Annotated in this window: 38 protein-coding genes (1 of these 38 only partly in view); 14 read left to right on the forward strand and 24 right to left on the reverse strand. The window is 62.6% G+C overall.

Translation table 11 applies throughout. The features are described 5' to 3' along the window. Positions 1–253, forward strand: the final stretch of a protein-coding gene (locus B0E42_RS02285) for an acyl-CoA dehydrogenase family protein (RefSeq protein ID WP_053179894.1). 899 nt of this gene lie to the left of the window's left edge; the window shows 253 of its 1,152 coding nt (coding positions 900–1,152); its start codon lies beyond the left edge, outside the window; it ends in the stop codon at positions 251–253. Between the two features lie 126 nt (positions 254–379). Here B0E42_RS02285 and B0E42_RS02290 read toward each other — a convergent pair whose 3' ends face one another. The 7 genes from B0E42_RS02290 to pssA all read right to left on the reverse strand — a co-directional run bounded on the left by B0E42_RS02290 (position 380) and on the right by pssA (position 8,671). Continuing rightward, positions 380–1,153, reverse strand: coding sequence for an enoyl-CoA hydratase (locus tag B0E42_RS02290; RefSeq protein ID WP_024617255.1), 774 nt, complete (start codon positions 1,151–1,153; stop codon positions 380–382). A gap of 133 nt (positions 1,154–1,286) precedes the next feature. Beyond that, positions 1,287–2,414 (reverse strand): acyl-CoA dehydrogenase, encoded by a 1,128-nt coding sequence (locus B0E42_RS02295; RefSeq protein ID WP_024617256.1) that lies wholly within the window; start codon positions 2,412–2,414, stop codon positions 1,287–1,289. Between the two features lie 9 nt (positions 2,415–2,423). Next, a complete protein-coding gene (locus B0E42_RS02300) occupies positions 2,424–3,614 on the reverse strand; it encodes an acetyl-CoA C-acyltransferase (protein ID WP_162493986.1) in 1,191 nt (396 codons plus the stop codon). 12 nt (positions 3,615–3,626) lie between these two features. Next, entirely contained in the window at positions 3,627–4,388 is a 762-nt protein-coding gene (locus tag B0E42_RS02305; RefSeq protein ID WP_024617258.1) for an SDR family NAD(P)-dependent oxidoreductase, read from the reverse strand. A gap of 16 nt (positions 4,389–4,404) precedes the next feature. Next, positions 4,405–6,069 (reverse strand): AMP-binding protein, encoded by a 1,665-nt coding sequence (locus tag B0E42_RS02310; protein WP_077505535.1) that lies wholly within the window; start codon positions 6,067–6,069, stop codon positions 4,405–4,407. A gap of 230 nt (positions 6,070–6,299) precedes the next feature. Next, entirely contained in the window at positions 6,300–7,316 is a 1,017-nt protein-coding gene (locus B0E42_RS02315; protein WP_033062526.1) for an AraC family transcriptional regulator, read from the reverse strand. Between the two features lie 11 nt (positions 7,317–7,327). Further along, on the reverse strand, positions 7,328–8,671 hold the full coding sequence (gene pssA, locus B0E42_RS02320; protein WP_053188553.1) for a CDP-diacylglycerol--serine O-phosphatidyltransferase: 1,344 nt from the start codon (positions 8,669–8,671) through the stop codon (positions 7,328–7,330). A 120-nt stretch (positions 8,672–8,791) separates the two neighbouring features. On the opposite strand from pssA, the gene B0E42_RS02325 reads away from it, so the two are divergent. The 3 genes from B0E42_RS02325 (at position 8,792) to B0E42_RS02335 (ending at position 11,105) form a co-directional block, all read left to right on the forward strand. Then, the gene (locus tag B0E42_RS02325; protein ID WP_018603903.1) at positions 8,792–9,355 is read left to right on the forward strand and encodes a TetR/AcrR family transcriptional regulator; all 564 of its coding nucleotides are present in this window, start codon (positions 8,792–8,794) and stop codon (positions 9,353–9,355) included. Positions 9,356–9,400: 45 nt separating this feature from the next. Next, the gene (locus B0E42_RS02330; RefSeq protein WP_077505505.1) at positions 9,401–9,880 is read left to right on the forward strand and encodes a nuclear transport factor 2 family protein; all 480 of its coding nucleotides are present in this window, start codon (positions 9,401–9,403) and stop codon (positions 9,878–9,880) included. Between the two features lie 823 nt (positions 9,881–10,703). Continuing rightward, positions 10,704–11,105: a hypothetical protein gene (locus B0E42_RS02335; protein ID WP_003202036.1), complete on the forward strand. Its 402-nt coding sequence runs from the start codon at positions 10,704–10,706 to the stop codon at positions 11,103–11,105. A gap of 36 nt (positions 11,106–11,141) precedes the next feature. Here B0E42_RS02335 and B0E42_RS02340 read toward each other — a convergent pair whose 3' ends face one another. From B0E42_RS02340 to B0E42_RS02355, 4 genes are all read right to left on the reverse strand, one after another. Beyond that, positions 11,142–13,565, reverse strand: a complete 2,424-nt coding sequence (locus B0E42_RS02340) for a TonB-dependent receptor (protein WP_077505507.1) — start codon at positions 13,563–13,565, stop codon at positions 11,142–11,144. Positions 13,566–13,835: 270 nt separating this feature from the next. Continuing rightward, positions 13,836–14,780 carry a FecR domain-containing protein gene (locus B0E42_RS02345; RefSeq protein WP_077505509.1) on the reverse strand — a complete coding sequence of 315 codons (945 nt, stop codon included), beginning with the start codon at positions 14,778–14,780 and terminating at the stop codon, positions 13,836–13,838. Continuing rightward, positions 14,780–15,289, reverse strand: coding sequence for a sigma-70 family RNA polymerase sigma factor (locus tag B0E42_RS02350; protein WP_077505511.1), 510 nt, complete (start codon positions 15,287–15,289; stop codon positions 14,780–14,782). The genes B0E42_RS02345 and B0E42_RS02350 overlap by 1 nt, the downstream gene beginning before the upstream one ends. 230 nt (positions 15,290–15,519) lie before the next feature. Beyond that, positions 15,520–16,041, reverse strand: a complete 522-nt coding sequence (locus B0E42_RS02355; protein ID WP_014338290.1) for an SgcJ/EcaC family oxidoreductase — start codon at positions 16,039–16,041, stop codon at positions 15,520–15,522. Positions 16,042–16,214: 173 nt separating this feature from the next. Here B0E42_RS02355 and B0E42_RS02360 point away from each other — a divergent pair, with 173 nt between their 5' ends. From B0E42_RS02360 to B0E42_RS02380, 5 genes are read left to right on the forward strand one after another with little or no spacing between them, the layout of a single operon-like run. After that, positions 16,215–17,399 carry a sensor histidine kinase gene (locus B0E42_RS02360; protein ID WP_077505513.1) on the forward strand — a complete coding sequence of 395 codons (1,185 nt, stop codon included), beginning with the start codon at positions 16,215–16,217 and terminating at the stop codon, positions 17,397–17,399. Continuing rightward, positions 17,396–18,064: a response regulator transcription factor gene (locus tag B0E42_RS02365; RefSeq protein WP_018610465.1), complete on the forward strand. Its 669-nt coding sequence runs from the start codon at positions 17,396–17,398 to the stop codon at positions 18,062–18,064. The genes B0E42_RS02360 and B0E42_RS02365 overlap by 4 nt, the downstream gene beginning before the upstream one ends. Beyond that, a complete protein-coding gene (locus B0E42_RS02370; RefSeq protein WP_053179908.1) occupies positions 18,061–20,373 on the forward strand; it encodes an ATP-binding protein in 2,313 nt (770 codons plus the stop codon). The genes B0E42_RS02365 and B0E42_RS02370 overlap by 4 nt, the downstream gene beginning before the upstream one ends. Further along, a complete protein-coding gene (locus B0E42_RS02375) occupies positions 20,370–20,837 on the forward strand; it encodes a response regulator (RefSeq protein WP_018610463.1) in 468 nt (155 codons plus the stop codon). The genes B0E42_RS02370 and B0E42_RS02375 overlap by 4 nt, the downstream gene beginning before the upstream one ends. 32 nt (positions 20,838–20,869) lie before the next feature. Next, positions 20,870–21,766, forward strand: a complete 897-nt coding sequence (locus tag B0E42_RS02380; protein ID WP_077505517.1) for a helix-turn-helix domain-containing protein — start codon at positions 20,870–20,872, stop codon at positions 21,764–21,766. Between the two features lie 678 nt (positions 21,767–22,444). Here the strand turns inward: B0E42_RS02380 and B0E42_RS02385 are convergent. The 5 genes from B0E42_RS02385 to B0E42_RS02405 all read right to left on the reverse strand — a co-directional run bounded on the left by B0E42_RS02385 (position 22,445) and on the right by B0E42_RS02405 (position 29,054). Beyond that, entirely contained in the window at positions 22,445–23,257 is an 813-nt protein-coding gene (locus tag B0E42_RS02385) for an energy transducer TonB (protein WP_077505519.1), read from the reverse strand. After that, positions 23,254–23,700 (reverse strand): protein TolR, encoded by a 447-nt coding sequence (gene tolR, locus B0E42_RS02390; RefSeq protein ID WP_018610437.1) that lies wholly within the window; start codon positions 23,698–23,700, stop codon positions 23,254–23,256. Before tolR ends, B0E42_RS02385 begins: the two co-directional genes overlap by 4 nt. 13 nt (positions 23,701–23,713) lie before the next feature. Beyond that, positions 23,714–24,421 (reverse strand): protein TolQ, encoded by a 708-nt coding sequence (gene tolQ / locus B0E42_RS02395; RefSeq protein ID WP_018610435.1) that lies wholly within the window; start codon positions 24,419–24,421, stop codon positions 23,714–23,716. A 64-nt stretch (positions 24,422–24,485) separates the two neighbouring features. Next, positions 24,486–26,402 (reverse strand): phytase, encoded by a 1,917-nt coding sequence (locus tag B0E42_RS02400; protein WP_168188489.1) that lies wholly within the window; start codon positions 26,400–26,402, stop codon positions 24,486–24,488. Positions 26,403–26,531: 129 nt separating this feature from the next. Then, positions 26,532–29,054: a TonB-dependent receptor gene (locus B0E42_RS02405; RefSeq protein WP_053188581.1), complete on the reverse strand. Its 2,523-nt coding sequence runs from the start codon at positions 29,052–29,054 to the stop codon at positions 26,532–26,534. A gap of 447 nt (positions 29,055–29,501) precedes the next feature. Here B0E42_RS02405 and B0E42_RS02410 point away from each other — a divergent pair, with 447 nt between their 5' ends. Beyond that, the gene (locus B0E42_RS02410; RefSeq protein WP_018610429.1) at positions 29,502–30,416 is read left to right on the forward strand and encodes a GGDEF domain-containing protein; all 915 of its coding nucleotides are present in this window, start codon (positions 29,502–29,504) and stop codon (positions 30,414–30,416) included. Further along, positions 30,413–31,450: an AraC family transcriptional regulator gene (locus B0E42_RS02415; RefSeq protein WP_053188587.1), complete on the forward strand. Its 1,038-nt coding sequence runs from the start codon at positions 30,413–30,415 to the stop codon at positions 31,448–31,450. The genes B0E42_RS02410 and B0E42_RS02415 overlap by 4 nt, the downstream gene beginning before the upstream one ends. A 107-nt stretch (positions 31,451–31,557) precedes the next feature. Here B0E42_RS02415 and B0E42_RS02420 read toward each other — a convergent pair whose 3' ends face one another. The 4 genes from B0E42_RS02420 to B0E42_RS02435 all read right to left on the reverse strand — a co-directional run bounded on the left by B0E42_RS02420 (position 31,558) and on the right by B0E42_RS02435 (position 36,277). Beyond that, the gene (locus B0E42_RS02420; RefSeq protein WP_018610425.1) at positions 31,558–31,998 is read right to left on the reverse strand and encodes a CBS domain-containing protein; all 441 of its coding nucleotides are present in this window, start codon (positions 31,996–31,998) and stop codon (positions 31,558–31,560) included. Between the two features lie 171 nt (positions 31,999–32,169). Next, positions 32,170–32,556 (reverse strand): nitrite reductase small subunit NirD, encoded by a 387-nt coding sequence (gene nirD / locus B0E42_RS02425; RefSeq protein ID WP_024618810.1) that lies wholly within the window; start codon positions 32,554–32,556, stop codon positions 32,170–32,172. Further along, positions 32,556–35,117, reverse strand: coding sequence for a nitrite reductase large subunit NirB (nirB, locus tag B0E42_RS02430; protein ID WP_077505523.1), 2,562 nt, complete (start codon positions 35,115–35,117; stop codon positions 32,556–32,558). Before nirB ends, nirD begins: the two co-directional genes overlap by 1 nt. Before the next feature lie 536 nt (positions 35,118–35,653). After that, on the reverse strand, positions 35,654–36,277 hold the full coding sequence (locus B0E42_RS02435; protein ID WP_077505525.1) for a TetR/AcrR family transcriptional regulator: 624 nt from the start codon (positions 36,275–36,277) through the stop codon (positions 35,654–35,656). A gap of 86 nt (positions 36,278–36,363) precedes the next feature. Between B0E42_RS02435 and B0E42_RS02440 the strand changes: the two genes are divergently transcribed. Continuing rightward, positions 36,364–36,990: an NAD(P)H-dependent oxidoreductase gene (locus B0E42_RS02440; RefSeq protein ID WP_053179926.1), complete on the forward strand. Its 627-nt coding sequence runs from the start codon at positions 36,364–36,366 to the stop codon at positions 36,988–36,990. A 2-nt stretch (positions 36,991–36,992) separates the two neighbouring features. Here the strand turns inward: B0E42_RS02440 and B0E42_RS02445 are convergent, their stop codons facing one another. Continuing rightward, positions 36,993–38,555, reverse strand: coding sequence for a murein L,D-transpeptidase (locus tag B0E42_RS02445; protein WP_077505527.1), 1,563 nt, complete (start codon positions 38,553–38,555; stop codon positions 36,993–36,995). Positions 38,556–38,717: 162 nt separating this feature from the next. On the opposite strand from B0E42_RS02445, the gene B0E42_RS02450 reads away from it, so the two are divergent. Together B0E42_RS02450 and B0E42_RS02455 are read left to right on the forward strand one after the other, a co-directional pair. Next, positions 38,718–39,401 carry a murein L,D-transpeptidase catalytic domain family protein gene (locus B0E42_RS02450; RefSeq protein WP_018610412.1) on the forward strand — a complete coding sequence of 228 codons (684 nt, stop codon included), beginning with the start codon at positions 38,718–38,720 and terminating at the stop codon, positions 39,399–39,401. Positions 39,402–39,481: 80 nt separating this feature from the next. Further along, a complete protein-coding gene (locus tag B0E42_RS02455) occupies positions 39,482–40,435 on the forward strand; it encodes a class I SAM-dependent methyltransferase (RefSeq protein WP_077505529.1) in 954 nt (317 codons plus the stop codon). 54 nt (positions 40,436–40,489) lie between these two features. Here the strand turns inward: B0E42_RS02455 and B0E42_RS02460 are convergent, their stop codons facing one another. The 3 genes from B0E42_RS02460 to B0E42_RS02470 all read right to left on the reverse strand — a co-directional run bounded on the left by B0E42_RS02460 (position 40,490) and on the right by B0E42_RS02470 (position 47,309). Further along, entirely contained in the window at positions 40,490–45,589 is a 5,100-nt protein-coding gene (locus B0E42_RS02460) for a dermonecrotic toxin domain-containing protein (RefSeq protein WP_077505531.1), read from the reverse strand. 226 nt (positions 45,590–45,815) lie between these two features. Next, positions 45,816–46,418, reverse strand: a complete 603-nt coding sequence (locus tag B0E42_RS02465) for a LysE family translocator (protein ID WP_018610406.1) — start codon at positions 46,416–46,418, stop codon at positions 45,816–45,818. Positions 46,419–46,472: 54 nt separating this feature from the next. Further along, entirely contained in the window at positions 46,473–47,309 is an 837-nt protein-coding gene (locus tag B0E42_RS02470) for an AraC family transcriptional regulator (protein WP_018610404.1), read from the reverse strand. Positions 47,310–47,681 lie beyond the last annotated feature (372 nt).

The following is a 47,681-nucleotide window of genomic DNA, read 5'->3' on the forward strand; positions in this document are numbered from 1 at the left end:
CCTCCACGCCGCCCGCCTGCGCAGCGCTGGCAAGCCGTGCCTGTCAGAAGCCTCCCAGGCCAAGCTGTTCGCCTCGGAAATGGCCGAGAAAGTCTGCTCCTCGGCCATACAGATCCATGGTGGGTACGGGTATCTCGAGGATTATCCGGTAGAGCGCTACTACCGCGATGCGCGGATTACCCAGATCTATGAAGGGTCGAGCGAGATACAGCGAATGGTCATCGCCCGGGAACTCAAACATTACCTGGTGTGAGGGCCGAAAAGCATCGCGAGCAAGCTTTGCTCCCACTGAATCTGCACCGCACACAGAATACTGTGTCAGATCACGGACCCTGTGGGAGCAAGGCTTGCCCGCGATGGCGTCAGTGAGAACGCTGCATCACTTGTCCTGGAACTCCGCCGCACGCTTGGCCACGAACGCCGCCATCCCTTCCTTCTGATCCTGCGTCGCAAACGCTGCGTGGAATACCCGGCGCTCGAAACGAACGCCTTCGGACAGGCTGACCTCAAAGGCGCGGTTGACGCTTTCCTTGACCATCATGCTGATGGGCACCGACTTGGAGGCGATCAGCGCGGCGGTTTTCAGCGCGTCGTCCAGCAGCTCATCAGCCGGTACGATCCGCGCGACGATGCCGCAGCGCTCGGCTTCCACCGCGTCGATGAAGCGCCCGGTCAGGCACATTTCCATGGCCTTGGCCTTGCCCACCGCCCGGGTCAGGCGCTGGGTGCCGCCCATGCCCGGCAGCACACCGAGATTGATCTCCGGCTGACCGAACTTGGCATTGTCGCCGGCCAGGATGAAGTCGCACATCAACGCCAGCTCGCAGCCACCGCCCAAGGCAAAACCGTTCACCGCCGCGATGATCGGCTTGCGGCGGTTGGCCACGCGGTCGCTGTCGCTGAACAGGTCGTCCAGGTAGATCTGTGGGTAGGTCAGCTCGGCCATTTCCTTGATGTCAGCACCGGCGGCAAAGGCTTTTTTCGAGCCGGTCAGCACGATGCAGCCAATCTTCGGATCAGCCTCCAGGCTGTCCAACGCCTGGTTCAGCTCGCTGACGATCTGCGCATTCAAGGCGTTCAATGCCTGGGGACGGTTGAGGGTGATCAGGCCAACGCGGTCCTTGATCTCCAATAAAATCGTTTCGTAGCTCATGTATAACTCCTGTTAAGCGCTGTATTTGGCTCGATGCCCTGTAGGAGCTGCCGAAGGCTGCGATCTTTTCCTGCCCATTGAGTCTTGAACGAAAGAGCAAAATCAAAAGATCGCAGCCTGCGGCAGCTCCTACTCAAAGATTGCGCGAAATGACCATGCGCTGAATGTCGCTGGTGCCTTCGTAGATCTGGCAGACCCGCACGTCGCGGTAGATGCGTTCCAGCGGGAAGTCGTTGAGGTAACCGTACCCGCCCAGGGTCTGCAACGCCATGGAGCAGACTTTTTCAGCCATTTCCGAGGCAAACAGCTTGGCCATGGAGGCCTCTACCAGCGCCGGTTGGCCACTGTCTCGCAGGGCGGCGGCGTAGTGCACCATTTGCCGGGCCACGGCGATCTGGGTCGCCATGTCGGCCAGGCGGAACGCCACGGCCTGGTGCTCGATGATCGGTTTGCCGAAACTGGAGCGTTCCCGGGCATAGTCCCGGGCCGCCTCGAACGCCGCGCGGGCCATGCCCACCGCTTGCGCCGCGATGCCCACGCGCCCGCCTTCCAGGTTCGCCAGGGCGATCTTGTAGCCCTCGCCCTCCTCCCCCAGACGATTGCCCACCGGCACCTTCACATCCTCGAAGAGGATCTGGCAGGTGTCGGAGGCGTGCTGGCCGAGTTTGTCTTCGACCCGGGCCACGCTGTAGCCCGGCGAATCGGTCGGCACGATGAACGCACTGATGCCGCGCTTGCCGGCGCTCGGATCGGTCACCGCAAACACAATCACCACCCCGGCGTTCTGCCCGGACGTGATGAACTGCTTGCACCCGTTGAGCACGTAATGATCACCTTCCAGCCGTGCCCGTGTCTTGAGGCTGCTGGCGTCCGAACCGGCCTGGGGCTCGGTCAGGGCGAAGGCGCCAAGCATCGCGCCACTGGCCAGGGGCGTGAGGAATTTCGCCTTTTGCTCATCGTTGCCGAACTTGAGGATCGGCACGCAACCCACCGAGTTATGCACGCTCATGATGGTCGAGCACGCGCCGTCACCGGCGGCGATTTCCTCCAGAGTCATGGCGTAGGCCAGGTAACCGGTTTCACAACCGCCCCACTGCTCCGGCACCAGCATGCCGAAAAAGCCCAGTTCGGCCATTTCACCAATGGCTTCCCGGGGAAAACGGTGCTCACGGTCCCATTCGGCGGCGAACGGTTTCAAGCGCTCCTCGGCGAACTGCCGGGCCATGTCGCGGATTTGGGTCTGTTCTTCAGTCGGGAGCATGGTGATTCCTTAATACAGGCATTCGACAGCCATGGCCGTGGCTTCGCCGCCACCGATACAGATCGCCGCGACGCCGCGCTTCAAGCCTTTCTGGCGCAGGGCCGACAGCAAGGTCACCAGGATCCTTGCGCCAGACGCGCCAATCGGGTGGCCCAGCGCACAGGCGCCGCCGTGGACGTTGACCTTGTCATGGGCAATCTCCAGCTTGCCCATGGTCACCAGCCCCACCACGGCAAAGGCTTCGTTGACTTCGAACAGGTCGACTTGATCCAGCGACCAACCGGTTTTTTGCATCAGTTTCTTCACGGCGCCAATCGGTGCGGTGGGAAACAGGCTCGGGGTATCGGCAAACGCCGCATGACCGTGGATCACCGCCAGGGGTTTGAGGCCACGCTGGGCAGCCTGGCTCTGACGCATCAGCACCAGCGCTGCGGCGCCATCGGAAATGGAACTGGCGTTGGCCGCCGTCACCGTGCCGCCCTCGCGGAATGCCGGCTTGAGCGAGGCGATCTTGTCGATCCGCGCTTTCGGCGGCTGCTCGTCGTGGCGCACGGTCACTTGCTCTTTGCCGACCATGACCTGCAACGGCACGATCTCGGCGTCGAAACTGCCATCCTTGATCGCCTGCTGGGCGCGGGTGGTGGATGCAATGGCGAACGCATCCTGGGCCTCACGACTCAAGCCATTGGCCTCGGCGCAATCTTCGGCGAAAGTGCCCATCAGCCGACCTTTGTCGTAGGCGTCTTCCAGGCCGTCGAGGAACATGTGGTCAAGCACCCGGCCGTGGCCCATCCGGTAACCGCTGCGGGCCCGATCCAACAGGTACGGCGCGTTGGACATGCTTTCCATGCCGCCGGCCACCACCACTTCGGCGCTGCCGGCGATGAGCATGTCATGGGCGAGGATCGCCGCTTCCATGCCCGAGCCGCACATCTTGTTGAGCGTGGTGCAGCGGGTCGACTTGTCGAGCCCGGCGCCCAGCGCGGCCTGACGCGCCGGTGCCTGGCCCAGGCCGGCGGCGAGTACGCAACCGAACAGCACCTCTTCAACCGCGTCGGGTGCGATGCCGGCACGCTCCACGGCGGCCTTGATGGCAGCGGCCCCCAGCTGCGGGGCGCTGAGGCTTTTCAGTTCGCCCTGGAAACCGCCCATGGGCGTACGGACGGCGCTGACGATGACAATCGGATCGTTGGACATCATGAATCCTCCTGATTATTTGGCTGCCATACGCAAGGCACCGTCGAGACGGATCACCTCGCCGTTGAGCATGCTGTTCTCAATGATATGCCTGACCAGCGCCGCGTACTCGGAAGGTTTCCCAAGGCGCGGCGGAAACGGCACGCCGGCGGCCAGGGAGTCGCGTACTTCCGGGGTCATGCCGGCCATCATCGGGGTCTCGAAAATCCCTGGCGCAATGGTCATCACCCGGATACCGAAACGCGCCAGCTCGCGGGCGGCCGGCAACGTCAGGCTGGCGATGGCGCCTTTGGATGCCGCATAAGCCGCCTGGCCGATCTGTCCATCGAAGGCCGCCACCGACGCCGTATTGATGATCACCCCGCGCTCGCCGTCGGCGTCTGCCTCGGTTTCGGCAATGGCCGCAGCCGCCAGGCGCAGCAGGTTGAAGCTGCCGATCAGGTTGACGTTGATCACCTGGCTGAAGCTGGCCAGGGCGTGGGGACCGGTCTTGCCGAGGATCTTCTCGCCGCGCACGATACCGGCGCAGTTCACCAGGCCATTGAGGCCGCCGAACGCATCGACCGTGGCCTTGACCGCCGCTTCAGCCGCCGCTTCGTTGCTGATGTCGGCCACCACGCTCTGGCAACCCAGTTTTTGCGCCTGGGCGGCCACGGCGTCGGCGTTGAGGTCCACCAGCATCACTTTGGCGCCGGCCTTGACCAGCATTTCACCGGTGGCCGCGCCGAGGCCGGAAGCACCGCCGCTGACGAGGAAAATCTTGTTGTCGATCTGCATCATGGTTTCCTTGGGTTCAAGCTGAAACGTTCTGCGCCGCGGTCTCTTGAACCTTGGCGATTTCCTGGTTGCGCAAGATAAAGCGCTGCAACTTGCCGCTTGGGGTTTTCGGCAAGTCGCTGACAAATTCGATTTCACGGGGATAGGCATGGGCCGCCAGGCGCTGGCGCACGTGCAGGCGCAATTCTTCGGCCAGCTCCGGTGAGGCACGGTATTGAGTGCTGAGCACCACGAAGGCCTTCACCAACTCGGTGCGTTCCGGATCGGGCTTGCCGATCACCGCCGCTTCCACCACGGCCGGGTGCTCGATCAGCGCGCTTTCCACGTCGAACGGACCGACCCGGTAGCCGGAGGTGGTGATCACGTCGTCGCTGCGGCCGACGAAGCTGATGCTGCCGTCCGGATTCAGCTCCACGGTGTCGCCGCTCAAGTAGTAGTCACCGACGAAGGCCTTGGTCGGCCCGCCTGCGTAACCGGCGAACCAGCACATGGGCGATTGGCTACGGTCCACCGCGAGAATGCCCGGCTGGCCCACGCCCAGCTCGCGCTGGTTTTCATCCAGCACCACGATCCGATGGCCCGGCGAGGCAAAACCGGCCGCGCCCAGGTGCACCGGGTGCTCCAGCCCATGGTGGTTGCACAGCACCATGCCCAGTTCGGTCTGGCCGTAATGGTCGTGGATCACCACGTTCAGGTTATCGGCGAACCAACGGATCACCTCCGGGTTCAACGGCTCACCGGCGCTGCTGACGATGCGCAGCTTGCCCTTGATCGAGCGGGCGAACTGCTCGCCACCGGCGATCAACAGGCGATAGGCCGTGGGCGAGCCAGTCAGGTTGGTGATGCCGTATTTGTTGATGACCCGGCAGGTGCTTTCCAGGGTGAACGGGCCATCGTAGAAGGTAATCGGATGCCCCATGGCCAACGGCCCGGTCACGCCAAAATAGATACCGTAGGCCCAACCCGGGTCGGCGACGTTCCAGAAGGCGTCTTCAGGACGCAGGTCGACCGCGTCACGCATGTAGCTCTGGAACGCCACGATGGCCCTGAGCGGCACCGACAGCGCCTTGGCAGGGCCCGTGGTGCCGGAGGTGAACATCAGCAGGAACGGGTCTTCGCCGGTGAGCATCAGCGGTTCGCATTGGTTGGAATGGTTCGCCACTTCGGCCCAGAAACTGTAGTCGCCGCGCACGATGCCCTGGCCCTTTTCGCCGCCGACCGTGACGACGGTGGGGCAACTGGCGACTTCGTCGAGCTTGGGACGGTTGACCGCATCGGTGACGACCACGCGCGCCCCCGAGCTGCCGAGGCGGTGCTCGATGGCCTTGGGCCCGAATGCAGTGAACAGCGGTTGATAGACCGCCCCGATGCGCCAGGTGGCGAGTACCACGATCAACAGTTCAGCGGTGCGCGGCAGCAGGCCGGCCACTTTGTCGCCCTTGCCGACGCCTTGGGCGCGCAGGAAATTGGCGAACCGTGCGGCGTTGTCCTGCAGGTCACGGTAAGTCCAGGCGGCGTCGCTGCCGTCACGGCCCTCCCAGAACAAGGCGATGCGCCCCGGCAACGCATGCCGGTCGCAACACTCGACACAGGCATTGAGCGCCTCGAGCGAGCCGTGCAGTGCGGTGTTGACAGTGTGCAGGTAATCGAACTGCGACGTGGCGGACGAATAATCGCGCATGACCAGCATCCCTCTGTGGTTTTTATTGGTTGGGGGAACCGTGAATAGCAGGCAAATACTCGCGCCGAAGGGCTGTGGCGGCAATGGTCAAAGCTTTCAAGTTGCTTGACTGGTTTGGCCATGGTTTAGGGATGTGGTGTTCTTTAGGCTCGCTCCCACAAGGTTTGAGGCGGAGCCTCGACCTTGCGACCACCTCCCCCCCTGTGGGAGCGGTGTCGGATTCGGCGGGATTAGTCCGACTCGTTGAGAATCAGGCTGCGATAATGCCCCGGGTTGGACCCGGACCATTTGCGAAACGCCTTGTAGAAGGAGCTGGCATCGGCAAAGCCCAGGCGCGAGGCGATTTCGACGAAACTGATGGAGGGCTCCGCCAGCCAGGTGATCGCCAGATCCTTGCGCACGCTGTCCTTGAGGCCTTGGTAGGTCTGGCCCTCCTCCGCCAGGCGTCGGCGCAGGGTGGACGCGGACACGCACAACTGCTGGGCCAGCGCCTCGGTTTCCGGCCACTGTTCGGCAGGCAACTGCCGCAGGTCGTGCCGGATACGGCTGGCCAGGCTTTGCGGGTTGCGGTATTTCACCAGGATGTTGGCCGGGGCCTGGGCCAGGAAGCGCTTGAGTTCATCAGCGTTGCGCCTGATCGGCAGGTCGAGGCATTCGGCGGCGAAAATCATCCGGGTACGAGGCCGGTCAAAACGCAGGTTCTGGGAAAACATCACCCGATAGTCGTCGCAGAAATCCGGCGCCGAGCAACGCAGTTCGACGGAAAGAATGGGAATGCGCCGCCCGGCCAGCCAGCAGGCCACGCCGTGGACGATCATCCAGTAGGTGAAATAGGTAAAGGCCCGACGCGGCGCCTGATCGTCTTCCAGCAGCACGATCTCCGCCAGGCTTTGCTGGCGCACCCACTGGGCTGGCAGGTGTTCGAGCATCAGCGACAGAAACCCCAGCCCCGCCGTCAAGCCGCTCGCCAGCGTGGGCTGAGCCATGGCGCACTGGCAGAGAAACGCCAGGCTGCCGGACTTGAGCTTGCGCGAGTCCATGCCAAAAAACTCGTCGTCCAGGCGCCGGGCGAGCAAACGCCAGAGCCGCGCATAGGCATGGGCCGGAACTCGCGCCTGGGCGTCGTCGAGCAACGCAGGGTCTATGCCGACCTTGCTCAGCACTTCATTGGTCGCCGCTCCGGGGGCGCAGCTTTGCAGCAGCGCCTCACGCACCAACTGGATGGAGATGGTGTCTTTTTTCGACATGGCGCGGGTGTTCACAGGATTCGGTAAAGCAGCCGTTCTATCCGCACCCGGCTGACCCGTTTCAGGAACCTGGCCACGGCCTCGGGGTAATCCGGCAGGTTTTCCAGGTCCAGGTAACCATCGATCCGGCGCGTGTGGCGGTAGATCTGTTCAAGCTCGGCCTGGCGCGGCGCCAGCAACTCGCCCTTGGGGTCGTCCAGCAACAGCGCGTTTTCCAGGTCCAGGCGAAAGGCCCGCGGGTTGAGGTTATTACCGGTCAGCAAGGTGTAGCGCTCGTCGATCCACATGCCCTTGAGGTGATAGGTGTTGTCCCCGTCACGCCACAGGTGCAGGTTCAATTGGCCGCTGTCGATAGCGCGCTGATGGCGTTTGGCAAAGCGCCGCAAGCTGATTTCGTAGAGGTATGGCAGCGCTGCGATGATCTTGAACGGCTCGCTTGGCGGAATGTAGAAGTCATTGGCCGTCTTGTCGCCGACGATGATGTCGATCTTGACCCCACGGGCCAGGGCGCGATTGAGCTCCCGGGTTACCGCCAGGGGCAGGTTGAAATACGGGGTGCAGATGGTCAGTTGCTGGCGGCTGCTGGCGATCAGTTCACCGATCACCCGGCTCAGCGGATTGTTCTTGCCCACGCCCAGCAACGGGCTAACCGACAGGCCACTCTTGTCGAGGCTGCCAACGCTGGTGTCATAGGTCGCGTACTTGAGGCGACTGCGCAGGTCGCCAATGTCCTTGCGCAAACTGCGGGTGCTGGGCAGGTTCGGCAAGTCCAGCCGATGCACGGCGCTGGAGGCGACCAGGCCGTGCTGGATCAGATGCTGCATCGAATCGGCCAGTGCCGTGTTCTGCAGCAGGTGATAGCGGTCGTAACGGTATTTGTCGAACTTGTGCAGGTAGACGTTATTCAGGCTGGCGCCGCTGTAGAGCACACAGTCGTCAATCACGAAGCCTTTCAAGTGCAGCACGCCGAACAGCTCGCGGGTTTGCACCGGCACGCCGTAGATCGGCACTTCGCTGGCATGGGTGCGAGTCTGTTCCTGGTACCACGCCGAGTTGCCCGGCTGCTTCTTGGCGCCGATCAGCCCGCGCTGGGCTCGCAGCCAGTCCACCACCACGACCACGTCCAGTTCCGGACGCGCGGCCTTGGCGGCATGCAGGGCATCGAGGATTTCCTGGCCGGCCTCGTCCTGTTGCAGGTACAGCGCGACGATGTAGATGCGCTGGGTGGCCTGGGCGATTTTCTCCAGCAGGCAACGGCGGAATTGGGCAGCACCATCGAGGATGGTCACCGCATCGGCGGTCAGTGCAAAGCTGCGCAGCTTGGGCAGCAGGGAGCGTTTGAAAAGCGACGGCATAGGGCTCGCAAAAGGTCGATTCCGAAGAACGGATGAGCTTACACCATGGATGGGTTTGGGTCTTCCTGTCCTAAAGAAAAAACACTTGACCAAGGAGAACGATCATTCTACTTTTGTTTCATGAACGAAATTACTGGTAATGAAACACGAGACATCATCCTCGATGTCGCCGAAAAGTTGATCTATAAAAGTGGCATCGCCGCCACCGGCATGGACCTTCTGGTGAAAACCGCCGGCGTCTCCAGGAAAAGTGTCTATCGCTACTTCGCCAACAAGGACGACCTGATCGTGGCTGCCCTCAAGCGGCGGGACGAGCGCTGGATGCACTGGTTCAGCACCGAAGTGGACAAGGCGCCGACCCCGACTGCACGGCTGCTCAACCTGTTCACCGTGCTCAAGGGCTGGTTCGACAGCGAAGGTTTCCGCGGCTGCGCATTCATCAACACCAGTGGCGAAACCGGCGATCCACAGGATCCGGTCCGCCAGGTGGCGAAGCTGCACAAACAGAAGTTGCTCGATTACGTAACCCGGCTGTGCGTCGAACAAGGTGTCCAGAACCCGGACGCACTGGCGCGCCAACTCCTGATTCTGATTGACGGCGCCATTACCGTGGCGCTGGTCATGGGCGACCACAGCGCGGCTGACGACGCCCAGGACTTACTCGAAAAACTGCTACACGTCTGACCTGTTGAACCCTTGTGCAATTCGTCAATTCTCTGGAGATCCGCCATGTCTGCTTCTTCCGAAGTTCGTCCGCCGTTGCCGCCGTTCACTCGTGCGTCGGCGATCGAGAAAGTTCGCCTGGCCGAAGACGGCTGGAACTCTCGTGACCCGCAAAAAGTATCCTTGGCCTACACGCTGGATACTCAATGGCGTAACCGCGCCGAATTCGCCCATAACCGCGAGGAAGCCAAGGCGTTCCTGACCCGCAAATGGGCCAAGGAGCTGGATTATCGGCTGATCAAGGAGCTCTGGGCGTTCACCGATGACCGCATCGCCGTGCGCTACGCCTACGAATGGCACGACGACTCGGGCAACTGGTTCCGTTCCTACGGCAACGAAAACTGGGAGTTCGATGAGCACGGCCTGATGTACAACCGCTACGCCTGCATCAACGATATGCCGATCAAGGAAAGCGAGCGCAAGTTCCGCTGGCCGCTGGGCCGCCGGCCGGACGATCATCCGGGGTTGTCTGAGTTGGGGTTGTAACGCTCTCGACATGGCGGTCTGATAGTTGGTCGGGGTTTTGTTGACCGGGTACATATCCATTGCTGCGGTAACGGCTGCTTAGGGTTCCGCCCTGACGGCGGGTCACTTTTGGAAGAGCGCCAAAAGTAACCAAAAGCGCTTTGCCCCACCACTCGGTGCCTCGCCTAGGCTCGGCATGCCCTAACGAAGGCATTGCTCCGTGGGCCGCCGCGAAGGGCCATCCATGGCCCAGCGCGGCTACCTCGGCATCCATGCCGAGGTGCCCACTGCGCAATGCCTGCGTTCGGCCATCGTGGTTAACGGGGCGCCGAGATCAACGTCCACGCCGAGGCGGCCTTACAGCCGACCTGGCTCTCCCGGTCGTACACCCATTAGATCTGTGGGAGCAAAGCTTGCTCGCGAGGCGGCCTTACAGCCGACCTGGCTCTCCCAGTCGTACACCCATTAGATCTGTGGGAGCAAAGCTTGCTCGCGAGGCGGCCTTACAGCCGGCCTGGCTCTCCCGGTCGTACACCCATTAGATCTGTGGGAGCAAAGCTTGCTCGCGAGGCGGCCTTACAGCCGGCCTGGCTCTTGCGGTCGTACTCCGATCCCATTGTGGGAGCGAGCTTGCTCGCGATGACAGCGGCAAATCCAACAGGGATGCAAGCTGACCCACCGCTATCGCGAGCAAGCTCGCTCCCACAGTAAAACGGTGGGGCACACAGCAACGCCAGACAAGCGGCCCCTCCAACAGGCTTGACCCACATGCCGCCAGGCATCACATTGCCTGGGCCGGCGATAAGCTCGCTGTTTCGTTGTGCAGCAGATTTTTGTGGAGCCCATGACCGCGTCGATTCCGATCCGTCCCCCCTGCCCGCCCGGCGTCTGCGATTGTGGCCGTGATGCCTTGCTGCAAGCGCCTGGCAGCGACCTGCGCATCCTGTGCCTGAATCGCCAGGAAGAAAAACGCCTGCTTGAACGCCTGGAGAACATCCAGAGCCTCGACGAACTCCAGCGCCTGCAGCAGCGCCTGTACGAAAACCTGGGGATCCGCCTGAGCGTCGAGCCTGGCTACAACGAAGTGCGGACCATGCGCGGCATCGCCATCGAATTCCAGGACCAGCCCGGCCTGTGCCGCAAGATTCGCCAGTCGATTCCCGCCGCCATTCGCCGTGGGCTGGAAAAACGCCCCGAAATTGCCTGGCGATTGCTGGATGCCCACGATCTGTTTCGCGACATCTGAACCCAGGCGGCTCCTTCCCTGGAGCGGCACCTCGGCCTAGAAATCCACCGTCGCGGAAAGCAGATAGGTGCGCGGGGTCGACAGCGTCAATCCAGCCTCACTGTCATCCGACGCCCCGGCAGAACTCCAGTAGCGCTTGTCAGCCACGTTTTCGATGTTGGCCCGCAGGGTGATGTGCTTTTCGTCGACCTTGAACGCGTAGCGGGCGCCCACGTCGAAACGTTCCCAGGAATCGATTTGCTTGGTGTTGGACTGGTCCAGGTACTGCGGGCTGGAGTAGATGCCGCGGCTGGTCAGGGTCAGGCCCTGTACCGTCGGCACGTCCCATTCGGCGCCGAGGTTGACGTTGTACTTCGGCGTGGCCGGTGCGCGGTTGCCGTCGAAGGCGCCGTTGGTGGTTTGGGTCAGTTCGCTGTCGATGTACATCACGCCGCCGAGCAAGCGGGTTCCCTTCAGCGGTTCGCCAAACACACTCAACTCCACGCCGGTGTTTTCTCGCTTGCCGTTCGGGCCGAAGACACGCGTCGTGGCGTCGGTCGCATAGGCCGGCTGCTTGATCCGGAACAGCGCGGCGGTGACGGCGAACGGACCGGCATCATACTTGGCGCCCACCTCTACCTGACGGCTGATGAACGGCGGAAAAATCTCATCCTCGTTCACCGATGTCGATGGCGCGATCTTGCCCTGGCTCAGGCCTTCCATGTAGTTGGCATACAGCGACAGCTTGTCGGTCGCCTTGAACAGGATCCCACCCGAGGGCGAAACCTTTTCCTCATCGTAGGCGGTTTCGCCCTTGGCGTTATTCGTCCAGTCGTCAACCTTCACCCGTTGCCAGCGGGCACCTAGGGTCAGCAGCAAGCGATCCTCAAACAGGCCAAGGGTGTCGGACAACGCCAGGCCACTGAAGCGGTTCTCGGTGTAGACCTTGTCGTCCTGTCGCGTCGGGTTGCTCGGCGTCGGGGTCTGTACCGGGTCATACAGGTTGCTGCTGCCGTTGGCGTAACGGGCGCCGCCATTTTCGAAGTCCATGTAGAAATAGCTGGCCGACAGGTTGACCTCATGGCTCACCGGGCCGGTATGGAACCAGTTGCGCACCCCGGCACTGGCCGTCCGGACATTCTCGTCGCGGGTGAAATCCCGGGGTTGAACGCGGAAATCTCCAGCCTCATTGAGGACCGAAACGGCATGCCGAAGGAACTCATGAGTACTTTTGCGCGCCCCCACGCCGCCGTACAGCATGACGGAGTCGTTGACATCGAATTCGGCATTCACCGCGCCGAAGGTATCTTTGGTACGCGCCTTGCTCCAAGGCTGCGCGTAGTTGCGATCTACATCGCTGGCATGCGGCACTGGCGCGTCGGCGCCCACCTGCACACGTTCCTGGGGCGCGTCGGTGTTACGCTCGGTACGGCCAATGTCCGTCGAGAGCCGCAGGCGTTCACCGCGAAAATCCAGGCCCAGCACCGCCATCTCGCGGTCCACGCTCTGGTGATCCCATTCGGTGTCGCCCGCCTGCTTCACGCCATTGAAGCGAATCCCGAACTTGTCCTCTTCACCAAAACGCCGCCCGACGTCCACGGCACCGCCAAGCTGGTTGTTGGAGGCATAGCTGCCGGTGAATGAGGTGATGGGCTTGTCGGTGGCCCGCTTGGGCACCACGTTGATCCCGCCGCCCACGCTGCCCCGTGGAGAGATACCGTTGATGAGCTGGCTCGGGCCCTTGACGATATCGACGCGCTCGGCCATCTCCATGTCGATCGTGTACGTCGGCAGGATGCCGTAGAGACCGTTGTACGCAACATCACTGTTGAACAGGCTGAAACCGCGAATGGTGAACTGCTCAAAGCGCCCGCCCGCCGGGTTGGTGGCACGGACCGAGGGGTCGCTGGCAATCAGGTCGCCCAGGGTGCGTGCCTGCTGGTTCTTGACCGCCGCGCTGGTGTAGGTGGTCATGCTGAACGGCGTTTCCATGAAGTCCCGCGAACCCAGCAAGCCTTGCGAACCACGCCGCGCCACCTGACCGCCGGCGTACACCGGGCTGTCCGTCGACGCCGTGGCGCCGACAATCGAGGTGGGGGCCAGTTGCAGGCTGCCGCCTTCTGGCGCCGGCATCAGGATGTAGGCCTGCTCACCCACCGCTTGCAATTGCAGGTCCGAGCCCGACAACAGCCGGGCAAACCCCTCCTCTACGCCAAACTCACCCGAAAGCCCGGCGCTGTTGCGACCACTCACCAGGGCCGGATCCACCGACAAGTTGACGCCCGCCAGCCCGGCAAACCGGGTCAACGCCGCGCTCAGGCTGCCCGCCGGCACCTGATAGCTGCGCCGGGTGGCTTCTTCGGCCAGGCTCGATGAGATAAAGAAGGGGCTGGCGCTCAGGCTCAACATGAGGCTCAGGTTCAACAGCGGACGCCAGCCGGCAAAGGCCGGGCGCAAACGCAAAGGTGCAACTGCGGACATTGGAAAGCGCTCTCATTTTTGTTCAGTTGCCTTGAATGACAAGCGAGACAAAAAAAGGGGACAGGCCTCAGGCTCGATTCCTGGCGAAACTTGCAAGCCACCCCCATCTGTGGCGAGGGAGCTTGCTCCCGCTGGGGTGCACTGTAGGAGCTGCCGAAGGCTGCGATCTTTTGATCTTTCGCTTGAGATTCAAGTGCCCGGGGAAAGATCGCAGCCTCGCTTCGCTCGGCAGCTCCTACAGACCCAGCGGGAGATCGACTTCAATTGGCCTCAGGCCATATTTTTGCGAAGTGTCAACGTGACCCAGTAACGAGTGCGCCTGTGCACGTCCAGCGGCAGGCTGGCTGCAAGCAGCGTGAGGATTCGGTCGGTGTTGTCGAGGCGGAAGCTGCCGGTGATTCGCAGGGGTTCCAGGTTTTCATCCCAGCGCAACACGCCGGGGCGATAGCGGCTCAGTTCCCGCAGGAAATGCCCCAGCGGCTGGTCCTGCGCAACCAATACGCCGTCACGCCAACCCAACTGCGCCACGTCGAACGCCTTCACTGGCCCCGCGCCTGAGTCCTGGATATTGACCTGCTGGCCCGCTTCCAAACTCAGCAATGGCCCGCGCTGGGGTTGCAGTTGCGCCGAGCCGCTGACCACCGACACCCGGCAATCGCCCTCACCCAGGTGCAGGCAGACCTCGCCACGAGTGATGGTGATGAGCCCATAGGGTGATTGAACGGACAGCGGCGTGTTTCCGGCGCGCTTGAGGGCCATCTCGCCGCGTACCAGCACCAGGCGCCGCGCCTTGAGGTCCAGGTCGACGGCGCTGTCGGTGTTCAGTTGCAGCGCACTGCCATCGACCAGCGACCAGCGCCGTTGCTCGCCCGTGGCGGTGTGCAAGTCAGCGCGCCAAGCTTCCAACGGCAACTCTCGCCCCAGCAGCCAAGCGGTCGGGACCAATGCGGCGACGCCCAATGCGCGCTTGAGCACCTCGCGCCGGGCCAGCACTGGGCGGTCCAGGGTTGCCATGCCCAGGGACGCGGGCACCCCGGCAAAACGCTGGCGCAATCGCTGGGCCTTCTGCCAGGCCGCCTCATGATGAGCGCTGCTGTCGCGCCAGCGTTGCAGGGCCGCCGAGTCGAACGCATCCCCGTCGAACTCCATCAGGGTCAACCAGCGAGCCGCCGCCCGCGCCGCTTCACGGGCTTCGGGCGAAGGAGCCGAGCGCATCAGAAGTCCACCAACAGGCAATGCTCATAGGCCTGGGCCATGTAGCGTTTTACCGTGCGTTCGCAGACTTGCAGGCGCTCGGCAATCTCGCGATAACCCAGGCCTTCAAGTTGGCTCCAGAGAAAAGCCCGGCGCACCAAGGGCGGCAGGCCATCGAGCAATTCGTCCAGGGCTTGCAGGGTTTCCAGCAGCAGCCAGCGTTGTTCTGGCGACGGTGCGCAGGCTTCAGGCAGGCCGGCCAAGGCATCGAGATACGCCTGTTCCAGATTGCGTCGGGTGTAGAAATTGCTCAGCAGGCGTTTGCCAACGGTCAGCAGATAAGCCCGGGGCTCTTGCAGGTCAGTCAAGGTCTGGGAACTGGAAAGCACCCGCAGGAAGGTATCCTGGCGCAGGTCCGCCGCATCCCAGGCATTGCCCATGCGCCGCCGCAGCCAGCCTTCCAGCCAGCTACCGTGGTCACGGTACAACGCGTGGAGGGAATGCTCCGTCGGCGTAACTGCATCACACATGTCCAGAGCCTGCGCAAAGTCTTAAATGAGACTGATTCTAATTAATGTTCGCGCGTTAATCCAAGCTCTTTATGCAAAGTGTGTCTAAACACGGGGATGGAATGGATAGAGGGCCCTGTGGGAGCGAGCTTGCTCGCGATGGCGGTGTGTCAGAAACATGGATGCTGACTGATACTCCGCTATCGCGAGCAAGCTCGCTCCCACAGGTAAGTCTTTTGCGAGCAGAGCTATCAGTGACTGGCGTGCAAGGTCTTCGCCACCTCAGGCATGGCCGACGAGTGATGGTTGATGATCTTCCACTGGCCATCGAGGCGCTCATAGAGGAAGGTGTAGCGCGCCTGGACCTCGCGCTTGGAGCCGTCGGCCTGGGTGAGCGTGAAGGTATAGACACCACTGTCCATCGCCGCATCGGGGCCCAGGTGGCGGATCTCCCGGTAGTTGATTTGCCCGACCGGTTTGCCGGCCAGGAAATGCTCGAAGTAATCCTGGATCTGCGCCGGCGTGTTGCGCACCTTGTTGGAAACAGTCGGTTGCAAAATCGCATCCGGAGCGTAGAGGCCGGTCACGGCGGTGGCGCTACCGGTTTGCAGCGCGGCGTTCCAGCGGTCGAACAGCGCCGCGATCTCGCGGTCATTCACATTCTTGGGCTGCTCGGCCACCGTGCGATACACGTAAGGCGTAGCCTCAAGCGCCTGGACAAGCGGCGCGGCCAGCAGGAATAAAGCAGCAATGGCGCAGGTTTTCATTTTCATCAAAGTGTTCCTTTGGGTTTCAATGGGCCCACTTTGCCGGCCTTCCCTGCCTTCGCCATCGGCCAACCGGTGCCAATCGCCTATGCCGTTCGGCAGATAGGCCCAGTGCCGGTGACACGTTCTAATGACGCCACCGCGAACCGGACCGGTCCTCTTCCACGCTGGAGTTCCCCATGCAAAGTCCACCCCATGACCCCGGCAGTGCCCTGGCCATCCGCAGCCAATATCGCCAGTCGCAAAGCCGTGCCGCGCGCCTGGGCCTGCTGCTGGGCACCGGCCATGAACTGACGCAGTTGCCCCTGCCGGCCATGCGCCAGCGTGCGCTGCAACGGGCGTGCGCGTTCATGGCCATGGACCATGGCCTGCTGCTGGAGTGGGCGCCGGACCACCCGTTGCGCACCCTCGCCAGCCACGGCAGCGCGGAGCGACTCGACCTGCTCGCCAACCTGGCCCAGCCACAAACGCCCGGCCCACAATGGCTGGAGTCGCCCGGCAGCGCCCTGCCCCAGGTCTTGCGGGTGCCGTTGCGTGCCTCCGACGGCGTAGCGTTCGGGGCGTTGTTGCTGGGCAACAGCGTGGCCCTCGGCGCACCGGACAACGAAGACATCGAATCACTGCAATTGCTCGCGACGCTGTTGGCGGCGCACCTGGAGAACAGCCGTCTGCTCGAAGCACTCCAGGCCCGCGAGCGGACCATGTCCGAGCTGGTCCACCGCCTGTTCAGCGCCCAGGAAGACGAACGCAAGCGAGTGGCCTACGACCTGCACGACGGCCTGGCGCAGAACCTCGCCGGTTTGCATCAGCGCTTGCAGGGCTTCGCCGGTCGCTGCCCGTCGCTACCGCCTGCACTGGCGAACGAGCTGCAAAGCATCCTCGACCTGGCCCAAGGCTGCGTCGGCGAAGGTCGGCAACTGATTGGTGGCCTGCGCCCCCACGTGCTGGATGATTTCGGCCTGTACAAAGCCGTCGACAAGGAGGCCGATCGCCTGCGCGATGCGGGCCTGACGGTGAACTGGGCCGAACACAGCACCGCGCGCCTGCCGGGCAACACGGAGATCGCCCTGTTTCGCATTGCCCAGGAAGGCATCAACAACATTCTCAAGCACGCCCAGGCCAGCCATGTGCACTTGGGGTTGGCGGTGGACGATGGCCACGCTTGCCTGCGAGTGGAGGACGATGGCCGTGGCTTTGCCCTGGAACAACCCATCGAGACCAACGGCAGCTGCCATCTGGGGCTGGCTGCCATGCAGGAACGCGCACACTTGCTGGACGGCCACTTGAGCTGTTGCAGCCAGCCCGGCGGCGGCACCCGACTGCTGGCCAGCGTGCCGCTACCAGCCCACGGAGTACAACCATGAACCGCCCTTTGCGCCTGCTGCTGGCCGATGACCACGAAGTCACCCGCACCGGGTTTATCAGCATGCTCGCCGGCAACCCGGGATTCGAGGTCGTCGGCCAGGCCCGCGACGGCCAGGAAGCCCTCGACCTGTGCGAGCGGCTACAGCCGGACATCGCGATTCTCGACATCCGCATGCCCGTCCTCAACGGTTTGGGCGCGGCGCGGATCCTGCAGCAGCGCCAGCCCGGAATCAAAGTCGTGATCTTCACCATGGATGACAGCCCCGACCACCTCGAAGCCGCCATCGGTGCGGGCGCGGTCGGCTATCTGCTCAAGGACGCCAGCCGCGATGAAATGCTCGACGCCCTCAAACGGGTCGCCCAGGGCGAAGAGGCGTTGAACAGTTCGGTCAGCGCGCGCCTGCTGCGCCGCATGGCCGAGCGCGGTGCGAATGGTGTCACTCAAGTCCAGGCCCTGACCGCCCGGGAACGCCAGGTCCTGGGGCTGGTGGCCGGCGGTTTCAGCAACCGTGAAATCGGCGAAAAGCTGGGCATCGCACCCGGCACGGCCAAGGCCCACGTAGAGCGTGTCATCGGCAAACTGGGCGCCGCCGACCGGACCCAGGCCGCCGTGCGCGGCGTTGCCCTGGGCCTGGTGGCGCAACCCGCCGGGCAATGGCCATGAGGTTTCTCGCCGCCCGCCGCTGGGCCGACCTGCCCTTGCGCGGCAAAGCCCTGGTGGTGATTTCCCTGCCCCTGGTGGTCCTGCTGCTGTCGCTGGTGCTGATCTATATCACCGAACGCCAGACCGCCCGGGCCGAAGAGGATGTGCGTCGGGTGCTGCTGGTCCAGGGTGATATCCAGACAGTCCATACCCTGCTGGCCGAGGCGGCGGCCAGCGTGCGCGGTTACCTGCTGACCCGCCGCGAAGATTTCCTGCCCAGCTACGAACAGGCCACGCCGCTGATCCATGCCGCGTTGCAGCGCCTGGACCACAACATTCGCGACGCCAGGATGCGCGAACACCTCAAGACCATCACCCCGCTGATCGCCGACAAACTCGACGGTTTGCTCGCTTTGCGCAACGGCAAGCGCGACGACCCCGAGGCCATCACCGCGATCCTGATCGAAAACAAACAGGTGCTGGACGTACTGCGCGAGCAGATCAGCGCCATGCGCATACGCGAGGACGCCCTGCTCGCCGACCGCAGCGCCGCAGCCTCGGCCACGCGCATGCGCCTGTTGTTCGCCACCTTGCTGGCGGCGGTGTGCGGGCTGCTGGGGGCGATTGTCGCGGTGTTGTTCCTGTCCAAGGGCATTGTCGCCCGGGTCCAGCAGGTACAAGGCAACGCCCAGCGCCTGGCATTGGGCCAACCCTTGTTGCCGCAACCGCCGGAGCAGGACGAAATCGGCCAGCTCGGCACGCGCCTGGTGGAGGCCGGGCAGTTGCTCGCCGAACGCGAGCGGGCCCTGCGCGACAACGAGGAGCGCTTGCGGCTGATCATCGATGGTGTGAAGGACTACGGAATCTTCGCCCTGGATGCCCAAGGCTACGTCACCACCTGGAACGCCGGCGCGGAGCGGATCAAGGGCTACACCGAGCAGGAAATCCTCGGCCGGCATTTTTCCCTGTTCTACCTGGCCGAGGAATGCCCGGCGCACCCGGACATGGCCTTGCGCGAAGCCACCCGCGACGGTCATTACATGGAAGAAGGCTGGCGTTGCCGCAAGGACGGCAGCCGCTTCTGGGCCAGCGTGGTCATCACCGCCCAATACGATGGCACCGGTGCCTTGCGCGGTTTTTCCAAGATTACCCGCGATATCACCGACCGACGCGCTGCCGAGATCGCCCTGCGCACTGCCCGCGAAGAAGCCGAAAGCGCCAGCCGGGCCAAGAGCGAGTTTCTCTCGCGCATGAGCCATGAGCTGCGTACGCCACTGAACGCCATCCTCGGTTTCGCTCAATTGCTGGACATGGACTCCACCGCCGGCCAACGCCCCCAGGTCAGCCACATCCTGCGGGCCGGCCAGCACTTGCTGGCGTTGATCAACGAGGTGCTGGACATTGCCCGGATCGAGGCCGGGCGCCTGCCGCTGAACATCGAACCGATCGCCCTGTCGACGGTGCTGCACGAAGCCCTGACCTTGGTTTCACCGATGGCCGCCGACGCCGGGATCCACTTGGCCGAGCTGCCAGCGCTGCCCGACGACAGCGGCGTGCTCGCGGACCGCCAGCGCCTGGTGCAGGTGCTGCTCAACCTGCTGTCCAACGCCATCAAGTACAACCGGCCCGGCGGTGAGGTGCGCATCGAAGTCAGCGTCCAGGCCCATCAGGTGAGCATCGCCGTCAACGACACCGGTCATGGCATTGCCCCGGAACAGCTGGACCAACTGTTCAAGCCCTTCGAACGCCTGGGCGCCGATCCCCAGGTCGAAGGCACTGGCCTGGGGTTGTCCTTGAGCAAGAGCCTGCTGGAAATGATGCAGGGCAACCTGCAGGTCCACAGTGAGCCCGGACACGGCTGCTGTTTCACCCTGCAACTGCCCGGCACCCAGGTGGTTGGCGCGCATTTGCCGCCCATCGCCGCCCTGGCGGTGACACGTTCGCCTGTGGACTATCACGGCAAAGTCCTGTGCATCGAAGACAACCTGTCGAGCCTGGCGCTGATCGAAACCCTGATGCAACGCCGCCCTGGCATCCAATTGCTGTCGAGCATGCAAGGCCAGATGGGCCTGGACCTCGCTCGCCAGCACACCCCGCAACTGATCCTGCTGGACGTCAGCCTGCCCGACCTCGAAGGCCTTGAAGTCTTGCGGCGCCTGCGCCAGTCCCCGGCCACCGCCGCCACGCCCGTGCTGATGATCACCGCCGATGCCAGCGACCTGACCCACCGCGCCCTGCGTGACGCCGGCGCCACGGCGATCCTGACCAAACCTATTCATATCCAGGCCTTCCTGGGCCACCTCGAACACTATCTACCGGAGCCCGCATGAATCGCGACTTGCGCATTCTGATCGTCGACGATCAGCGCCCCAACCTGGACCTGATGGAACAACTGCTGGCCCGCGAAGGGTTGCACAACGTGTTGAGCAGCACCGAACCGTTGCGCACGCTCGATCTGTTCAACAGCTTCGAGCCGGACCTGGTCATCCTCGATTTGCACATGCCGGCGTTCGACGGCTTTGCCGTGCTGGAGCAACTCAACCGGCGGATCCCGGCCAACGATTACCTGCCGATCCTGGTGCTGACCGCCGACGCGACCCGAGACACGCGCCTTCGGGCGCTGGCCCTCGGTGCCCGGGATTTCATCAGCAAACCCCTGGATGCGCTGGAAACCATGCTGCGTATCTGGAACCTGCTGGAAACCCGTGCGCTCTATAAGGCGTTGCGCGAGTTGATCCCGTCCCAGCAGATCGAACTGTTGCGCCAGCACCGTCCCGCCGCCGGCCCGGCTTGACCTGGCGGCCGTTCCATCGAGGCATTCGAAGCATGGAAGTCACTGAACGAACATCGGCAACCGGCCTGCAGGCACACATCCGCGGCGAGCGCGTGGCGACGTCCGACGGCGTATCGGCCAAAGAAATCCTGGTCGAGATATTTGTCCGTGAACGCAGCGAAGCACACATCGTCGTGCCGGCAGTGGCCGAACCGTTGCTCGTCTGGGTGCTGTCCGGGGAAGCCATCGTCGAGGAGCGCGTTGCCAACGAGGCGTGGGAAGCGAATACCGTGGGCAGCGGAGATTTTTTCCTGACCACATCCCCGGTTCCTTATGAGATGCGCTGGCAAGTGACCAGTTACGAGCCGTTTGTGGTCATGCATCTGTACCTGGGGTTGGCGTTGCTGGAACGCGCCCTTGCCGAAGCCGGTGGCAGCGGCGCGATCCAACTGCGGGAAGTCTCTGGCGGGCGGGATGAAGCGCTTTCAGCCTTGCTTGAACAGATTCGGGCGGAATTGACCCGACGCGGTGAAACCAGTGCCTTGCTGATCCAGGGCGTGGCGCAATGTGTGGCGGTGCACCTGGCGCGGCATTATGTGGATGCCGAGGCCGAGGACATGTCCAGACGTAACGCCCTGCCCGCTTTCAAGCTCAAACGGGTGACCCAGTTAATGGAACAACACCTGGCCGAACCCTTCAGCCTCGGTGACCTGGCCCAGGCCATCGGCATGAGCGAATACCACTTCAGCCGCCTGTTCAAGCGCGCCACCGGGCGTTCACCTTCGCAGTACTTCATCCAACTGAGAATGGCCCGGGCCCGGCAACTGCTGATGGAGACCGAGCGCAGCGTCATCGATATCGGCCTGGAGGTCGGCTATGGCAGCGCCAGTCACTTCTCGCAGATCTTCCGCCGCGAAGTGGGCGTGGCGCCGAGTCATTACCGCAAGTAAGAACCACACATCCCCTGTGGCGAGGGAGCTTGCTCCCGCTCGGTTGCGAAGCGACCGCAAGATTTTGGGACCGCTGCGCGCTCCAGCGGGAGCAAGCTCCTATCAAATAAAACGCAAGCACTTGATTTTTCTAAAACAAATTCCAGGTCAAGGCTGCACGGTAGCGAAAAGGTTCAATTTCCACGAAAAATGTGGTTGCCCAGAATCTATGGCCAACTATCAGACCGCCTTCGCGAGCAAGCTCGCTCCCACAATTGGACCGGAGTACGACCGGAAGAGCCAGGTCGGCTATAAGGCCGCCTCGCGACGGACGTTGATCTCGGCGCCCCGTTAACCACGATGGCCGAACGCAGGCATTGCGTAGTGGGCAACCCGGCATGGATGCCGGGTTAGCCGCGCTGGGCCATGGATGGCCCTTCGCGGCGGCCCACGGAGCAATGCCGGAGTGAGGGCACACCGAGCCTAGGCGAGGTGCCGAGTGGTGGGGCAAAAGCGTTTTGCTTACTTTTGACTGGGCCGGCTCCCGGGCTTCTCAAAAGTGAGCCGCCGTCAGGGCGGAACCCTAAGTGGCCGTTACCGCAGCGATGGATATGTACTCGGCCATAAGCGCAGCGTCGAAGACGCGGCGGGGGCTCCCTCGCCACAATGGGATTCTTGGCCGATGTCTAGATACGGCGTTCATTTGATCCGGTAGTGAAAGGTATTGCGCACCGCCGGCACCGTCACCGCCTTGCCATCGATGATTCGCGGTTGATAACGAAACGTCTGGGCAGCGGCCAGGGACGGTCGGATGAATAATGGGTGGCAACCGTCGATGACCTTGGGGTTATCGATCCGCCCGTCCGGCGTCACGCTGTATTCCACGGTGCAATCACCCTCCAGGCCCTTGTCCAGGGCGCGTTGCGGATAGTCCGGGGCTTGCTTGCTCAGCGGTTGGTAGCTACGGCTGTCGGCGGCGGCCTGGCGCGCTTGCTCGGCTCGGCGTTGCTCGGCGAGTGCTTGCGCCTGCCGGGCCTGGCGCTGTTGTTCGGCGGCCTGCTGCTCGGCGTCTTGCCTGCGTCGTTCGCTTTCCTGGCGTTCGCGCTGCTGCTCGGCCTGTTGCTCACGCTTTTGCTCCTCGACCCGTTTACGGGCCAGGGCCGCCTGTTCCAGTTTCTGTGCCTGGACACGCGGATCGACAACAGGCTGGTTGGGAGCGGGACGCGGCGCTTCTACCGGCGCCAAGGTCGGCTCGACCGGCGGTGCTACAGGCATAACAGCGGCCGAGGCAGGCGCTTCGGGCGCCGGTGCCGCTGGCAACATCACCAGTTGCGTGCGCAACACCCGGGGCGCCTCGGCGGCGGGCTTCTCCACGCTCCAACCCAGCACCAACAACGCCACCACACCCGCGTGCAGGGCCACGGCGAGCCCCGCCGCCAGGCTGTTTTTCCAAAAGCGACGGCCCAGCGCAGGTACGCTCAAGGAGGGACTGTGCATGATCATCGCCGTCATCGCGGCGCCTCGGTCACCAGTCCCAGGTTGCTCACGCCGCCCTGCTGCAGCGCGGCCATGGCCGCAACGACCCGACCGTAATCGGCATGCGCGTCGGCACGGATGTACACCTGGGTATCGCTGCGCTCGGCCACGACCTGCGCCACCTTGGCGCGCATCTGCTCCAGGTCCACGGCGCTGTCGGTCTGGTGACGGGTGTCCAGCTCACCGCCCAGGTTCCAGTAGTAACCGCCCTCGGCCTTGACCGACAGCGTGAGGATTTGCTGGCGACTGTCGCTGGCCAGTGCTTCGCTGGCGACCTTGGGCAGTTCGATCTTCACCCCCTGGGTCAGCATCGGTGCGGTGACCATGAAAATCACCAGCAGCACCAACATCACGTCGATGTACGGCACCACGTTCATTTCGGCCTTGGGACCGTGCTTGCGTTGTGGCTTGACGAGCATCTGCCCTCTCCTCTCAAGCGGCCGTGGCCAGGTTCATCGGGGCACCGTGCAGCTTGCGGTGCAGACGCGCCTGCAGCTCGTTGCCAAAGGCGTAGTAACGGGTCAGCAGGGTCTGGCCGCGAGCGGCAAAACGGTTATAGGCAATCACCGCCGGGATCGCCGCGAACAAGCCGATGGCCGTGGCGATCAACGCTTCGGCAATGCCCGGCGCCACAGTGGAAAGACTGGCCTGTTGCACTTGGGACAGGCCGATAAAGGCATTCATGATCCCCCAGACGGTGCCAAACAAACCGATGTAGGGGCTGACCGAACCGACGGTGGCGAGAAATTGCAGGCCTTTTTCCAGCTGTATTTCCTGTTCGCTGATCGCCACTTGCAGCGCGCGCTCGACGCCTTCAAGCACCACTTGCGGCGTGCTTGAAGGTTGGCTGAGCTGAGTGAAGGCCAGCACACCTGCCTGGAAAATCGGCGTGACGCCACCGTCGTCTTCACGGACCTGTGCGTGCTCCCGATACAGGGGCAGCAGATCCTGGCTGCTGCGAAAGCGCTGCATGAAACCGTTGAGCTGGCGCTCGGTGCGTTGCAGCACGGCGCTGCGCTGGATGATCAGGTACCAGCTCAATAGCGAGGCCAGCAGCAATGTGAGCATGACCGCCTTGACCAACAGACTCGCGTCACTGATCAGGCCCCAGATCGTCATGTGTTCCAGTGTGGCTTGCATGGTTGAAACTCCTGTCTGGCGGTTATTCGATGAAATGTTCGTGACCGGTTGATGACAGCGTCGCTCAAGGCAGGCGCAGCGCTTTCGCCACGTCGGCCCAGGGCACGAACTTGAAGTTCTGGGTCTGCTCGGGCATGCGCTTGCGGCCGTCCTGGACCACCAGCATGCCCTGGCTCCAAAGCCCGCCGAGGTTCACCGAGGTCACCTCCAGTCCATCGGTTTGCGACGCACCATCAATGCCTGCGGCAGCGTTCAGACCGACCCGGAAAGCGCCGCGCACGGCATAGGGAGGCTCGGCATCGAGCACCAGGTAGCTGTCATTGCCCTGGCTGGAGATCACCAGGTAGTCGCGGCCCTCGGCCTGGTACAAGGCCATGCCCTCGACGTCAGCGTGCAACGCCGGGCCAACCTTGATCACACTGTTCAAGGTCGCCGGTTGGTCGGCCCGGGCATCCACCACCCAGACGCCAACGTCCTCTTCACCGAGAAACAAGCGTTGGCGTTGCTCATCGGCGACGCAACCTTCGGGCTGGCTGTCGACGCTGAACTGGCGCACCAACTGACCTTTCACCACGCCGTCCGACGCGCTCAGGCGATACTGCACGAAGCGCCCGTCCTTGCCGTTGGCGAAGGCATACAGTTCGCCTTCGGCAGGCTGGAACAGGCAGATGCCGTAGATTTCCTTCAATGACGTTGCAATCTCACCGGCTTCGCGCAACTCGCCACTGGCGCGGTCGATGCTGAACAGGCTCAAGCTGTTGCGATCTCGGTTGCTGGCCACGGCCAGATCAACGGTTTGCGTGCCCAGCTTGAAGTTCGCCCGCACATCGACGTTATTCAGGCGTCCAACCGCCAGTTCCTGCAGCAACTTGCCTTGCAGGTCATAGGCCAGCAGGCCTTGCTTCTTGTTGGTGCCCAGCACCCGGCTCAGCTCGGGCGTCGTCGGATGAACCCAGATCGCCGGGTCATCGGCTGCATCGCCCTGGCGGGCCACCGGTTCGCTCTGGACGATGGCAGCCACAGTGGGCAATACCGGCGGCAAAGGCGCTGGCGTGGGTTTCCAGCTGATTTCGCCTTGGTACAGGTGCCCGTTGTCATCGTCGCGCAGCAGCACCTCGACGCCACTTTTCGTCAGCCGCGCCGCGAGGTTTTCTGGCTCCTTCAGGCCCGCCAACGGCAGACTGGCTTTAGCACTCCACCCCTCTCCCTGCTGCTGATACACATGCAGTTGCGCCGCTTCCGGGTCCAGCCCCAACAGGCTTCCCGGCAACACGGCCATGGCCCCGGCGCTTTGCTGGAGGTCGCCGAACGGTGCGCGCATCGCCACGGGCACCCGCACGGTCTCGGCCTCTGAGGATGCCGGATAGGCCCACCAACCCACCCGCTCCTCGTTGACGAACAATTGACTGGCGCTGTCCTGCACCTGACAGGTCTTGGCGTCCGGCGGCAATGGCAGGCCGCGCACCCGTTGCGCGGTGTCGTTCAGGCGCTCGCCATTGCCCACCAGCCATTGCTCGCCCTTGCCCTCCTCGCCAACCAGAAACACAAACAGGTTGCTCGCCTCGTCGCGATAAAGGCACAGGCCGTTGACCGGGAAATCCCGTGCGGGCAGGTACACCGGCATGCCCCACTGACGGTTTTGTGGGTCGAGGCTGACGACCAGGGCTTGCTGGCGCGTGCTGTCGAGGCTGGCGACCAACACGTTCGCGCCCTGGGCACGGCTATCGACACCTTCGAAGGTGCCCTTCAGGCGCGTCAGTTCGCGACCCTGGGCATCGAGCAAGAACAAGCCCTCGCGGGCGCTGGCCAGCCGCTCGGTCGTCGAAGGGCCAGGCAGGAATGCCAGGGCGTTGATCGCCAGTGGCTCGGCTTGAGACCAGGGTTGCAGTTTTAGCTTGGGCGCTGGGGCAGCCGCCAGGGCGGCGGCTGATGCCAGGCTGATCGCCATCGCCAACAGGTAGCGCTTAGGTAAGAAAAACATCGTGTTCAACGGGAAAATCCTTGTCGTTCAGTCAGACTCAAACGGGCTTGTGGCCCACTTCTATTGCCAGGGAATTCATCTGTGGGAGCAAAGCCAAATCCTCTTGCCACAAGTGATCAGGCTCGTGATTCAGAAATGGGTAAAGGTCAGCCCCAGCTTGTAGGTCGGGCCGTACTCTTCGTACTGGCCGTTGTAGGCGCGGTGACCGGTGTAGACGAAATACGACTCGTCGGTGAGGTTCTGGGCCTCCAGGCTGACTTGCAGGTTCTTGGTCAGCGAATAGCGCGCGCTGAAGTCGACGAAGGTCTGGGCGTCGACGTGCAAGTCGTGGTCGCGGTCGCTGATGGACGCCAGCTCGAACAGGTAGGCTGACTTGTAGTTGGCCGACAGCCGCAGGCTCAGCTTGTCGTTTTCCCAACCCAACATCAGGTTGCCGACCGTGTCCGACTGGTTCGGCAAGTCGATGCTGCGTTTGCGCTGGGTACCACTGGCCTGGTCGAAGCCCTCGATCTCGGCGTCCGAACGGCTGAAGGTGGTGTTGGCGCCAAGCAGCAGGCCGTTCCAAGGGGCTGGCAGCCAGTCGAATTTTTGCGAGTAGGCCAATTCCAGGCCATACAGTTTGGCGCTGTCGCCGTTGGCGTAGCTGTGGGCTTCTGAGAAATCGGTCCAGGCACCCGTGCCGGCCAGGTCGGTGTTGTAGACGAAGTTCTTGATGTCCTTGTAGAACACGAAGGCCGAGACGGTGCCGGCGTGGCCCATGAAATGCTCGATGCCCAGGTCCAGGTTGCTCGACTCCAGCGGCTTGAGGTCCGGGTTGCCGAACGTGGCCTCGTCATCGTCGATGACAAAACCCGGCGCCAATTGCCCGAAGGTCGGACGCACCACGGATTTGGTCCACGCCGCACGCACCTGGGTGTTCTTGTCCAGTTGATAGCGCGCGTGCAGGCCCGGCAACCAGTGGTGATACTTGCGCCGGGTCTCGGTATCGGTGAATACGCCGTCGGTGGCGCCGGTGCCCTTGGCTTCGAACTCGGTGCCTTCGTAGCGCATGCCTGCGATGAAGCGCCAGTCATCGATATCGACGGTGTTCATCAGGTATCCGGCGTTGATGTCCTCGCTCATCTTGAAGTCGTTGACTCGCGACTCCTGCTCGTCGAAAAACTCATCGCGATTCAGACCGCCGAGCAACTGCTTGATCGCGTCGGCGCTGATGCCCGGGCCGAAGCGGCCGAGGCGATAGTCCACGTCGCCTTTCTGGAACTGCCCGAGGTTCAACTGCTCGTCGGTGAAACCCAGGTCGTCAAAATCCTCGTAGACCCAGGCATTGAGGTCGTTGTCCTTGTCCCGCCGGCTGACTTTTCCGCCGAATTTGACTTGGGATGCATAGCCGCTGAAATCGTAGTCCCGGGCCAGATCCAGGCGCAGGTTTTTCTCGGTGTCGGTGGTCTTCTGTTCTTCCCAGTCCACCTTGTCGAGGCTGAAGTTGGCCGGATCGTAGAACCCCGAGCCGATGATCGGCCGCGGCTTGTCGTTGTCGTAGAAACCACCGTTGAAACCATCGATGCCTTTGAAGGTGGCCCCGGCAATGTGGCCGGGGCTGTCTTCGCTGGATTGGCTATAGCCACCCTGGCCACTCAGGGTCCAGAGCCCGAACAGGCGTTCGCCACCGAGTACGTAGGATTGGATTTCCTGGGTTTCTTCACGTTGCTTGAGTTTGCGCTCGCCCTCGGCATCGCCCAACTCGCCTGCCGCTTGTGGGTCTTCAAAGGCAATACTGGCGGCGTTGCGGGTTTCGCTGTCCTTGTAGCGGCTGTACAGCGTGCGCAGGTAGTAGCTGCTGAAGTCATCGGGCTTGTAGTCGAAGTTCAACCCGCCACCGGCCCGCTCGCGACGGATGTCGTAGTCGCGCTGCTCGAACTCTTCGAGGCGCGAGCCTTGCTCGAAATCCCAGGCACCGCCGGTTTCGACGTTGTCCGAACCGAAGTCACGCTTCTGCCAGCTCAGCGCCGCGGCCACGCCGAAGTTGTCGATGCCGTCGCCGAGGCTGAAACGGTCGCTGATGGCGCCGGAGAATTTCGGGCTGGTCTGACGGGTGTTCTTGTCATAGCTGGCTTCGCTGCTGCCGGTGTAGAACAGGCCCTTATGGTCGAAGGCCGAGAGGCTTTTGACGTCCACCGTGCCACCCAGGGAATTGGCGTCCATGTCCGGCGTCAGGGTCTTGATCACCGACAACGATTGCACCAGCTCCGAGGGCAGCACATCCAGGGCAACGGCCCGGCGTTCGCTCTCCGGGGCTGGCACCAGGGTACCGTTGATGGTCACGCTGTTGAGGTCCGGTCCCAGGCCGCGCACGCTGACAAACCGGCCTTCGCCCTGGTCGCGCTCGACGCTGACACCGGGCAGGCGCTGCACCGCTTCGGCGACGTTTTCATCCGGCAACTGCGCAACGCCATCGGCATGCACCACGCTCTTGATGCTGTCAGCGCTGCGCTGTTCCTTGAGGGCCTGATCGATGCTGGCCGCCTGGCCGACCACTTCAACGTGTTCTGTGACCGCCTGCTCGGCGGCGCTCAGTCGCTCACTGGCAATGGCCATCGCCAACGCGGTAACAGTGAAACCGACGAGCCCGGCAGTGCTTGTGCGGTGATACATGGTGGTCCTCCCCAGGAATCCGGAAATCCGCCAGGCAATGGCCCGGCAACTGGGAGGGCACGCTAGGGGTGGGGGATGACGGTTCTGTGACAGGGTTTGGCTGGAGAGGCTGCAATCGGTTGATTTAGGGGGGCTGGCGAGCCGGAATGAGCTGAAATGACCTGTTTTACAGGCTCAGGGAATCTGAATCACCTCTGTGGGAGCAAAGCTTGCTCGCGATGCAGGCGCCTCGATTCCCTGAAAAACCGCATCGTCTTCATCGCGAGCAAGCTTTGCTCCCACAAAATCCCCTCGCCACAATGAGATAGGTGGCGATGTCATGAATGAAAAGTTCAGACAATGGATGAGCTGATTCGACCTCCCCCACCCCGTCACCCGCCGTCACCGCACTGTCACATTCATCTGCTGTGCTGGGCCGCATTCCGCTTCTGGCAAAGGATTCCGGTCATGTTCTCCGTGCTGCGCCCGCACCGCCTCAAACTCGCCCTGCTCCTGCTGGCGGCCAACCTCGGGTTGATCCTGCACTTGGCCTGCGGCGAACTCAAACCCGTTGCCGAATGGGTCTGGCTGGACATCCTCGGCGAAGGTGGCTCGGCGCTGCTGGCGCTGGTCTGGTTGGGGCTGGTGCTGAAAAGCCGCCCGGCCGGACGGGTCACCAACTACCTGATCCTGGGCCTGGGCTGCATCTTCTTTTCCTGGTGGATCGACAGCCTCGATGAATTCATCCGCCTGCCCGACAGCATCACCTGGGACCACTGGCTCGAATCCGGGCCGATGCCGGTGGGCATGATTCTGCTGACCCTTGGTATCTATCACTGGCACCGGGAGCAACTGGCAATCAACGGGCAGATGGAGAAGCGCGAGCGGCTGTTCCGTGAGCATCGCCTGTTCGACAAACTCACGCCGTTGGGGGGCGCCGACTTTCTCAAGCACGAACTGTCCGCCAGCCTGGAAGACAGTCGACGCCGCCAGCAACCCTTGTCGCTGCTAGCCCTGGACCTGGACAACTTCACCGCCATCAACCAGCGCTTCGGCCACGGCGAAGGCGATGCGGTGTTGCAGGCTGTCAGCCAGTTGCTGGTATTGAACCTGCGGCGCCAGGATCTGCTGTGCCGCCTGGCCGGTGATCGCTTCGTGGTGCTGCTGCCCGACACCGGCGAGAGCCAGGCCCGGCGCCTGGCCCTGGAGCTGGAAATTGCGGTGCGCAGCCTGGCCCACAAGACCCGGCAACACAGCGAACGGTTGCAACTGGTCGCCAGCACGGCGGTGGTGATGGCGTTCGACGAGTCCCCCGAGGCCTTGCTCAAACGCCTGAACCTGGCATTGGCCCAGTCCCGGACCACGTTGGCGAAAAGCGCATGACGCTCAAGACGTGCTGGTACGAAACCGACAGCCGCTTCATTCCGGGGCACTATCAGCCTGCCGCGCTGATCGACCTGGCGCTGTCGCGGGACATCGACAGCCATCGCCTGCTGCGCGGCACCGGGTTGTTTCACGACGATATCCTCGCCGGACAGAGCCGCATCAGCCCGCAGCAGTTCCTCGGCCTGATCGACAATAGCCGACGCCTGCTGGATGCCAGCGACAGCAGTTTCCTGTTTGGCCAGCGGCTGTTGCCGGGGCACTACGGGCCTGCGAGCCACGCCTTGCGCCACGCGCAGAATCTGCATCAAGCCCTGCAAACCCTGATCGACCAGCAGGCGCTGCTCAGCCCGTTGGCCGCCCCGAGGCTGCTGTTGGACGAGCACTATGCCTATGTCCATTGGCTGGATAGTTGCGGCGCCGATGAACAATGGCGCTTCGTACTGGAGGCGAGCATGACCTCGATGGTGGCGATGAGCGCCTGGCTCAGCGGCGAACGCCTGCCCTGGCAGTGCAGCTTTCGCCACAGCGAACCGCGCTACGTCGAGCAATATTGGGTGCACCTGGGTGAGCACACCCAGTTCGACCGCCCCCTGGACCTGATGCGCCTGCCCCGCCACTGCCTCGCCCAGCCCTGGCCCAACGTCTCGGCCACCGCCGGCCAGGTGGCGCGGATCGAAGCCCGGGAACAGCTCGATCAACTGGGCTTCGCTTCAAGCTTCCTGGATTGCCTCTACGACTATCTGCACGCTCATGTGCAGCAGACGCCCAGCCTGGAACAGACCGCCCAAGCCTTCGCCATGAGCCCGGCAACCCTCAAGCGCAAGTTGCACAAGCACCACACCGGGTTCCAGCAACAGGTGGATCGGGTGCACACCCACGTGGCCTTGTATCTGTATCAGGTCAAGGGCTTCAGCAACGAGGAAGTGGCGCAGTACCTGCGCTTCAACGATACGGCGAACTTTCGTCGCTCGTTCAAGCGCTGGACCGGCAGTACGCCGAATCTGATCCGGCAATTGCTGATGTTGGGCTGAACTGTGGGAGCAAGGCTTGCCCGCGATGCAGGCGCCTCGGTTCACCAAGGACCGCGTTGTCTGCATCGCGGGCAAGCCTTGCTCCCACAGATAAACTCCCTATGGGTTCAATGCCCGCGAATGTAGTGCTCCAACTGCCGGATCAAATCCGCCTGCTCGACAATCGCTTCTTTCACCAGGTCACCAATGGACAGCAGGCCGATCAACTGCCCGTTATCCAGCACAGGCAGGTGCCGCAAGTGGCTGTCGGTCATGACTTCCATGCAACGGTCGATGCTCTGCTGGCTGTCGGCGGTGATCACCGGCGCGCTCATGATGGTGCGCACCGTCGTCCCCACCGATGAGCGCCCCTTGAGCACCATCTTGCGCGCGTAGTCCCGCTCGCTGAACACACCCACCACCTGGCCGTCCTCGATCACCGGCAACGCACCGACATTTTTCTCGGCCATGATCTGCAGCGCTTCGAGCACCGTCTGCTCCGGTGCGATGCTGTGGACCTGCTGGTTCTGCACACTCTTGAGTCTTACCAGTTGGGCGGCGGTTTTCATTGTTCATCCCCAAATTTCAATAAAATCTGACCCGCTGTTGTGGCCAGAGATTGCTCCCGCTCGGTTGCGCAGCGACCGCAAAAGCTTGGGGCCGCTCCGCAGCCCAGCGGGAGCAAGCTCCCTCGCCACAAAAGCACCACTACAACACCACGAACGCAGCGATTGCGCAGATCAGTCTTCGCCAATCTCCACCACATCACCATTGAGCCGCACCGGCCATACCCGCAGGCTTTGTTCCGGGTATTCCAGGCAATGGCCGTCTTCCAGGCGAAAATGCTGCTTGTACATCGGCGAGGCAATCACCAGGTCACCCTTGATGCTGCCCAGCAAGCCGCGGCCGATGACGTTCGCACCCGACTTGGGGTCGCGGTTGTCGATGGCGTACAGCGGCTTGTCCTGATGCTCGGGCAGGTACAGCAACGCCACTTGGCTGCCGTCGTGCCAGGCGACCACGCCGGAGTTGGGCACCAGGTCCTCGCGGCTGCACAGGGCACGCCATTGCGCCGGTTCCTGGGCGACATTGCGGGCGGGAATACGAACGACGTTTGACTGGCTCATCAGAGCACCTCCTCGGTAACGGGAATCAGGTGGAGTTCGTGGGCGTGAACCGGCCGGCGCTGGCCGCGTTCCCTGACGAAATGAACATCCGGATCGCCGCGCCCATCGTTGACGAAGGTGCGGAAACGCTTGAGTTTGTCCGGATCCTTGAGGGCGTTGGCCCATTCGCATTCGTAGCGGTCGACCACCAGTTGCATCTGGGCTTCGAGCTCGGCGCCCAGGCCCAGGCTGTCGTGGATGATCACGTCCTTGAGGTAGTCCAGGCCGCCTTCCAGGCTTTCGCGCCAGACCGAGGTCCGTTGCAGTTTGTCGGCGGTACGGATGTAGAACATCAGGAAGCGGTCGATGTAGCGGATCAGCGTGGCGTCATCCAGGTCCGTGGCGAACAGCTCGGCGTGACGCGGGCGCATGCCGCCGTTGCCGGCCACGTAGAGGTTCCAGCCCTTCTCGGTGGCAATCACGCCGACGTCCTTGCTCTGGGCCTCGGCGCACTCGCGGGTGCAACCGGACACCGCGAACTTGAGCTTGTGCGGCGAGCGCAGGCCTTTGTAGCGATCCTCGATGGTCAGGGCCATCTGCACGCTGTCCTGCACGCCGTAGCGGCACCAGGTGCTGCCCACGCAGGATTTCACCGTGCGCGTGGATTTGCCGTAGGCATGCCCGGTTTCGAAACCGGCTTCGATCAGCTCGGCCCAGATGTCCGGCAACTGGTGCAACTGGGCGCCGAACAGGTCGATGCGCTGGCCGCCAGTGATCTTGGTGTAGAGGTCGTATTTCTTGGCGACCACGCCGATGGCGATCAGCTTGTCGGCGGTGATTTCCCCACCGGCGATACGCGGTACCACCGAGTAGGTGCCGTTTTTCTGCATGTTCGCCATGAAGGTGTCGTTGGTGTCCTGCAACGGCACCAGGGACGGGTCCATGATCGGCTGGTTCCAGCACGACGCCAGGATCGAGCCCACTGCCGGCTTGCACAGGTCGCAACCGGTGTGACCACGACCGTGCTTGGCCAGCAGTTCGTCGAAGCTGATGATGCCTTCCACCCGCACCAGCGCATACAACTCCTGGCGGGTGTAGGCGAAATGTTCGCACAGGCTCTTGTCGACGCTGACGCCGCGGGCAGTCAACTCATGCTCGAACACTTGCTTGACCAAGGCCGCGCAACCACCACACCCGGTACCGGCCTTGGTGTCGCATTTGAGCTGGCCCAGATCAGTGCAGCCACCGTCGATGGCCGAGCAGATCGAGCCCTTGGTGACGTTGTGGCACGAGCAGAGGGTGGCGGTTTCGGGCAACGCCGCCGGGCCCAGGGTCGGGGCGCCTGCGGACGACGGCAGGATCAGGCTGGCAGCGTCCTTGGGCAAGGCGATACCGTTCTGCATGTATTGCAGCAAGGTGTCGTAGTAGCTGTTGTCGCCCACCAGCACCGCGCCGATCACGCGTTTGCCATCGGCGTCCACCACCAGTCGCCGGTAGCTGGCGCTGGTTTCGTCGATGAATTGGAAGCTGCGCGACCCCGGGGTGTTGCCATGGGCGTCGCCGATGGAGCCAACGTCCACACCGAGCAACTTGAGCTTGGTCGACATGTCGGCGCCGGTGAAGGCTTCAGCGCTTTCGCCGCACAGCCGGGCCGCGACATTGCGGGCCATTTGGTAACCCGGGGCGACCAGGCCGAAAATGCTGCCGTTCCAGGCCGCGCATTCGCCGATGGCGTAGATGTCTGGGTCGCTGCTCTGGCAATGGTCGTCGATCACCACGCCACCGCGCGGGCCGATCTGCAGGTTGCTATGACGAGCCAAGGCATCCTGGGCACGGATACCGGCGGAAAACACGATGAGGTCGGTTTCCAGGAAATCGTCGTCGCCGAAGTTCATCCGATAACGGTACTGTTCACCGGCGCTGATGGACTGAGTGCCCTTGGACAGGTGCACGCCGACGCCCAGCTTCTCGATACGGGCCTTGAGGGCCAAGCCGCCCTGGATATCCAGTTGCACCGGCATCAGCCGGGGGGCGAATTCCACCACATGGGCTTCAAGGCCCAGGGTCTTCAGGGCGTTGGCCGCTTCCAGGCCCAGCAGGCCGCCACCGACCACCACGCCACGACGGGCATTGCTGGCAGCAGCGCGGATCGCGTCCAAGTCTTCCAGGGTGCGATAGACCAGGCACGAATCGCCTTCGGCGCCTTCAATCGGTGGCACGAACGGGTAGGAACCGGTGGCGAGCACCAGTTTGTCGTAGTGAAGACGATCATGGGCGGTCACCACCTGATGCGCGTCACGGTCGATTTCCAGCACCGGCACACCCAGGTGCAACGTCACGCCGGGGGTCTGGTACAACGACGCTTCGCCAAGGGCCAGGGACTCGGCATCGCGACCCGAGAAGTACTCGGACAGGTGCACACGGTCGTAGGCACGCATCGGCTCTTCGCTGAACACATGCACACGGTAATGATTGAGGGCACCGCGCTCGATCAGTTGCTCGACGCAGTGATGGCCGACCATGCCATTGCCGATCACGATCAGCGTTTGCAGCTTGTTCAGAGAAGCAACGTTGGAATTCATAAAAAGCACCCGACAAAAGCCCATCACGATTTTGAAAGCAAAAAAAAGACGCCTGAAACCTTGCGGTTCCAGGCGTCTTTGCCTGTTCTGTGCGGTATCGGCCCGGCGACTGCGCCCTGACCTACCGTTGTCCCCCGACCTGCTGGCACTCGATCTTCGTTGACCGACGGGGCTGCCCACTCGACTGTGTTCGCGGTGGGCCTGGATAGCCTCTTGCAGCGAGCGTGCCAAACCTGCGTCCCCCCTTATTCACGCCCTCCCGTTCACCCACAATCCCCTGTGGGAGCGGGCTTGCCCGCGAAGAGGCCAGCTCAGTCACCGCAAGCTGACCGGCGCCCACCTCCGCTGCGCAAGCATCGCCAACTGCCTTGCGATGGTGCGATCACCCCGCCTGCGGCTTCATAAAAGTGCAGCCCGCCCTCAGGAGGGGCTTGCTTTCGATATCAGTCGGTCAGTGGGTAAAGATGCCGGATGTGCCGCCGCCATCGCGAGCTCGCTCCCACAGAGGTAAGTGGTGAGCTCGCGATGGCGGTGGTTCAGCTTGAAAGGGTGTCGACGGTCCTGTTCACCATCGCAATGATACTGACAAGAAGTTCTTCCTTCGCCTCGCCAGCGCTGATCTCCCCGGTGGCAGCGGCATTGGACAGGGCCTCCGCCGCTCCCAGCATCGCCCGCAAACCGGCCTGGGCGATGCCTTTCGTGCCGGCGAACGGTTCCAGCACGGCGCGGCACTTGTCGAGGAAAATCCCCTCGTATTCGCGCTTGATGCGTTCCAGTTCCGGCGAGCTGGTCAATGCCGCGATCACCCCGGGAATCTCCCGACCTTGCAACAGCACGCACTCGACGTAGGAAGAAGCAATCACCGCCGCCCGGCTTTGCAGGGTCGCGTCGCTGGCGTCCAGGGCCGCGTCCATCAACGCGGTCTGGCGGGCGTCGAAATCCTGGTACAGCGCCGCCAGCAACCCGGACCGGGTGATGAAGTGGTCGTAGACGATGGGCTTGGTCACCCCCGCCTGATCCGCCAGCCGAGCCAATGTCAGGGCGTCGCTGCCCTCCTCCCTCACCAGTCGCCAGGCGACATCCAGCAATTGTCGCTGCCGGTCATGCCGGGATAAACGACGACGAGGTGAAGATTGCGGATTTTCGTCAGTGCTTGACATGCTAACTTTACCAACCGTAACTTACTAACCGTAACTTAACCCAGCATACCTGTCTTCCAGACTGCGTGACCAGAAGGAGTTTCGCCATGCATGCATTGATCGTTGTGGCTCACCACGACCCTCGTTCCCTCACCCACAGCCTGGCCGGAAAAATCGCCGAGGGCATCACCCGCGCCAACCCCGCCGATACGTTCGAGATCGCCGACCTGGCCGCCGAAGGCTTCGATCCGCGCTTCAGCTTCGCCGACCATGCCGTTCACCACCGCGAAGCCTTGCCGCCCGCGGATGTGCTGGCCGAACAAGCCAGGATTGATCGTGCCGATACGTTGGTGCTGGTCTATCCGATTTACTGGTGGTCCATGCCGGCGCTGCTCAAGGGCTGGATCGACCGGGTGTTTTCCAACGGCTGGGCATTCGATTTCAGCCTCGACAAGCCGTTTGTCCAACAACTGCAGCACTTGCGGGTGCACCTGGTGGCAGTTGGCGGCGCCGATGCCGACAGCTTCCAGCGCCACGGTTACGGCGAGGCGATGACCACGCAGATCGACCATGGCATTTTCGATTACTGCGGCGCCCGCGTGGTGAGCTCCCAACGTTTGCTCGAATCGGAAACCGTCGATCCGCACCAGCATTTGCAGGCCGCTAGCGTTATCGGCCAGCGGCTGTTCACGACGCTCGACGAGACCACGCACGCCGCCACCGCCTGCGCGTGACCTCAGAGTGCTCGACCCCGGGCAGCAGACAGTGTCGCGTCACGAGCATAGATATCCGGGATGTACAACGGCTGGCCCTGGCTGTCCGCTTGTGCTGTCCAGTACCCCAGCAGGATCGGCACGGGCCGGGCCAACCGGAATTCATGGGTCGTCTCGGTGGCCAGCAGCGTATCGGTACGCGCGCGTTCGGCCGGGCTTACCAGCAGGTCGCGCAAGCTCATCACTTGCTCGATCCGCACGCAGCCTGAACTGAAGGCTCGCGGGCCTTTGCTGAACAGCGCCTGGCTCGGGGTGTCATGCAGGTACACCGAGAACGGATTGGGAAAGCGGATCGCCATTTTGCCCAACGGGTTCTTCGGACCTGGATCCTGGCGCAGCATGACGTTGCCCGGGTGCTCCCAGTCGATATCCTCTGCCAGCAACGGCAGGCCTTCACTGTCGAGGATCCGCAGGTTATGACGGGCGAGAAACTCCGGATCGCGGCGAATCTCGGGCAGTTTGTCTTCACGCATGATGGTCGGCGGAATGGTCCAGGTCGGGTTGAGCGTCAGCCGGGTGACGTGGGATTTGAGCAACGGTGTCTGCCGTTGCGCTCGGCCCACCTGGGTGCGGGTTTGCCAGACTGGCGCGCCGCCTCGATAAACCGTCAACTGGGCCGCCGCCACGTTGACCAGGACACTATCGTTCTCCACGTCCTGGGCCAGCCAGCGCATGCGTTCCAGATTGATGCGCAACTGCTCGCGACGCGTGGCCGGGCTGACGTTCAGCTCGGTCACGGTCCACGGCCCCACCACGCCATCGGCCTGCAGCGAATGCTGGGTCTGGAAGCTTTTCATCGCGTCCACCAGCGTGGGACTGTAGTGCTCATCAGTCAGCAGCGGCGGTGTACTCAGGTAGCCCTCGCTGAACAGTCGCTGGGCCAGGGCCGGTACGCGGGCGTCCTGCTTGTCCGGTTGCAGCAGCGGTCCGCCCGGCACGGGCTGCCAGTCGGATAGAGGCTGTTGCCGCAGCCGGGCATAGAGGCCACGCAGGTTGCGATAAAGGTCCAGGTTCGGCCGGGCCTGTTCAAAAGCAGCGGCGACGTCCCGCAGGCCGAGGCCGGCGATGGCCAGCACCACGGCCTGATGATCCTGCGGTGGCGGGTTGGCCTTCCATACCGGCTCCAGCCGGGCTTGGGGCAGGTAGCCGAAACGCAGGTCATGCAAGGCTTGCAGGTAGCGCTGGCTGATGGCGATGTCGACGCAGTGAGCGCCCTGGGCTGCCCCCTCGACCGGCAGGCCATAGCGTGTTGGATCCAGGCCGTCATCGGCCAATTGTTGCAACTGGACCTGCAACGCCCCCCGTCGTTCGTCGTCCGACCAGATTTCCTGGCCTGCGTTTTGCTGATAGAACGCCTGCAAGTCGAGCAGCGTCGGAAAGTCGACGCCCGCCGCGACGTCCGGGCACGCGACCGCCAGTTGCGCCAGTGTGGTCTGCACGAATGCCGGATCGCTGTCTTCGGCTGTCGCGACCAATGGCGCAGTGAGCAATAAAAGGCTCAGGTAACATGCGGACTTTTTGAACAACTGCTTTACTCCAATCCATGGCCGTCTCGTTGACGGTGAATTTTGCGACAGGTACGACCCGCCATCATGCAAACAATCAAAATCGGACGGGATGCCGCTAACGAACACCACGCTGGAAACGCTTCGCCTGTACAGGGCTTTTTGCGCCGATTCTGTCTGGTCATGCTGGGCCTGGGCGTCATTTGCAGCCCGGCGCTGGCGGAAAAAAAGGCGAATTCGAAAACGCTCTACCACAGCCTCGCCTACGCAGCGCCGGAACTCAATCCCCTGGCGCTCAAAAGTGCCTTGAGCGCCATGCAATGTGCGGTCGCCAACGGTGCCAACCCAGCCCGTCACCTGGCGGTCATCGACTACTCGCAACCCTCCACCGCCCGTCGCCTGTGGATCTTCGACCTGCGCCAGAAAAAGCTGGTGTTGCGCGACCTGGTGGCCCATGGACAAAAGTCCGGGGAAAACTTCGCGACACAATTTTCCAATCGCCTGGGCAGCTATCAGTCCAGCCTGGGCCTGTTTCGCACCCAGGAAAGCTACCAGGGTGCCCACGGCTATTCGCTACGCATGGACGGCCTGGAGCCGGGTTTCAATGACCAGGCCCGTGATCGGGCAATCGTGATCCATGCCGCTGACTACGTGAACCCGTTGTGGAGCGTGCGCCAGGGACGCATCGGGCGCAGCCAGGGCTGCCCTGCCGTACGCCCCCAGGTGGCGCGCCAGGTGATCGACAAGCTCAAGGGCGGTCAATTCATGTTTTCCTGGTACCCGGACCCGGGTTGGCTCAAGCGTTCGGCCTATCTCAATTGCCAGCCGCAACAGGTGGCGAGCATTCTGGCTACCAGCGGCGGTTAGATGGCACCTTTGTGGCGAGGGGATTTATCCCCTCGCCACAGGTTAAAATGCCGGCCTTTCGAATCCCTGGCGTTGTCTGAATGAATTGCGTAGCCCTTCAAACCCTTCACGACCATTTGCTGACCGCCCTGGAATCGGTGCCGGAAGAAACCCGGCGCCTGTTCCATGGCCGCGGACGCTGCTGGCCAGGCCTGGAGCAGATCACGGTTGACTGGTTGCAAGGGGTGGTGCTGGTCTCGCTGTTCAAGGAGCCGGAACCCACGCACCTGGACGATTTGATCGCGACACTGCTGGCGCTCACTACGTCGCCGGCCTGGCAACACAGCAAGGCCCATACACTGGCGGTGCAGCACCGCTACCTGCCGCAAAGCCTCACCCAATGGCTGGTGGGCGAGCCCATTGACGAATGGACCCTGACCGAAGGCGGCCTGCATTACCGGATCGACCTGGGCAAGAAGCAGAACAACGGCCTGTTCCTCGACATGCGTTATGGCCGCGACTGGGTCCGGGCCAACGCCGAGGGCAAACGGGTACTGAACCTGTTCGCCTACACCTGCGGTTTCTCGGTGGCGGCCATCGCTGGCGGCGCGCAGCATGTGGTCAATCTGGACATGTCCCGCGCAGCCCTGAGCCGAGGCCGCGACAACCATCGACTGAACGGCCACGACCTGAGCCAGGTGAGTTTCCTCGGCCACGACTTGTTCAAGTCCTGGGGCAAGGTGATCAACAGTGGCCCGTACGACCTGGTGATCATCGATCCGCCGACCTTCCAGAAAGGCAGCTTCCTGCTGACCAAGGATTACCAGCGGGTATTGCGCCGCCTGCCGGAACTGCTGGCCACCCACGGCACGGTGCTGGCTTGCAGCAACGACCCGGCCACCGGCCCGGACTTCCTCATCGACGGCGTTACCCGCGAAGCGCCCGGGCTGGTGTTCGAAGCGCGCCTGGACAATCCGCCGGAGTTTCCTGACGCCGATATGGCTTGCGGGTTGAAAGCATTGGTTTTCAAGTCGGCGACGCCTGGCGCGGGATAACGCATGCGAAGAGACCCGCCGCGACGGGCCTCTTCATCTTATGCGTGTGAGAGACTAGCGCGGTCGCAGCGGCCACCAAGGGTTGACCAGGTCTGCTGTTATTCGCCGTACCAGGGCCTCGATTTGCTGACTTCTGACCGAACGGTAGATCGCCATGGTTCGTCGTAGCTGGTCTTCGGTAAGGGTCACCGGTTGACCAGCGGTCCACTCTACATCCGCCACCGGTTCGAGGGGCGTGCGGCGCCAGACGTGCTGATCGCCTTGTGTGACTGGCTCCCATGCACTAGGCAGGTCGGCATCCGGTCGTGCAAGGTTATCCAGCAGCACCTGGGGCCAACTGGACGGGTTCACGGACTCGCTGTAGGCATCGATAATCGTTTCGTCTACCCCCGCCCAGGCCTCCAGACCTTCGGCCCAAGCCTCGGACATGATCCCGAGATAAGGCCGCCAGATCATTTCCCCGACCCGAGGATTTTGATCGTTGTTATTGAAGGTGTCCTGTGCATCGCTGAGCCAGTTGATGAAGTGTTCCCGGGTCATATGGGGCTGTCGCTCCAGCGCATCGGGAAAACGCTCAATCTGCACGTGAGTCCAATAAGTGTATTGGTCCACCAGGAAACTTGCGAACGGCACACTTTGCTGTGCCAGACGAGCCCGTAGAACCGACTCGAACATCATCATGTGCAGTTCTAATTCCCAGATATTCGGTTTTAACCTGTCCAGGGTACGGTCCCGCAGGCGCACGCGCAGTTCGGTCATCCGCTGATCGAAATCGGTAACTGCCGTTGATAGGGGCTCATTCGCGTTTTGATACCCGATGAAATGCTCCAGAATGAAGGCACCCCTTGTACGAACCTGGAAGGTCAAGCCCAATGCCGTACGGCGATCCGAGTCACGCATCATCCCTGAAAACCAGTCGATGAACTCACGGTTTACGGCATCGTCGCGGGCGGCTTCCAGTGCGCTCCGTAGTCCTGGGTTGATATACAACCAATCATCGATGGTGTATCTGAAAATTCCGTTATCCCACTGGTGAAGTGCGTTTATTTGTACGCTGGGCAGCGGGTTGTCGTCGAGCAACACGCCAACGCTGCCCCCTTGCAGCCGCTCAAGAACAGGCAGCAGGTCGTCCTGAATATCGGTGATGTTATTGTTGCTGAGATCGATACTGTCGACCTCTTCAGCCGATGGCCTCGACAGCATCGCCAACGCCAGCGCCGGTACCCGCGTGAGCCCCGTGTCGGACAGCTCCAGGTCCCGGAGTGCAACAAGCTCAGGCAAGTCTGGCAAATCCCTGCAATTATTGCCGTTGAGGCTCAGGTCCTCCAGGGCGGTGGCGCTTCGCAGGAATTGACTGCCCTCCTCATCCAGGCGCAGGCCGCAGCGCGACAAATCCAACGAACTCAATTGAGGTAAAGCGGTGATGGCTCGCAATTGCTCCTCGGTAAAATGGATGTTGTCGCTCCAGGACACCTCACGCAACGATGGAAGCTCGGCCAGACGGCCGATAGCACTGACCGCCATCCCGGTGTTGCTACGGATTCCGGACAGGTCCAGGATTTCCAGCTGTGGAGCCAAATCGGGGCCGAGCAAAGGGGCGAATACATCAGCGGTCAGGGCGAGCGGGTTTGCGCTCAATGAGAGCTCCATCAGCCCACGCAATTGGCCGGCAGCCAGTGGGATTGCAGTGAGTTGATTACCCTGCAGGTGCAACGTATCGATATTGGGAAACAGGCGCAAAAAGTCCGAAGGGTCTTCGCTCAGGCCCATGTCTATCAGAACCAACTCTTCGATGTGTTCAAAACCCACACTGATCGGCGGCAAACGGCCAATGTTTTGCCCCCCCAAGCGCAATGCCATGTCGCTGCCTTCGTTACCGGGATCCGGCACACGCCGCCAGGCGCTACGAATTTGCGCAGCCACAGCCCTACGCTGTGAAAGCCGAACCTCGACATCGACGCTGCCCTCGGCTGGGTGATGTAGCTCTTGATGCGTCTCCCATTGCTGCAGCTCATTGTCAAGCGTCGTCCATTCATTTTCCAGCCGAGTGACAAAGCTCTGCAACTCGACGCCCTGGCTCCTCGCCTGCTGGGCCAGGGTATCTTTTAGCATCTCAAGATCAGGCCCCGCATAGCTAGGATATAGCTGCTCGAGACGCTCCGAGAGCCCATGCCGCCAGGCCATCAGCGGGAGCCGTCCACGTCCGCTGGCCGGATAACCCAGGCGTCCATTAATCCATTGCAGACGAGCCCCGCTCGTGTCGAGGCGCCTTATCATCAAATAGGGACGCAACCCTTGCCGATCATCCAGGGCTTGGGCAAGCAAGCGGGTCCGAAGCATCGTCCCTTCCCAGATGTTCAAGCCCAGCGCTTGCCGTGCGTCGTCCGGCATCGCCCTGAGCAATGCGTCTTCCAGGCCCAACGCATCAGCGAGCTCGTTCCCTTCATCGTCAAAGGGCCGGTACAGCTCGCCTTCCTGGCGGATGATCTTCCAGGGCCCCGCCTCGCCCACCTCGATTGGACTCAGGGCTTCGCGCAATAACAGACGCAGCCGCACCCGGCTCTGCAATTGGGGAGTGCGCCCCACCAGGCCCATGACGATACGATCCCGGTCGGCACTGCTTTCGCCGCGCTCCAGATCGCGCAAGGCACGGGAGAGGCGCAGCTCACGCAGCGCCTCGGCGCACTGGCTACCAAGGCCCGCACTCACGCGCCCTTCCCGCAGGCGTACACGGTCCTGTCCCACCGATTGGCTGGCAAGCTCAGTGGCCATTGATTCTGGCAGGCCCGGAAAATCCCGCACCAGGGGGGCTGCCAACGGATCGAGCCCAGTGGGGCGGGCCATACCGGCAATGATCCGTTTCGTATTGTTTTCCAACTGCCGGGCCCAAAGTCCGGCAAGCCGACGGCTGCGCTCCAGCGCGCTCAGGCCGAAGCTGTTTTGCCCCAACAGTGCAGCCTGTTCATCGATGCTGAAGCCGGCCAGGATGCGGCTCGCCCAGGTATCATCCTCCAGGTCCGATTCGGTCAGCAGAAGGCTACGCCTGCTGGTTGCATTGCCCAGGGAGTAAAGCTGTTCTCCGTCGTTGTAATGCACTGCAACCCCTTCAGGCCAACCCGGCAGTTCGAGCAAAATTTGCAGGGTACGAAAATGCACCCGGCCTGGCGCCTTATCGAGGTTCAATTGCTCAATGGTATGTCGCACCCATCGCCAATTGCGTGCTTCAGCCAAGGCATCGGACAAGATCGCCGGCATCGGGTGTCCCTCGACTTGCAGATGCCGCAAATGCGCCTCGCTGATGCCGACCTGTCGTTGCACTGCAAGGATTGCACTGTCGTCGAGTTCGCTCGGCGTCTCGGCAAAATTGTGCAGCAATTGCAAGTTGCTTCGTTGCAAGGGATTTCGATGCGCCCACTGCCAGCCGCGGGTACGACTCCACTCCAAGGGCGGCCTCACGCCTCGGTGCCCGGCAGGCAGGCGCAGCGCCAGGTTGTCGCCCGCACCACGCACCTCGAAATAACGCTCCTCGACTTGCACCCAGGCGTCGTCTGCCGTGCGCCAGACACCCCAGGCGTCCTGCACAGCCTCCACTGGCGGCAGCCGCCGTGCCGCGAAAGGCTCGACATCGCCGTTCCACAGGCGCGTGCTCCCGTCACTGACCGGCATGGGTTCGATGACCGCGCCTACGAATCCCAGATAAGCACCTTGGGCAATCCCGAACAGTACATTGAAGATATGTTCGATGGCTTCCTGGGAATGGCCTTCGTTGAAAGCCTGGATACCCTCGAAAATTTCATACACCAGGCGAACGCCCCCTACTACCGCAGCGGCCATTCCGATAGGGGCGAAGAACGGAAAAAAGACCGCGGCGAGCATCAGCGAACGTTCGACAAGACCTTCCCAATAAGCAAGACGAGCCAGCAGCGCCTGCCAGTCGAGATCTTCGGTCGGCACCATCAGCGCTGCGGCATTTGTCAAGGTATTGCCGCGCCATTCGTGGTAGTAGGCATGCCAAGGGTCAACGCGTAGATCCCTCAGGCTCCAGGTCACCCTCGGAACAGGGATCCGAATGCGCCTACGACTGCCGTCCTCGCCTCGCTCGCCATCGCGCCAGCCACTGATCCGGCCATAAATCTCCTGGATCAAGTTCGGGTGAGGCTCTACTCTCCATTCCACTTGATCATGCAAGGCCTCACCCAGTTGGGCCTGCAAGCGCAGCGGGAAATAACGCATCAGGCTCTGGCGATAGCTGCGTTGGCGGATCCTGGCGGTCAGTTCCGCCGACATGGCTTGCAAACTGGGGAACTGCCTCACGGGTGCAATCGGATCATGAGGGATGTGCAAGACGATCGGTCGCACCCCATTGGCGTCTCCTTTCACCCCCCAATACACCCGGGCGCCGAACAGTGGCACCGATAAAAATTCGAGCGACTTGATCTCACAGGCCAAAGGGACAACAGGCTTGTTCTCAAGGTGCACGCCGGCATCGGCCAGCAGCCGTTCGCCGACATCATCGAGGCGCCCGTCCAGTTTCGCCTCGTAAGCGTCGTGGGCCAGGAGGCTGCGGGCATACGCCATGTAGGCGCTCGCGACAGTAGGCACCGTGCTGCGGATGCGAGGCAATTTGCGTTCAAGTGCCTTGCGGTAAGCGCCCCCCACGTTCGCGCGGCGACAGATGCGCGCGAACTCGGCCGGCGTCGTGGGCAAAACCACAGAGTCCACCGGGACATCCCACTGGTAGAACTCTTGCGGATTACCTTGGATGAAAAGCTGGCCTTTTTTATCGAAATCGCTGTCGGTGGCGGCATCGGCAGGCGGATAGTTGCGCATTGCCGCTTCGATCAGTGATTGCGAAGGGGTATATGGAGCGCGCTTGACTCGTGCCCGGCGCACTGCGTCGACGGCAATACGAGTGCCATCGACAGGGCCGCTCACGACTTCCCAGGCTTGCACCTCCGGTTGGGCGGCCAACACGTCATAGGTAAAGGTCTGCGGTACAGGAAGATCAACCAACAGTGCGTTGAGTGCATCGCTATCGCGCTGCAGTTGTTGGGTAAGGACCTTGAAGCGTTCCTGGTGAACCCGGGACGCTCGTTTCAACCAAGCGGGTAGCCTGGCTTGGATAAATTCAATATGAGTCTCTGGGGCAGACATGAGAAACCTCCTTCCTTGGAGTTGATTGGTTGTTCGAGCGCGAAGAAGCGCCTGCGATGCTCTCGAAAACAAGCGCTCTTTGAAATCATCCAACCGTTGCAAGGGGTTGCGAGGCGTGTAGGGATGTATTTGCATGGCGTGGGGACGGGAAACAGGGGCGGTACAAGGTCCGACTCGGCCGGCAACCTGGAGGTTTCGAGAGAAAAGTTACAATTCTGTCAGCCGCTCAGACCACCAGCGTCAACCACGCCGACACCAGCAGCATCACCGCCATGACCCGATTGAATCGGCCCATCGCCACGGCCGAACGGCAGAACCTGGCGGCGCCGCGGCCCAGGTAGGCCCAGGCGGTCATGCACGGGATCGAAATGGCAAAGAACGCCAAGGACAGCCAGAGGACCCGCACGGTGCGGTCGGCCTCCGTCCCCGCGAAGACGCTGACCACCGCCAACGCCATCATCCAGGTTTTCGGGTTCACCAACTGCAAACCGGCAGCCCCCGCCAGACCCAGCCGCGGGCCTTCGACCGGCCGGTCCGGGTCGATGGCCTGGGCCGGGGCGCTGAAAATCTGCCAGGCCATCCAACTCAACCAGGCGATGCCCGCCCATGAGAGCAGCGTCTGAATCGTGGCATGGCGCGCCAGCACGTCCCCCAACCCGGTGCCGACCAAAAGCACCAGCAAGGCCGCTGCCGTGCAGGCACCGAGGATGATCGGCACAGTGGTTGCCAAGCCGAAGCGCGAGCTATGGCTCAGCACCAGGATATTGGTCGGGCCCGGGGTGATGGAGGCGACAAACGCGAACACGGCAAACGGCAGTAACTGGTCCATTGAGCAACATCTCGGTGAATGATCGATCGCTTGATCATCCCCATGAAGCCGTGATCAGTCTGGAACAATTGAGCAGCGCTTGCGGTAGTCCGCCGGGCTCAGGCGATAGGCGCGCTGGAACCAGCGGCCCAGGTGGCTTTGGTCGGCAAAACCGAGCATGGCCGCCACTGCCACGGCACTCTCGCCACGCGCCAGCAGGCGCCGGGCGCGGGCCAGGCGCAACTGGATCAGATAGGCATGGGGCGCCAGGCCAAAAGCCGCCTTGAACGCACGGGTCAGACGGAAACGATCCACGCCGGTGACCTGCGCCAGGTCATCCAGGCCGATGTCTTCGCTCAGGTGACTGTGCAGATAATCCCGGGCCTGCTGCGCCACCAATGGCAGCCGCGGATCCGGGTTGATCCGCGCCCGCCAGTGCAGGTGTTGGGTCAGGTTGGCCAACAGCGTATCGAGGGCCGTCTGGCGCACGATGCGAATCTCCTGCTCGTGCAGGCTCTGGAAAGCCATGGCCGTGGCACTCGCCAGCCGCGCATCGTCGGTCAGGGTCGCGGCAAACCCCAACTGGGCGTTGTCCGGTGCCACGTCGAACAAGGAACGCAATTCGCGCTCCAGCCATTGAGGCTCCAGGTACAACGTGCGGTAGGTAAACCCGTGGTCGTGGGGGGCATTGCCGTCATGCAGCTCGCCGGGCTCGAGCAGGAACACTTTGCCCGGCGTGCTGTTGTGCTGCTGGCGCCGGCAATGAAACTGCTGCACCCCCTGCTCGGTCACGCCCACCAGATAGGCATCATGCCAATGGGGATCATAGGCATGCCCCTCGAAATGCGCGCGCACGGTCTCGATCCCGGACGTGGCGTCCTGCTTGAGATCGATCCAGTTGCGCGCCGTCATGCCCTATCCTGCTTGGTGAATGTGCTCTTGGCAGATTAACTGCTGATGAGGAGAGTGTCTGGAAGATTTGTGCAGGCCTTGTGGAATTCGGGTCTGCTCACGATGGTGTTCGGTCTGTAGATGCATCTGTGACTGACCCACCGCTATCGCGAGCAAGCTTTGCTCCCACAGAAAAAACGCGGTCTCCACCAAGAACCAGGTCGGCTATCAGGCCGCCTCGTGGTGGACGTTGATCTCGGACGCCCCGTTAACCACGATGGCCGAACGCAGGCATTGTGGAGTGGGCATCCCGGCATGGATGCCGGGATAGCCGCGCTGGGCCATGGATGGCCCTTCGCGGCGGGCCCACGGAGCAATGCCGGAGTGAGGGCA

The organism is Pseudomonas sp. A25(2017), from assembly GCF_002001065.1.
Lineage (GTDB): Bacteria > Pseudomonadota > Gammaproteobacteria > Pseudomonadales > Pseudomonadaceae > Aquipseudomonas > Aquipseudomonas kilonensis.

Bases quoted from the DNA above. Each gene is read 5' to 3' on its own strand.
- B0E42_RS02290 (WP_024617255.1), bottom strand. From the start codon at position 1,153: ATGAGCTACGAAACGATTTTATTGGAGATCAAGGACCGCGTTGGCCTG.
- B0E42_RS02295 (WP_024617256.1), bottom strand. From the start codon at position 2,414: ATGCTCCCGACTGAAGAACAGACCCAAATCCGCGACATGGCCCGGCAG.
- B0E42_RS02300 (WP_162493986.1), bottom strand. From the start codon at position 3,614: ATGATGTCCAACGATCCGATTGTCATCGTCAGCGCCGTCCGTACGCCC.
- B0E42_RS02305 (WP_024617258.1), bottom strand. From the start codon at position 4,388: ATGCAGATCGACAACAAGATTTTCCTCGTCAGCGGCGGTGCTTCCGGC.
- B0E42_RS02310 (WP_077505535.1), bottom strand. From the start codon at position 6,069: ATGCGCGATTATTCGTCCGCCACGTCGCAGTTCGATTACCTGCACACT.
- B0E42_RS02315 (WP_033062526.1), bottom strand. From the start codon at position 7,316: ATGTCGAAAAAAGACACCATCTCCATCCAGTTGGTGCGTGAGGCGCTG.
- pssA (WP_053188553.1), bottom strand. From the start codon at position 8,671: ATGCCGTCGCTTTTCAAACGCTCCCTGCTGCCCAAGCTGCGCAGCTTT.
- B0E42_RS02325 (WP_018603903.1), top strand. From the start codon at position 8,792: ATGAACGAAATTACTGGTAATGAAACACGAGACATCATCCTCGATGTC.
- B0E42_RS02330 (WP_077505505.1), top strand. From the start codon at position 9,401: ATGTCTGCTTCTTCCGAAGTTCGTCCGCCGTTGCCGCCGTTCACTCGT.
- B0E42_RS02335 (WP_003202036.1), top strand. From the start codon at position 10,704: ATGACCGCGTCGATTCCGATCCGTCCCCCCTGCCCGCCCGGCGTCTGC.
- B0E42_RS02340 (WP_077505507.1), bottom strand. From the start codon at position 13,565: ATGTCCGCAGTTGCACCTTTGCGTTTGCGCCCGGCCTTTGCCGGCTGG.
- B0E42_RS02345 (WP_077505509.1), bottom strand. From the start codon at position 14,780: ATGCGCTCGGCTCCTTCGCCCGAAGCCCGTGAAGCGGCGCGGGCGGCG.
- B0E42_RS02350 (WP_077505511.1), bottom strand. From the start codon at position 15,289: ATGTGTGATGCAGTTACGCCGACGGAGCATTCCCTCCACGCGTTGTAC.
- B0E42_RS02355 (WP_014338290.1), bottom strand. From the start codon at position 16,041: ATGAAAATGAAAACCTGCGCCATTGCTGCTTTATTCCTGCTGGCCGCG.
- B0E42_RS02360 (WP_077505513.1), top strand. From the start codon at position 16,215: ATGCAAAGTCCACCCCATGACCCCGGCAGTGCCCTGGCCATCCGCAGC.
- B0E42_RS02365 (WP_018610465.1), top strand. From the start codon at position 17,396: ATGAACCGCCCTTTGCGCCTGCTGCTGGCCGATGACCACGAAGTCACC.
- B0E42_RS02370 (WP_053179908.1), top strand. From the start codon at position 18,061: ATGAGGTTTCTCGCCGCCCGCCGCTGGGCCGACCTGCCCTTGCGCGGC.
- B0E42_RS02375 (WP_018610463.1), top strand. From the start codon at position 20,370: ATGAATCGCGACTTGCGCATTCTGATCGTCGACGATCAGCGCCCCAAC.
- B0E42_RS02380 (WP_077505517.1), top strand. From the start codon at position 20,870: ATGGAAGTCACTGAACGAACATCGGCAACCGGCCTGCAGGCACACATC.
- B0E42_RS02385 (WP_077505519.1), bottom strand. From the start codon at position 23,257: ATGACGGCGATGATCATGCACAGTCCCTCCTTGAGCGTACCTGCGCTG.
- tolR (WP_018610437.1), bottom strand. From the start codon at position 23,700: ATGCTCGTCAAGCCACAACGCAAGCACGGTCCCAAGGCCGAAATGAAC.
- tolQ (WP_018610435.1), bottom strand. From the start codon at position 24,421: ATGCAAGCCACACTGGAACACATGACGATCTGGGGCCTGATCAGTGAC.
- B0E42_RS02400 (WP_168188489.1), bottom strand. From the start codon at position 26,402: ATGTTTTTCTTACCTAAGCGCTACCTGTTGGCGATGGCGATCAGCCTG.
- B0E42_RS02405 (WP_053188581.1), bottom strand. From the start codon at position 29,054: ATGTATCACCGCACAAGCACTGCCGGGCTCGTCGGTTTCACTGTTACC.
- B0E42_RS02410 (WP_018610429.1), top strand. From the start codon at position 29,502: ATGTTCTCCGTGCTGCGCCCGCACCGCCTCAAACTCGCCCTGCTCCTG.
- B0E42_RS02415 (WP_053188587.1), top strand. From the start codon at position 30,413: ATGACGCTCAAGACGTGCTGGTACGAAACCGACAGCCGCTTCATTCCG.
- B0E42_RS02420 (WP_018610425.1), bottom strand. From the start codon at position 31,998: ATGAAAACCGCCGCCCAACTGGTAAGACTCAAGAGTGTGCAGAACCAG.
- nirD (WP_024618810.1), bottom strand. From the start codon at position 32,556: ATGAGCCAGTCAAACGTCGTTCGTATTCCCGCCCGCAATGTCGCCCAG.
- nirB (WP_077505523.1), bottom strand. From the start codon at position 35,117: ATGAATTCCAACGTTGCTTCTCTGAACAAGCTGCAAACGCTGATCGTG.
- B0E42_RS02435 (WP_077505525.1), bottom strand. From the start codon at position 36,277: ATGTCAAGCACTGACGAAAATCCGCAATCTTCACCTCGTCGTCGTTTA.
- B0E42_RS02440 (WP_053179926.1), top strand. From the start codon at position 36,364: ATGCATGCATTGATCGTTGTGGCTCACCACGACCCTCGTTCCCTCACC.
- B0E42_RS02450 (WP_018610412.1), top strand. From the start codon at position 38,718: ATGCTGGGCCTGGGCGTCATTTGCAGCCCGGCGCTGGCGGAAAAAAAG.
- B0E42_RS02455 (WP_077505529.1), top strand. From the start codon at position 39,482: ATGAATTGCGTAGCCCTTCAAACCCTTCACGACCATTTGCTGACCGCC.
- B0E42_RS02460 (WP_077505531.1), bottom strand. From the start codon at position 45,589: ATGTCTGCCCCAGAGACTCATATTGAATTTATCCAAGCCAGGCTACCC.
- B0E42_RS02465 (WP_018610406.1), bottom strand. From the start codon at position 46,418: ATGGACCAGTTACTGCCGTTTGCCGTGTTCGCGTTTGTCGCCTCCATC.
- B0E42_RS02470 (WP_018610404.1), bottom strand. From the start codon at position 47,309: ATGACGGCGCGCAACTGGATCGATCTCAAGCAGGACGCCACGTCCGGG.